Annotated in this window: 24 protein-coding genes and 1 pseudogene (1 of these 25 cut by a window edge); 14 read left to right on the top strand and 11 right to left on the bottom strand. The window is 72.2% G+C overall.

Annotation, left to right across the window (positions count from 1 at the left end; translation table 11 throughout):
* Nucleotides 1–124 precede the first annotated feature (124 nt).
* The 5 genes and pseudogenes from ACWDY5_RS22470 to ACWDY5_RS22490 form a co-directional block, all read right to left on the bottom strand.
* Entirely contained in the window at nt 125–421 is a 297-nt protein-coding gene (locus ACWDY5_RS22470) for an SDR family NAD(P)-dependent oxidoreductase (RefSeq protein ID WP_449724123.1), read from the bottom strand.
* A gap of 132 nt (nt 422–553) precedes the next feature.
* Nucleotides 554–1054 (bottom strand): hypothetical protein, encoded by a 501-nt coding sequence (locus ACWDY5_RS22475; RefSeq protein WP_449724124.1) that lies wholly within the window; start codon nt 1052–1054, stop codon nt 554–556.
* A 48-nt stretch (nt 1055–1102) separates the two neighbouring features.
* Nucleotides 1103–1282: a hypothetical protein gene (locus ACWDY5_RS22480; protein WP_449724149.1), complete on the bottom strand. Its 180-nt coding sequence runs from the start codon at nt 1280–1282 to the stop codon at nt 1103–1105.
* A gap of 33 nt (nt 1283–1315) precedes the next feature.
* Nucleotides 1316–1539 (bottom strand): annotated as a pseudogene (locus tag ACWDY5_RS22485) (vitamin K epoxide reductase family protein); the annotation flags it as partial.
* 51 nt (nt 1540–1590) lie between these two features.
* On the bottom strand, nt 1591–1941 hold the full coding sequence (locus ACWDY5_RS22490) for a DsbA family protein (protein WP_449724125.1): 351 nt from the start codon (nt 1939–1941) through the stop codon (nt 1591–1593).
* 370 nt (nt 1942–2311) lie between these two features.
* On the opposite strand from ACWDY5_RS22490, the gene ACWDY5_RS22495 reads away from it, so the two are divergent.
* Nucleotides 2312–2626, top strand: coding sequence for a recombinase family protein (locus ACWDY5_RS22495; protein ID WP_449724126.1), 315 nt, complete (start codon nt 2312–2314; stop codon nt 2624–2626).
* Nucleotides 2627–3392: 766 nt separating this feature from the next.
* Here the strand turns inward: ACWDY5_RS22495 and ACWDY5_RS22500 are convergent.
* Entirely contained in the window at nt 3393–4145 is a 753-nt protein-coding gene (locus ACWDY5_RS22500) for an FtsX-like permease family protein (RefSeq protein WP_449724127.1), read from the bottom strand.
* A 431-nt stretch (nt 4146–4576) separates the two neighbouring features.
* Here ACWDY5_RS22500 and ACWDY5_RS22505 point away from each other — a divergent pair, with 431 nt between their 5' ends.
* Together ACWDY5_RS22505 and ACWDY5_RS22510 are read left to right on the top strand one after the other, a co-directional pair.
* On the top strand, nt 4577–6829 hold the full coding sequence (locus tag ACWDY5_RS22505) for a catalase (protein WP_449724128.1): 2253 nt from the start codon (nt 4577–4579) through the stop codon (nt 6827–6829).
* An 11-nt stretch (nt 6830–6840) separates the two neighbouring features.
* The gene (locus ACWDY5_RS22510) at nt 6841–7269 is read left to right on the top strand and encodes an ankyrin repeat domain-containing protein (protein ID WP_449724129.1); all 429 of its coding nucleotides are present in this window, start codon (nt 6841–6843) and stop codon (nt 7267–7269) included.
* Between the two features lie 173 nt (nt 7270–7442).
* On the opposite strand, the gene ACWDY5_RS22515 is transcribed toward ACWDY5_RS22510, so the two are convergent.
* Nucleotides 7443–7625, bottom strand: a complete 183-nt coding sequence (locus tag ACWDY5_RS22515; RefSeq protein WP_449724130.1) for a hypothetical protein — start codon at nt 7623–7625, stop codon at nt 7443–7445.
* 520 nt (nt 7626–8145) lie between these two features.
* Between ACWDY5_RS22515 and ACWDY5_RS22520 the strand changes: the two genes are divergently transcribed.
* The 3 genes from ACWDY5_RS22520 to ACWDY5_RS22530 all read left to right on the top strand — a co-directional run bounded on the left by ACWDY5_RS22520 (nt 8146) and on the right by ACWDY5_RS22530 (nt 11183).
* Nucleotides 8146–8460 (top strand): hypothetical protein, encoded by a 315-nt coding sequence (locus tag ACWDY5_RS22520; RefSeq protein WP_449724131.1) that lies wholly within the window; start codon nt 8146–8148, stop codon nt 8458–8460.
* Nucleotides 8457–8747 carry a hypothetical protein gene (locus ACWDY5_RS22525; protein WP_449724132.1) on the top strand — a complete coding sequence of 97 codons (291 nt, stop codon included), beginning with the start codon at nt 8457–8459 and terminating at the stop codon, nt 8745–8747. Before ACWDY5_RS22520 ends, ACWDY5_RS22525 begins: the two co-directional genes overlap by 4 nt.
* 1770 nt (nt 8748–10517) lie before the next feature.
* Entirely contained in the window at nt 10518–11183 is a 666-nt protein-coding gene (locus ACWDY5_RS22530; protein ID WP_449724133.1) for an O-methyltransferase, read from the top strand.
* Nucleotides 11184–11253: 70 nt separating this feature from the next.
* Here ACWDY5_RS22530 and ACWDY5_RS22535 read toward each other — a convergent pair whose 3' ends face one another.
* The 4 genes from ACWDY5_RS22535 to ACWDY5_RS22550 are packed head-to-tail and all read right to left on the bottom strand — an operon-like array spanning nt 11254 to nt 14580.
* The gene (locus ACWDY5_RS22535; protein WP_449724134.1) at nt 11254–12330 is read right to left on the bottom strand and encodes an HAD-IIIC family phosphatase; all 1077 of its coding nucleotides are present in this window, start codon (nt 12328–12330) and stop codon (nt 11254–11256) included.
* A 9-nt stretch (nt 12331–12339) separates the two neighbouring features.
* Nucleotides 12340–13449 (bottom strand): acyl-CoA dehydrogenase family protein, encoded by a 1110-nt coding sequence (locus ACWDY5_RS22540; protein ID WP_449724135.1) that lies wholly within the window; start codon nt 13447–13449, stop codon nt 12340–12342.
* Nucleotides 13442–13717 carry an acyl carrier protein gene (locus ACWDY5_RS22545; protein WP_449724136.1) on the bottom strand — a complete coding sequence of 92 codons (276 nt, stop codon included), beginning with the start codon at nt 13715–13717 and terminating at the stop codon, nt 13442–13444. Before ACWDY5_RS22545 ends, ACWDY5_RS22540 begins: the two co-directional genes overlap by 8 nt.
* Complete coding sequence (locus tag ACWDY5_RS22550; RefSeq protein WP_449724137.1) at nt 13714–14580, bottom strand: 3-hydroxyacyl-CoA dehydrogenase family protein; 867 nt, start codon at nt 14578–14580, stop codon at nt 13714–13716. Before ACWDY5_RS22550 ends, ACWDY5_RS22545 begins: the two co-directional genes overlap by 4 nt.
* 210 nt (nt 14581–14790) lie before the next feature.
* Between ACWDY5_RS22550 and ACWDY5_RS22555 the strand changes: the two genes are divergently transcribed.
* From ACWDY5_RS22555 to ACWDY5_RS22590, 8 genes are all read left to right on the top strand, one after another.
* A complete protein-coding gene (locus tag ACWDY5_RS22555; RefSeq protein WP_449724138.1) occupies nt 14791–16473 on the top strand; it encodes a 3-hydroxyacyl-CoA dehydrogenase family protein in 1683 nt (560 codons plus the stop codon).
* A gap of 41 nt (nt 16474–16514) precedes the next feature.
* On the top strand, nt 16515–17819 hold the full coding sequence (ccrA, locus tag ACWDY5_RS22560; protein WP_449724139.1) for a crotonyl-CoA carboxylase/reductase: 1305 nt from the start codon (nt 16515–16517) through the stop codon (nt 17817–17819).
* Between the two features lie 3 nt (nt 17820–17822).
* Entirely contained in the window at nt 17823–18818 is a 996-nt protein-coding gene (locus ACWDY5_RS22565) for a 3-oxoacyl-ACP synthase III family protein (RefSeq protein ID WP_449724140.1), read from the top strand.
* A gap of 29 nt (nt 18819–18847) precedes the next feature.
* The gene (locus tag ACWDY5_RS22570; protein WP_449724141.1) at nt 18848–20053 is read left to right on the top strand and encodes a cytochrome P450; all 1206 of its coding nucleotides are present in this window, start codon (nt 18848–18850) and stop codon (nt 20051–20053) included.
* A gap of 15 nt (nt 20054–20068) precedes the next feature.
* Nucleotides 20069–21280, top strand: coding sequence for a cytochrome P450 (locus ACWDY5_RS22575; RefSeq protein ID WP_449724142.1), 1212 nt, complete (start codon nt 20069–20071; stop codon nt 21278–21280).
* A complete protein-coding gene (locus ACWDY5_RS22580; RefSeq protein WP_449724143.1) occupies nt 21280–22329 on the top strand; it encodes a class I SAM-dependent methyltransferase in 1050 nt (349 codons plus the stop codon). Before ACWDY5_RS22575 ends, ACWDY5_RS22580 begins: the two co-directional genes overlap by 1 nt.
* Nucleotides 22330–22438: 109 nt before the next feature.
* Nucleotides 22439–51781 carry a type I polyketide synthase gene (locus tag ACWDY5_RS22585; RefSeq protein WP_449724144.1) on the top strand — a complete coding sequence of 9781 codons (29343 nt, stop codon included), beginning with the start codon at nt 22439–22441 and terminating at the stop codon, nt 51779–51781.
* Nucleotides 51778–57671 carry the 5' portion of a type I polyketide synthase gene (locus ACWDY5_RS22590; protein WP_449724145.1) on the top strand. The gene runs 8245 nt beyond the window's last position, so 5894 of the gene's 14139 nt are visible here — the first part of the coding sequence; it begins with the start codon at nt 51778–51780; its stop codon lies off the right edge, out of view. Before ACWDY5_RS22585 ends, ACWDY5_RS22590 begins: the two co-directional genes overlap by 4 nt.

Genomic DNA, 57671 nt, shown 5'->3' on the forward strand with positions numbered 1-57671 from the left:
CTGATGCCGCGTCCGGTCAGCTCGGGGATGCGCTCGCGCAGCGCGTCCTCGCTGGCCCGTTCGCTGCGAGCGACGGGCTTGTACTGCTCGATCTCGGGCAGGCGGCCGTGGAAGTGCGCCGACTTCAGCGTGGGCGCGCCGCCGCCGGATCGACGCCGCATTCCATGCCGCCGGAGGCATTGAGTACTAGCAGGCCCAGCCGCCCGTACGCCGCCTGGACTTGACCGGCCATCGCCCGCACCGCGTCCGGTTCGGTGAGGTCGGCGGGCACCCCGATCGCCTCGCCGCCCAGCCCGGTGATCTCGTCCACCACCTGAGCGGCGCATGTGGCCTTGTCCCGGTAGTTCACCACGACCCGCGCGCCTCGCCGGGCGAGCAGCCGTGCGGTCTCCGCGCCGATCCCTCGCGAAGCCCCGGTCACCAGGGCCACCTTGCCAGCAAAATCCATGCCGCCATCCAACTCCGGACCGCGGCGGATTCCCGCTGCGACCGCCGACAGCACTGGCCACCCCGTTTTGCGCCGTCCGGTACCTGACGCGGCAACCAGGCCCTGTTATCCGCCGAGCTGTTTGGCCGGGGCGGTGAACGCTTCGGTGCCGGCGCGGGTGCGGAACGGTTCCAGGTCGGCGTGTTGCCGTTCCGCGCGGGTGATCAGGTGGTCGAAGTCCACATCGGACAGACGTGCGCCCAGCCCGGCCAGATCCCGCAACGTGGTCCACAGCTGCTTTTTGCCGTCGATCCCCATGGTGAGGAACTCCAGCTCCACGAACCGGCTCAGCGGCGAGTAGCCGCCCAGCCTGCCGTTCAGCTTCAGCCGCCCGAGCCGCTCCGCGCCGGCCGCGAGCGCGTTCTTCACCGGGTCGGGTCTGATCCCCAGTCGTTTCATGATCAGTTTGAACGTCCCGACGTCATCGGCGATGCCCCGGTGCACCCGGTCGAGCGCCTCACCGAGCGGGGTGCCGTGGTTGTTGCGCGCGGCGCGGCGGGCCATCTCCCGCCACAGCACGCCCATGGCCAGCTGGTCTCTGAGGTAGATCGCGAGGTACTTGTCCATGCCACCGAGGTACCCGGCCTGTCACCGGGGAACCGTCGGCGTCGATGATCACAACAGGGTGCTCCAGTAGGTCCAGAAGGCTTGCAGGATGGCGAAGGCGATCACCAGGAACCAGCCGGTGAGGACCATCGTGTGGAAGGTGAGCAGTGGCCGCCAGCCGCGCGGCGCCGGGAGGTGGCCGTGGTGCAGGTTGTACAGGTTGACGTAGTAGAAGATCGGGATGGTCACCGCCCAGACCACCATGCAGTACGGGCACAGCGCCCCGATCCGGTACAGGCTCTGGAAGATCAGCAGTGCACGAACACCACGCCGAGGGTGGCGCCGGTCTGGAGGCCGAGCCAGAACCAGCGGTGGAACCGGGCTCCGGCCAGCAGTGCGGCGCCGACGGTGGTGACGATGGCGAAGCCCGCGATGCCGAGCAGCGGGTTGCGGATGCCGAAGGCCTCGGCCTGTTCGGTCTTCATCACCGAGCCGCAGCTGAGCACCGGGTTGAGGCTGCACGTGGGTAGGTAGCCCGGATTGCGGATCAGCGCGATCTACTCCACGGCCAGCACGCGGGCCTGGGTGGCCGGGTCGTCGAGGTCGCGTTCGAAGGCGGGCAGGTCCAGGCCCAGGCGGCGGGCGAAGCCGAGGAAGGTGGCGCGATGGTCGGTCTGCTGGTCGCCCCATTCCGGCTGGGTCTCGTACATCAGCTTGTACATCGGCTCCAGCTTGCCCTGCGTGCCGGCGGCTTCCACGGCGCGGGCGGCGAGTTCGGCGTTGCGGTGGCTGGGGATCGGGAAGTAGCGCATGACGAAGGTGACCTTGCCGTCGTACTCCGCACGCAGCCGCTCCACGCCGGGGAAGGCCGCGCGGCAGGCCTCGCACTCCAGGTCGAGGAACTCCACGACGGTGACCTTGCCGCCGGGGGCGGTGGAGAGTTTGTGGCTGTCCGGGCGGATGAGGACCTCGGCGGGGGCGGTGGGCGGCGCGCCCTGCGGGCCGGGGTGTCCGGGCGGTTGGACAGGAATAGGCCGGTGATCACCACGGCGACGACCGCGAGGACGGTGAGGGTGATCTTGCTGTTGGCAGTCATGGGTATCCCCTGAACTCTGGGTGGGTGCGGGCAGGCCGAAGACGCGCGGGCGCGGATCGGCCTAGGTGCGCAGCACGCAGAGCAGGGCGAGGCTGGGTGCGGTGCGGTGTCGCCGGTACGACCCGGCACGCAACCGACACCGGTCGGGAGCCGCCTGGTCCACAGGCGCAATCAAGGTGATCTTGACCAACCCGCGCTACACCGGCCGCCAGGTGTGGAACAAACAGCGCAAGGACGAAGTCCTCATCAACGTCGAGGACGCAGCCCTGGGCCATGAGACCAAGCTGCGGTGGAACGAGCGCGACAAATGGGTCTTCTCTACCGACATCGTCCACGACCCGGTGATCGACACTGAGACCGTCAGCCGCGCACCGGAGATCATGGCCGCCCAAGGGGCGGGCCGAACCACGCGAGAGCGGCACCGGACCCGTCACCACTACGCGTTGCCCGGGCTGGTGCACTGCGGGTTGTGCAGGCGGCGGATGCAGGGACAGTAGAGCAAGGAGCCCCTGTTCTACCGGTGCCGCTTCCCCAACGAGTACGGTTGGGCCAACAAAGTCGAGCACCCCCGCAACGTGTACCTGGCTGAGCATGCCCTGCTCGGCCCGCTGGACAAGTGGCTGGGCACCTGCTTCGCCCCGCACCGGCTGACCGAAACCATCGACGCGCTCCACCGAGCCCAACCTGACGCCGACGACGATCCGGCGACGCTGGCGGCGGCCCGGCTGGTCCAGGAGTGCGACCGCAAGCTCGACCGCCACCGCGGCTTTGGAAGCGGGCGCAGACCCGCAGTTGGTGGCCGGGTGGATGGCCGAGGTCCAAGCCCGCCGCGCCGAGGCACTGACACGCTCGCGACCCGCGGCCGAGCGATGGCGGATGACCAAGGACGAGATCCGGGCACTTATCGACCGGCTGGGCGAAGTTCGGAAGGCGTTGGCAGCGGCTGATGCTGCGGACAAGACTGAGGTCTACCGGCAATTGAAGTTGCGGCTCACTTACGAACCCGGGAAAAGAACTCTGAGGGTCGAGACATGCCTGACCCGCACAGTTGGCGTTATGGTTTGTGTCCGAGGGGGGACTTGAACCCCCCAGGCCGGTGAGGTTTCCCCGAATCGGGGAGTTCACACCGATGAGCATACCTCCGGGGCGGAGGCAGTGGGTGCCGACGGCGTCTCCGTACGGATGCGGGTGTCTGTTCTATTCAGGTCGTGTGCAGCGGCGTGATCGTGTCCAAGGTGGACGGACGAGTGGCCTCGGAGATGGCTAAGGCTCCGTGCGTGGGCGGATGATGACAGCGCACGTGCTCACGGGCGTTGCCGGACCCATCCCCGCGTGTGCGGGGACGACCTGGCTGCGGCGGTGCTGGAGCGCTGTGCCGATGGACCATCCCCGCGCGCGCGGGGACGACAATCCGGCGGCGGTCGCGGCGGTCAGCAGGAGTGCGGTGACCACGACCACCAGCCGCCGCAGTCGCCGGGCCAGGCGGTTGGCGGCGGTATGTTCGGCTTGTTCCACGGCACTGGCCGCCCGCCTGGCAGGGAGGTGACCCGCGGAGCAGCGCCTCACTCCTTGGTCGTGACCAGCGAAACCGGCCGCTCCGCCGTGGCGAGGGCAGTGGTGATGCCGCTTGTCACCGCCACGATCACCACCGAGCCGATCGAGACGACCGCGAGCAGGCCCCAGGGAACCGCCACCACGGCCGTGCCGATCGCCCGGGACCGCGCCGCCGATGCCGGCCAGTCCCGCCCCGGCCACCGCGCAGCCCAACAGCACGCCGATGACCGCCACGGCGGCGCCTTCGGCCACGGCCGTCCGGACCACCTGGGACCGGGTCAGGCCGCTCACCCTGGCCACGGCGAACTCGCGCCGCCGTTCGGTTCCGGCGATGACCGCCGAGTTCACCACCGCCAGCAACGCGTACAGCCCGGCGAGTCCCATCAGCACGGCCAGGATCCGGGCGTTGCCGTCCTGGGCTTGTTCCGCGCGGGCCATCGCCCACTCCGGCACCGTCCGCACCTGGCCGAAACAAGCACGTCGGCAACATCTTCACTAACCTCGGCCGCACCCCCGGCGAGGACCGCAACCGCCGGGTGCTCGCCACCCTGACCTACCTGCGGGACGGGGCCCGGCCGAGGTGAACGGCCTCCGCCGAGCTGTGCTGGAGCCGGCTGCGCCGGAACTGGTGGGCGGCCCCGGTTGGCCGCAACACACCCCACCGGCGTGCCTCGCGCAGCAACCCCGGCACCCGCCAGGGCAACCGGCCGCGCCACCACCAGTCACCGGCCCGCGTCGCACTGGCCAGGACAGGAGTGAACGGTACGCTGTACGGCCGGTTGATGACGGCTCTGCCGGACTTGGTCCACATTTGAGTGAATCAGTTCAACGGCGCTTGGACGGTGAAAGCACGGGTACCGCCTTGGTGACGTTCCCGCACCGAGGAGGAAGCAGTGGCTGCGCACAAGCCAGGCAAGCTCGTGAAAGCAGCGCTGGAGAAGGCGGTGGAGAAGGTCGTCGAACTGACGAACCCGCCGATCCCCGGCGCCCCCAGCAGCGAACCCCCGTCGCTCGACGAGCCGACCGCTCCGCGCGGGCCGTTGCCGCCGAAGGCAGACCAGAATAGCCCCGAGACGGTGTCCCCGACGGGGGCGCCCACCGGTGCCCCGAAGATCGCCAACGGGCAGCAGGGCGAGTTCCTCACAACCTCGGCCGGCGTGAGGCTGTACGACACCGACCACTCGCTCAAGGCAGGCGAGCGCGGGCCGACGTTGCTGCAGGACCACCACCTGCGTGAGAAGATCATGCACTTCGACCACGAGCGCATTCCGGAGCGTGTCGTGCACGCCCGTGGCTATGGCGCGCACGGCGTGTTCGTGGGCTACGGCACCGCCGCGAACGTCTGCAAGGCCGGCTTCCTGGGCGACGGCGTCCAGACGCAGGTGTTCGTGCGGTTCTCCACCGTCCTGGGCTCACGAGGATCGGCGGACACCGTCCGCGACACGCGCGGGTTCTCGACGAAGTTCTACACCGAAGAAGGCAATTTCGACCTGGTCGGCAACAACATCCCGGTGTTCTTCATCCAGGACGGCATCAAGTTCCCGGACATCATCCACGCGGGCAAGCCGCATCCGGACCGGGAGATCCCTCAGGCGCAGAGCGCGCACGACACGTTCTGGGACTTCGTCTCGACGCACACCGAGGCCACCCACCACGTCATGTGGAACATGTCCGACCGCGGCATCCCCCGTTCCTACCGCACGATGGAGGGCTTCGGCGTCCACACGTTCCGCCTCGTCAACGCAGCCGGCGAGACGGCGCTCGCGAAGTTCCACTGGAAGCCGAAGCTCGGCGTGCACTCCCTGGTCTGGGAGGAGGCGCAGATGATCAGCGGCATCGACCCCGACTTCCACCGCCGCGACCTCGCCGACGCCATCGAGTCCGGCGCGTACCCGCAGTGGGAACTCGGCCTGCAGGTCATGCCCGACACGCCCAGGCAGACGTTCGAGAACATCGACCTGCTCGACCCGACCAAGATTGTGCCGGAAGAGCTCGTGCCGGTGCAGCCGGTCGGCATCCTCACGCTCAACCGCAACACGACCAACTTCTTCGCCGAGACCGAGCAGGTCGCGTTCCACGTCGGCAACCTGGTGCCGGGCATCGACGTGACCGACGACCCGCTGTTGCAGGCCCGGCTGTTCTCCTATCTGGACACTCAGCTGTCCAGGCTGGGCGGGCCGAACTTCAACCAGATCCCGATCAACCGCCCGCACGCTCCGGTCAACGACATGCTGCGGGACGGGTTCCACCAGCACGCGGTGCACGCCGGGGTCGCTCCCTACCGGCCGAACACCCTCGACGGCGGGAACCCGTTCGAGGCAGGTGCCGAGGACCGGCCGTTCGTCGAGGTGGCGCAGCCGTTGCCCAGGTCGACCAAGATCCGGCAGTCGCCCACCTCCTTCGCCGACCACTACACGCAGCCGAGGCTGTTCTGGCTGAGCCTTTCCTCGGTCGAGAAGGAGCACCTCGTGCGCGCCTTCACCTTCGAGCTCGGCAAGTGCTACGAGCAGACCATCAGGGAACGCCAGCTGCTCGTGCTGGCCAACGTCGACCCGACGCTGTGCGCCGAGGTGGCCAGGGGGCTCGGCATGCCGGCGCCGGCCGCCACCGTGCGACCCAAGAAGGTCGCGCCGAGTCCTGTGCTGTCCCAGATCGGGCGGACGTGGCCGACCGACGGACGCGTCATCGGGATCGTGGTCGATCCGGCCCACCTCGATGGCGTGCGGACCGTCCGCGAGACCGTGCTGGCGGGTGGGATGGTGCCCCTGCTGATCGCCCCGACCGGCGGGCCGCTCGACGCCGACAGCGGTCTGGTCGCCCAGCGCACCTTGCTGACCGCGCGGTCGGTCGAGTTCGACGCGGTGCTGCTCGCGGGCAGCCCACCCTCCGGAGCGGACGCGCCGGGAGGCCCCGTCGAACCGGCTGACACGATCGACCCGCGCGTCATCCGCATGGTCCAGGAGTGCTACCGCCACGCCAAGGCGATCGGCGCGTGGGGCTCCGGCCGTCTCGCCGTCGAGGCCGCCGGGTACGCCGCCCAGCCGGGCATCGTGATCGACGACGACCCAGCGGATGTGCTCAAGGAGTTGACCGTGCTGCTCGGCGCACACCGGGTGTGGGAACGCTTCCCCGCGACGATCGCCTGAGGAGTCCGGTCATGACCGACGCGCTCACCGAAGAGGAACTCGCGTTCCTCAACTCGATGTTCGACCTGGCACGGGCCGGCGAGACGGCCCGGCTGGCGGAGGCGATCGACGCGGGGATACCGGTGAACCTCACCAACAGCGCGGGAGACTCCCTGCTGATCCTCGCCAGCTACCGCGACCACCCGGACACCGTCCGGGCGTTGCTGGAGCGAGGCGCGGACACCGGGCGCGTCAACGACCGGGGACAGACCGCGCTCGGGGCGGCGGTCTTCCGCCGTTCCGAGCGCACCACCAGTCTGTTGCTCGACGCGGGCGCGGATCCCGCGCTCGGGCCGAGGTCGGCGCTCGACGTGGCCAGGCATTTCGACCTGCCCGAGATGCTGGCGCTGCTGGAGGCCCGCTCCACCGCACCGGCGGGAACGGGCGAACGGACCGCGTAGACCAGGTCAGGGGCCGCGGGTACCGGAGGCCGGCCCGTCGTCCAGGTGGCCGGATCCGGTGATGGACACGCGCCGCGGTGACGACGTGACTGTCACCGGTCGCGAGGACGGCCCGGGGGCGGTGCTTGCCCGCGGGTCCGGCTCGTGCTGTTCGACCACGTGGCGCGGGCGGGTTAGAACTCGCGGCGTGGTTGCCGCGACGTTGCTCCGCTCTCGCCGGGTACGTCGAAGACGTTCTGGACATCTGCGCCGGGCTCGACCTGCGTGACGTCGTGCTGGTCGGGCATCCGGTCAGCGCGATGATCGCGGTGCTCGCCTCGCAGGCAGACCGGCGCAGGCGCGATGGCCTTCGCCATGGCTCTGGGCTGCCCTACCGAGCGGGCGATCAACTCGTGTGGAGACGAGGCGTGATCGACAGGACAAAGGGTGAGTGGTGACCGGCCAGACGCACGACGTCTTCTTCTGCTACAGCTGGAAAAACCAGGAGTCCGCGCTCGCTTTGCACGCCACACTCATGGCGTTGGGTCTGCGCGTCTACCTCGGTTGGCTGCACGCCCGAGTGTGGGGTGAACCGGGCGGTACCTAGAACCCCAGCGCGGGTGTGTCGGTCAAACGGCTACTCGACGCCGATCGGCGCTGCGGTCGAGTGGACCGCCTCACAGAAATGTCCACAGTGGACTCAATAGGCAGGTCTGCACCAGGGGCGGACCGGCGACCAGGTCGCCGCGGAGCTGTGGTTCGCCCTGCTCCAGGAACACCGACCCGATTGACCACGGACCTTCGCCCCATCCGGCGAGGAACTCCGGCTCTGCCCGCCGGAGCGCACGCACAGCAGACTCGAATCGAGACATCAGGAAGCGAAGCGGAGGAAGAACAATGAGACGCGCGGCAGTACTGGCGATCTGCGGCGGCCTGGCCGCCCTCGCCCCGAGCCCGGCGTGGGCCGGCTCGCCGGAGTCGCTGACGGTCGCCCCGTTCGTCGCGGAGCAGGGCAGCTCCGTGGACCTCAAGCTGGTGTGCCAGAACGGGGACGCGGGCCCGGTCAGCTCACCCGCGTTCGCTGCCGAGGTGAAGCTGATCCTCCGCTCCAGCCTGCCCGGCTACCGGGCCTACACCGGCGCCGCCCGGATCGCCGACTCCGCAGGCCCCTCGTCCTCACTCCTGCCCGCGGCACCCGCGGCACCGCCGTGACCACACAGGTCGCCTGCGACACCGACCCCGGTCCGATCACTTCGCCCACGCTGTCCATGGGGACACCGCGCCGAGACCCCCATGGCCACCAGCCGTGGGCGCTGCGCGCGAGCGGCACGGTGCGCCCAGACGCCCAGCCAGGCCCACACCCGGTCACGGTGACCTGTGGCGACCAGACCCTGCGCGCCACCTTCACCGTGCTCCCCTCGGACAAGCAGCCCCAGGTCCAGCAACCGCCGGCGGGCGGTGTGGAGACCGGCGACGGCAGCGTCAGCACGCGAACCTGAAGACGCTCGAAGGGTTATCAGGCGTCCAGAAGTTCGCTCAGCAGGACGCGGACACCGCGGTCGATCTTGTCCCGGATCGGACGCACCGCCTCCAGGTCCTGTCCGGCAGGGTCTTCCTGAGCCCAGTCCAGGCACAGCTTGCCGGGAACATGGGACAGGAGTCGCCACAGCCCATGGTGATCACCGCATCCGCAGCCTCAACGTCCTCAGTGGACAGCTGGCGCTGAGCCGGTTGAGCGGACTGCGACCCGGCCCAGCGCGAGGTGCTGCTCGAACCGGAGCCAGCGCGCCCCCCTTCCGCCCGGCCAACCGCAGATTGAGATCAAGCTCGACGTCGACAGCAGGCGCGGCGGTGATGCCAAGTACCTGGCCAAGGTGTCGGCCAGTCCGGTCCAGATCGGCCAACGGCTGACGATCACTGAGACGGTCTGCCAGCAGGCCATCACCGGTACCGGGGCGCTGTGCCGCGCGATCACCCCGCTGCCACACCCTGATTGGCGTAGTTCGTGATGCCGTGAGCCAGCCACGTAAGTCGGGCTGTCGGTCGAGTTCGTGCGCGGTCAAGCGCCCTGCCCTGTTGGCTGACGACTGGACGTTCAAATGGGACAGGCGGAGCGGCAGGTCCGTTCAGGTAGCGCTGGAACTTCCGACCTCATAGGGGATGACCGGTCGTTGTCTCGGCCCTGCGCAGGGAAGGGAGCCGAAATGGCGGCGTGGACTGGTGCGGAGTTTGTGGGCGCGGTTGCCGCTCGTCGTCGTGGTTCGGCTCGCCCTCCAAGCGGGTTGGTTGGTGGTGTGCGGTTTGCGTTCTATGGGCGGATGTCGACGAGTGAGTTCCAGGAACCGCAGACATCACGGACTTTGGCAGCGGGCGGTGTCGGATGAGCTGGTTGAGGGCTTCGATGAGGTTGTGGTCGAGTTTGTCGACGAGGGTCGGTCGCGGTGGAGGTCGTGGTGGGCCAGGCCGGCGGCCGCGGCGTTGCTGGCGGCGGCGGAGCGTTCGGACCGTGAGTTCGACGCGGCCGTGGTGGGGGAGTACGAGCGCGGGTTCGAGGGTGATCAGTTCCGGCACGTGCTGGGGCGGTTGACCGCGCTGGGTGTGCAGGTGTGGTTGCCGGAGGCTGGCGGTCCGGCGGAACTGGAAAGGCCGGTGCGCCAAGCGCTGATGGTGTTGCTGGGTGCCCAGGTCCACCGCGAGGTCGCGCGAGCACGGCAGCGCGTGGTCGCGGCCATGCGGGTCCCCCGGTCGGTGGTCGACGTCCACACCCTCACCGGCACGAACGGGCAGAAATCGAGCAGCGGAAGAAGGCGAGGTCGACCACCCGGCGACCCCGCCGAACAGGTTAAAACTCAAGCTAGAAGCTTGTTCAGGCGATTTCAGCCTCTGGCGGAGTGGGTGCGGGAGGGGACCGCCGGTCGGTCGGCTTCTCCGTTGGCCCGTCCATCCAGCACTGGGCGAGACCCCGGTAGGCGGCGTGACCGAAGATCATCGCGTCGCCCCGCGCAGCTGCTCGGCCATCGGCTCCGCCAGCTCCGGATTGTCCCCCATGATCCGTCCGGCTCACCTTCCGGCCCGGCCGCGAATCCGTCCAGGGCATCATGATCGCCAGATACAGCTTCCGCGCAAGTTCCCCTGGTAGTTGTGTTCTGTCGGCTATGACTGTGATCGCAGACAGAGCTGATCGGTGCTAGGATAATCTCTATTCTGAGACGCATTTCCGCAGCTCAGAGGGTATGTGAAATTAACGAGACGTGGTTGGGGGAATTTCGGTGGCGACGCAGATTGAGGCTTCAGGGGAAATTCTGGAATACGTCCGCGCGGTCTCTTCGCGAGAAGACGACATCCTGCGGGAACTGCGCGAGGAGACCTCGGCCCTGCCCGGGGGTGGGGCCATGCAGGTACTCGCGGAAGAAGGGCAGCTGCTCGGCCTGCTGGCCCGGCTGATCGGCGCGCGGGAGGTGGTGGAGATCGGTACCTTCACCGGCTACAGCACGCTGTGCCTGGCCCGGGCGCTGCCGCCGGGCGGCGGGGTGGTGACCCTGGATATCACCGACCGGTGGCCCAAGTTCGGCGCGGAGTACTGGCGGCGGGCCGGAGTCGAAGACCGGATCGAACTCCGGGTGGGTCCGGCGGTGGACACGCTGGCCGGACTGCTCGCCGAGCGCGGACCCGGCACGGTCGACCTGGTGTTCATCGACGCTGACAAGGCCAGTTACGTGCGCTACTACGAGGCGGCGCTGGAACTGGTGCGGCCCGGCGGGCTGATCGCGGTGGACAACACGCTGTTCTTCGGGCGAGTGCTCGACCCGGCGGCACAGGATCCGGACACCGTGGCCATCCGGGAGCTGAACGAGCTGCTCCGGGACGACGAGCGGGTGGACATCTCGCTGCTGCCGGTGGCCGACGGGCTGACCCTGGCCCGCAGACGGGACTGAACAGGGCAGGTCGCTGGCGCCGCCGAGACAGGCGGACGCCGGCGACTGGGCTCCGGCGGTGGGCGGGAGTTCAGGTGCGGGTGGCATGACCGGCCAGCTCCGGCGCTCGCAACCGCATGGTGGCCGGTGCGGACTGCCGGGCGGGCGCCAGGTGCAGGCGCTGCAATCCGTCCGATGTGGATGGCTCCACTGTGGACAGACAGACGCACGGGTCCGCGGTGAACCCGGCGAACCGGTAGGCGATCTCCATCATCCGGTTGCGCTCGGTGCGCCGGAAATCGGCCACCAGGTGCACCCCGCTCCGCGCGGCCTGGTCGGCCAGCCAGTTCAGGATCACCGCGCCCGCGCCGAAGGAGACCACCCGGCAGGAGGTGGCCAGCAGCTTCAGGTGCCAGGCCGCCGCGCCGGTGCGCAACAGCAGCACGCCGATAGCGCCGTGCGGACCGAACCGGTCGGCCATGGTGGCGGTGAGCACCTCGTGCCGGGGATCGGCGATCAGCCCGCGCAAGGTCTCATCCGAGTAGTGCACGCCGGTGGCGTTCATCTGGCTGGTGCGCAGGGTCAGCTCCTCCACCCTGGCCAGCTCCGCCGCGTCCGCCCGGCCGATGTCCATCCGCAGCTCCAGCGAGCGCAGGAAGTCCTGGTCCGACCCGGCGAACTCGGCCTGCCCGGCCTCCCGGCGAAAGCCCGCGTCGTACATCTCGCGACGGCGGCGGGAGTCCGGGGTGATCGTGGCTGGGCTGAACTCGGGCAGTTCGGCCAGGCCAGCCGCGGCATCGGCCGGGTAGCAGCGCACCGTGGGCAGGTGGTGGTTCACCTCGGCGCGTTCGGTCGGCTGGTCGTCGATGAAGGCGATGGTGTCGTGGGCGAAGCGCAGCCGGTCGGCGATCTCGCGCACCGACAGCGACTTGGCCTGCCAGCCGATCCGCGGCAGCAGGAAGTACTCGGCCAGGCCCAGCTGCTCCAGTTTGGCCCAGGCCAGGTCGTGGTCGTTCTTGCTGGCCACCGACTGCAGGATGCCGCGCGCGTCCAGGGTCTTGACCACCGCGCGGATCTCCTCGGAGACTCCGACGTCGTCGCCCTCCAGCAGGGTGCCGTTCCACAGCGTGTTGTCCAGATCCCACACCAGGCACTTCACCGTCGACATCGGTCCTCCTCAGGACACAGTGGCCAGCGCGTGGCCGGCCAGGATCAGCTGGCAGATCTCGGTGCTGCCCTCGATCAGCTCCATCAGCTTCGCGTCGCGGTAGGCGCGGGCGACCACATGCCCGTCCCTGGCCCCCGCGGAGGCCAACACCTGCACCGCGGTGGCCGCGGCCTCGGCTGCCCTGGCGGCGCTGACGTGCTTGGCCAGCACGGTCGCGATGACCTGTTCCAGGGAGCCGTTGTCCCAGCAGTCACTGGCGTGCTCACAGGCCCTGGTCGCGATCTGTTCGGCCACCAGCAGTTCGGCCAGGTGCCGGGCCACCAGCTGGTGCTCGGCCAGTGGCACGCCGAACTGGACCCGGTTGCGGGCGTGCCGCACCGCGGCGTCCCGGCAGGCCCGCACGATCCCAGTGCAGCCCCAGGCCACCGACATCCGGCCGTAGGCCAGCGCGGTGGTCACCAGCAAGGACAACGGCTGCCCGCCGCCGCCGAGCAGGCGCGCCGCCGGTAGCCGGACCTGGTCCAGGCGCACATCGGCGTGCCCGGCGGCGCGGCAGCCCAGCGGATCGGCCACCGGCTCCACCGTGACGCCCGGCGTCGAGCGGGGCACCACGACCGCGGCCCCGTCGTCGCCGAAGCGGCCGAAGACCACCAGCAGATCGGCGTAGGCGGCCGCGGTCATCCACACCTTCTGGCCGTCCAGCACCACCGAGTCCCCGTCCAGCCGGATTTCGGTGTCCATTGTGGACAGATCGCTGCCCGCGGCAGGCTCGCTGAAGCCGACCGCCGCGCGGGCGCCCGCGGTCAGCCGGGGCAGGAAGCGCCGCCGCTGCGCGGAATCGCCGAGTCGCTGGATGGTCCAGGCGGCCATGCCCTGGGAGGTCATCACACTGCGCAGCGAGCTGCACAGGCTGCCGGTGAACGCGGTCAGCTCACCGTTGTCCCGGCTGGAGAAACCCAGTCCCCCGTAGCCGGTGGGCACCTCGGCGCAGAGCAGGCCCCTGGCGCCCAGTTCGTCCAGGATCTTCTCCGGCAGTTCCCCGGCCAGGTCCCAGGCCCCGGCCTCGTCACCGACCAGCCCGGCCACTCTGGCGCATTCCGCGGCCAGCTGGTCAGGCACGGTCGCTCACCGGCTCGGCCTGCCGCAACCGCAGCACCAGGCCGGTCATCCGGTCCACAGTGCGGAAGTTGTCCAGCTTCAGGTCGCCGCCGACGATGGCCACCCCGTAGGTCCCCTCCAGGTGCACCACCAGCTGCATGGCGAACATGGAGGAGACCAGCCCGGAGGCGAACAGGTCGTGGTCGGGGTCCACCGTGGTCTTCAGGGTGGCCGCCAGGTGCGCGGTCAGTTCCGCCGCGATGGTCTCCGCGGTGTGCTCGGTGCTCACGGCTGCGCCTCTCCGTAGTCGTAAAATCCCTGGCCGCTCTTGCGGCCTAGCCGTCCCGCGCGCACGTGCGCGAGCAGGGTCTCGCAGGGCTGGTAGCCGGGATTGCCGGTGCGCTCGGCCAGCACGGTGAGCGCGTCGGCGAGGTTGTCCAGGCCGATCAGGTCGGCGGTGCGCAGCGGCCCGGTCGGATGCCCAAGGCAGCCCTGCATCAGCGTGTCCACGTCCTCGGCCGTGGCGGTGCCCGCGCCGACGATCCGGGCCGCGTCGTTGATCATCGGGTGCAGCAGGCGGCTGGTGACGAACCCGGGGGAGTCCCCGACCACCACCGTGCGCCTGCCCAGCGCCGACAGCAGGGCCTGCACCTTGGCGAGCACCTCGGGCGCGGTGCGCGGGCCGCGCACCACCTCGGCCATGCCGATCAGGTACGGCGGGTTCATGAAGTGGGTGCCGACCAGCTCGCCCGGCCTGCGCGCGGAACAGGCCAGTTCGTCGATCGGGATGCCGGAGGTGTTGGACACCAACGGGATGCCATGCCGGGTCAGCGCGGAGACCTCGGCGATCACCTTGGCCTTGACCGCCGGATCCTCGGTGATCGCCTCGATGACCACCTCGGAATCGGCTGCCGAATCGAGGGTCAGGCTGGTGCGCAGTTCGGCGGTGCCCCGCCCGTGGGGTAGCGCATCCATCAGCCTGGCCAGCCGGAGCTGGTGCCCGATGCTCGTCCTGGCCCGGCCGAGCACCTCCTCGGAGACATCGACCAGGGTGACCGGGACGCCGTGCCCGATCGCCAGCGCGCTGATGCCCGCGCCCATGGTGCCCGCCCCGAGCACGGTGAGCCGGGTGGCGGGTGTGGTTGTGGCCAAAGCGGGTTCCTCCGTGCGGTCCGGGTGCGCACAACCTCGCGTGCCAGCCCCGCCCGGCAACACGACGTTGGCCGGACGTTGTCCCCACGCTGCGCCGCGCATCCGGCGAACGTCGGTCAAACGTCGAATCGCCGACCTGTCCCGCTCGGGCCTCCGACCGCCACGCTCTGCCCGACCCGCTTGACATCCGGCACGGAGAGGACCTCTGCCATGACCGCGTTTCCCACCGTCTGGGTGCTCGGCCTGGGCACGGTCGGCGCCGAGCTGGCCGCACTGTTCACCCAGCACGGGCATCAGGTGATCGGTATCGAGGCCGATCCGGCGGCACTGGCCCGTGCGACGGAGCGGATACCCGCCGTGGCGGGGAAGTTCGACCTCACCGTGGACCCGGCCGGCGCGCCGGCGCCGGATCTGGTGATCGAGGCACTGCCCGAACAGGCCGAGATCAAGCTCGCGATGTTGCGGCGGGTCAACGAGCTCTGCGGCCCGGACACCGTCTTCGCCACCACCACCGCCGGGCTGTCCGTGACCGAGCTGGCCCTGGAGAGCGGGCGGTTGACCCGCACCGTCGGCCTGCAACCGGGCGCCAAGGTGCTGGAGCTGGTCTGCACCCCGGTCACCGAGGAACCGGTGCGCCAGGCCATGATCGGGCTGATCAGCGCGCTCGGCCGCACCCCGGTGCTGGTCAGCGATCACCCCGGCTTCATCGGCGGCTCGCTGCTGTTGCGCTACCTCAACCGCTCGGCCGCGCTGTGCGAGGAGGGCTACGCCAGCCCCGCCGAGGTCGATGTGGCGATGACCCTGGGCTGCGGCTTGAAGATCGGCCCGATGGCCCAGCTGGACCGGATGGGCCTGGACGTGGCCGCGGCCGGTCTGCGCGCGTTGGCCGAGCGCACCGGTGACCGCTCCTTCACCCCGGCTCCGATCCTGGACCGCCTGGTCGAACAGGGCAGGCTGGGCCGCAAGTCCGGTCGCGGCTTCCACAACTACGAGTCCACAGTGGACGACACACCGCCGGCGCCGGCCGCCAAGGCCCGCTCGGTGCGGCGGATCGGCGTGGTCGGCTCGGGCACGATGGCCACCGGCGTGGCCGAGGTGACCGCCGCGGCGGGCTATGACACCGTGCTGGTCGCCCGCACCGACCTGCGCGCCAAACAGGTCACCGCCGCCGTGGAAAGCTCGCTGGACCGCCGGGTCCGCAAGGGAAAGCTCACCGCCGAACAGCTCTCCGCGACCATGGACCGGCTGGTCTGCACCACCGAACTCGCCGCGCTGGCCGACTGCGATCTGGTGATCGAGGCGGTCGCCGAGGACCTCGCGGTCAAACAGGCCGTCTTCGCCGAACTGGACCGGGTGGCCCGGCCCGGCGCGGTGCTGGCCACCATCACCTCCAGCCTGTCGGTGACCGACTGCGCCGCCGCCACCAGCCGCCCGCAGGACGTGATCGGCCTGCACTTCTTCAACCCGGCGCCGGTGATGCGCCTGGTCGAGGTCGTGCACACCAGGTCGAGCGCGCCCGAGGCGGTGGCCACCGGCGTCAGCCTGGCCACCGCGCTGGGCAAGCGCCCGGTGTGCTGCGGGGACCGGGCCGGGTTCGTGGTGAACCGGCTGCTGCTGCCCTACCTCAACGACGCGGTGGCGCTGGCCCACCGGCAGCACCTGGACATCGCCGACGTCGACCAGGTCATGGCCGGTGGACACGGTTTCCCGCTGGGGCCGTTCCAGTTGCAGGACATGATCGGCCTGGATGTCTGCCTGGCCACCGTGATCCGGCTGCACGAGGTCTTCCGGGACCCCGGCCTGAGCCCGGCCGAACCGCTGCGCCAGCTGGTCGCGGCCGGTCACCTCGGCCGCAAGACCGGCCGGGGCTTCTACCCGCACGAGCCCGCCTGACCGCAACCGCATCCGACCCAGACAGCTTGGGGGACAACAGCATGACCTCCGTCCACACCGAGGACCTGCCCGAGCAGGACATCCCGGAGCACTACACCGCGGCTCACCTGCGCGCCGAGGACGTCGGCATGTTCGCGGGCGAGCGGGACAAGGACGTGCGCCGCTCGCTGCGGGTCGGCCAGGTGCCGATGCCCGAACTGGCGCCGGATGAGGTGCTGGTCGCGATGATGGCCAGCGCCATCAACTACAACACCCTGTGGTCGGCCACCTTCGAGCCGGTGCCGACCTTCGGCTTCCTGCAGAAGTACGCCAAGCAGGGCCGGTGGGAGAGCAGGCACGACCAGCCCTACCAGGTGGTCGGTTCCGACGGCGCGGGCGTGATCGTCAAGGTGGGTGACGGGGTGCGGCGCTGGCAGCGCGGCAACCACGTGCTGATCAGTCCGGTCCAGGCCGACGACCAGGACCCGGTCACGCACGCCGACGCGATGATCAGCGGGCAGCAGCGGGTCTGGGGCTTCGAGACGAACTTCGGCGGACTGGCCGAGTACGCGGTGGTCCGGGCCTCCCAGCTGATTCCCAAGCCGGGGCACCTGTCCTGGGAGGAGGCCGCGAGCATGCCGCTGTGCAACAGCACCGCCTACCGGATGCTGGTCAGCGAGCGCGGCGCCCGGATGAAGCAGGGTGATGTGGTGCTGGTGTGGGGCGCGGCCGGTGGTCTTGGCGTGCACGCGGTGCAGATGGTCAAGAACGGCGGTGGCATCGCGGTCGCGGTGGTCGGCTCGGAGCGCAAGGCCGAGCTGGTGCGCAAACTCGGCGCGGACGTGGTGATCGACCGCAGGGAGATCGGGCTCGGCGAGGGCGACGGGCACGACCCGGCCGCTGTGCTGGCCGCGGGCAAACGACTGGGCGGGTTGATCCGCAAGCACACCGGCGAGGATCCGCACATCGCCTTCGACTACGTCGGCCAGGCCACCTTCGGCACCTCGGTGTTCGTGGTGCGCCGCGGTGGGGTGGTGGTCACCTGCGGCTCCAGCACCGGGTACCAGCACCAGTATGACAACCGCTACCTGTGGATGAAGCTCAACCGGGTCATCGGCAGCCACGGCGCGAACCTGCTGGAACAGTGGGAGGCCAACCGGCTGGCGGAACTGGGTCACGTGGTGCCGGTGCTCAGCGGGGTCTACCCGCTCAGCGAGGTCGGCGAGGCGACCCGGCTGGTGCAGCAGAACCAGCACATCGGCAAGGTCGGTGTGCTCTGCCAGGCAACGGAACCGGGGCAGGGGATCACCGATCCCGCGGCCAGGGCACGCATCGGCGAGGCGCGGCTGCGGCCGCTGGAGGGCTGAGCCGTGACCGCGGTCGGCATTCTCTCGATGGGCGCCTGCGTGCCCAAGGACGAGATCCGCAACGAGGACATCGCGGATCGTTTCGGCGTCACCCCGGACTGGTTCGTGCAGCGCACCGGCGTGCGCACCCGGCGTTACGCGGCCCCGGACGAGGCGGTCTCGGACCTGTCCATCCGCGCCGCCGAACAGGCCCTGGAACGGGCCGGGGTGACCCCGGACCGGGTGACCCACCTGATCTTGGCCACCTCCACCCCTGATGCCCCGCTGCCGCCGACCTCCTGCCTGGTGCAGGAGGCGATCGGCGCGCGCAACACCGCGGCCTTCGACCTCAACGCCTCCTGCAACGGGTTCCTGCACGGTGTGGCCCTGGCCCGCAACCTGGTGCGCGGCAACCCGGACGAACTCGTGCTGGTGATCGGCGCGGACGTCTACTCCCGGTTCATCGACCCCAATCACCGCGGCACGGTGGCCCTCTTCGGCGACGGCGCGGGCGCGGCCCTCATCGGCGCGGTGCCCGACGGCCTTGGGCTGCGGGACATCGAGCTGCGCAGCCACGGCGAGGCGGCGCCCATCCTGGGCATCGACGCCGGTGGCAGCAGGCTGCCCGCCACCCCGGCCACCCTGATCGGCCGCAAGCACTTCGTGCGGATGGACGGCAAGGCGGTGGCCCAGTTCGTGCTCGGCGAGGTGCCCGGCCTGGTCGCCAGAGTGCTCGACCGGGCAGGCGTCGACCCGGCCACCATCGACCACTTCGTGCCGCACCAGGCCAATGGCGTGGTGATCAGTGAGCTGGTGCGGCGGGTCGGCTTCACCGGGCAGACCCACCTGACCCTGGACCGCTACGGCAACCTCGGCAGCGGCTCGATGCCGGTGACCCTGGAGGACGCCTGGCGGCGCGGTGCCCTCAACGTGGGCGATCTGGTGCTGCTGGCCGGCTTCGGCAGCGGCATGAACCTCGGCGCGGGCCTGCTGCGCTGGAGCGCGCCCCCGATCGGCTGAGCCGAGACCAGCGATCCCAAGGAGATCAGATGACCGAGACCATCCACCTGGGCAACGGGTTGCCCACCACCAGGGACACCCCGCTGGACCCGCCCGAGGTGATCAGCAGGCTGCGCGCGCAGGCGCCGATCGCCCGGTTCACCTACCCGGACGGGCACGAGGGCTGGATCGTCACCGGCCACGCCCAGGCCAGGGCGATCCTGGCCGATCCGCGGTTCAGTTCCCGGCTGGAGTACGTGCACGCGCCGGTGGCCGGGGACCGGGCGGCCAACTTCAACCCGGCCGATGTGCCGCCGGGCATGTTCAACAAGATGGACGCGCCCGAGCACACCCGCTTCCGCAAGCAACTGGCCGGCCAGTTCACCGCACGCCGGATGAACCAGCTCACCGAACGCGTCACCGAGATCGCCGAGGAACACGCCAAGGCCATGCTCGCCGCGGGCCCGCCGGCGGATCTGGTGAGCGGGTACGCGCTGCCGATCCCGTCGCTGGTGATCTGCGAGCTGCTCGGCATCCCCTACAGCGACCGGGAATCCTTCCAGGCCGACATCTCCAAGCTGATGGACATGGAGAACGGCCACGAGGAGGCGATGGCCGCCGTCGGCCGCACCTGGGGCTACGTGGCCGGACTGGTGCACCGCCGCAAGAGCGAACCCGCCGGTGACCTGCTCAGCGACCTGGTCGCCGCGGGCGAGCTGACCGATCCGGAACTGACCGGGGCGGCCATCGCGCTGCTCATCGCCGGGTACGAGACCACCTCGAACATGATCGCGCTGGGCACCTACACCCTGCTCACCCAGCCGGGACAGCTGGCCGCGCTGCGCGCTGATCCGTCCCTTGTGGACGGTGCGGTGGAGGAGCTGCTGCGCTACCTCACCGTGCTGCAGGTCGGTACCGAGCGCGCGCCGCTGGAGGACGTGGAGATCGACGGGGTGCTGATGAAGGCGGGGGAGACCGCGCTGATCCACCTGCCCGCGGCCAACCGGGACCCGGCCCGTTTCGCCGATCCGGACCGGCTGGACATCACCAGGACCGACGCGGGCGGCCACCTCGCGCTGGGCCACGGCATCCACCAGTGCCTGGGCCACCAGCTGGCCCGGATCGAGCTGCGCATCGCCTACTCGACCCTGCTGAGCCACTTCCCCGACCTGCGGCTGGCGGTGCCTGCCGAGGAGATCGAACTGCGACCGGGCGCGGGCGTCTACGGCGCGGTTCGCCTGCCCATCACCTGGTAGCACAAGGAGAACTCCATGACCGAGACCATCCACCTGGGCAACGGGCTGCCCCCGGCCCGGGAACGCCCGCTGGACCCCTCCGACGTGCTGGCCCGGATCAGGGCACAGGCGCCGATCGCCCCGTTCACCTTCGCCGACGGGCACGCCGGCTGGCTCGTCACCGGCTACGCCCAGGCCAAGGCGATCCTGACCGACCCGAGGTTCAGCGCGCGGGCGGAGTACTCGCACCCGGCCATCGCCGGTGAGCGCGCGCAGAGCTTCAACCCCGCGGACTACCCGCCCGGCATGTTCAGCAAGATGGACGGCGAGGAGCACTCCCGCTTCCGCAAGCTGTTCGCCGGGCAGTTCACCGCCCGCCGGATCAACGAGCTGACCGATCGGATCACCGAGGTGGCCGAGTCGCACGCCAAGGCCATGCTCGCCGCCGGTCCACCGGCCGACCTGACCACGGACTTCGCGGTGCCGGTGTCCTCCATGGTGATCTGCGAGCTGCTCGGCGTGCCGTATGAGGACCGGGACCGGTTCGAGGCCGACACCGCCACCTTCCTCAACCACGCCAGCAGCTACGAGGACAGCAAGACGGCCATCGGGAGCATCTACATGTTCCTGGCCGAACTGGTGCAGCGGCGCGCGGCCGACCCGGCCGACGACGTGCTCAGCGCGGTGGTCGCCAGCGGCGAGCTGTCCGCGCCGGAGGTGATCGGGGCCTGCCTGGGCATGCTGATCGCCGGGTTCGAGGGCTCGGCGAGTCAGCTGGCACTGGGCATGTACGCGCTGCTGACCCACCCGGAGCAACTGGCGGAGCTGCGCGCTGATATGTCCATTATGGACAACGCGGTGGAGGAGCTGCTGCGGTATCTGAGCGTGGTCAAGGACGGCACCCAGCGTTGCCCGGTGGAGGACCTGGAGATCGACGGGGTGCTGCTCAGGCAGGGCGAGACCGCGCTGGTGCACGTGGCCGCGGCCAACCGGGACCCGGCCCGCTTCGTCGACCCGGACCGGCTGGACCTGCGCCGGCCGGACGCCGCCGGGCACCTCGCGCTCGGCTACGGGCCGCACATCTGCCTGGGGCAGCAGCTGGCCAGGGTGCAGATGCGAGTCGGCTACGGCACGCTGCTGCGCACCTTCCCCGATCTGCGGTTGGCCAAGCCGGTCGCGGAGATCCCGGTCGGCGTCGGCATGGCGCTGCAGGGTGTGCGCAACCTGCCGGTCACCTGGGGGCGGTGATGGGGCGAAGCGAGGTGGTGGCCGGGCTGCGGGCAGAGTACGCCGCGGCGCTGGCCGGGGGCACCGCGCGGTTCTTCGAGCCGCGCAGGCGGGAGTGCCCGTGGTGTGACTCGCCCGCGCTGACCACCCGACTGCGCACGCCGGACCTCATGCAGCACAAGCCCGGCCGGTTCGTGCTGGAGGAGTGCGGTGGCTGCGGGCACGTGTTCCAGAACCCGCGGCTGACCGAGCAGGGCCTGGACTTCTACTACCGGGACTTCTACGACCGGCTGGGGGAGAAGGCCACCGCGGGCCGATTCCGCAGTCAGCAAGGCGCGTACCGGGGCCGGGCCGGGATGGTGCGGCCACACACCGAACCCAAGGCCTGGCTGGACGTGGGCACCGGCCACGGCCACTTCTGCGGCACGGCGGCGAAGTTGTTCCCGCACACCGACTTCGACGGTGTCGACATGACCGACGGGGTGCTGCTGGCCGAGGGCGAGGGCCGGATCCGGCAGGCGCACCAGGGCCGGTTCACCGCGTTGTCGGCCGGGCTGGCCGGGCAGTACGACGTGGTCAGCATGTTCCACTACCTGGAGCACAGCGTGGAACCACGCGAGGAGATCGCCGCGGCCAGGGAAACCCTGCGCTCCGGCGGACATCTGGTGATCGAGGTGCCCGATCCGGAGTGCGGGCTGGCCAAGGTGCTCGGGCGGTACTGGCTGTCCTGGTTGCAGCCGCAGCACCTGAACTTCGTGCCGGTGGGCAACCTGTGCGCGGAGCTGACCGAACAGGGCTTCACCGTGGTCGACGTGCACCGGAAGAAGGCGCACATGCCCTTCGACCTGATGCTCGCCGCCGGGCTGTTCGTGGAGAACCTGGCCCCGCGCGGGGACGCGCCGTGGCTGGCGGTGCCGCCGAACCCGCTGGAGCGCCTGGCGCGCGGCGTGGTGGTGGCGGCGGGCATGCCACTGGCGGTGGCCGGTGTGCTACTGGACCGGCTGATCGCGCTAGCGCCGGAGCGGGCCGGGCTGACCAACACCTATCGGGTGCTCGCCCGGCTCTCCTAGCAGAGCCGGGGTCTGGCGCCATACGTCGGGCGAACGTCTCCCTCGCGTTGTGTTCCCGCCATGGGTGCGCGCGGGAGGCTGCGCTCAGCCAAGGGGAACTGGGGAAATCATGTCGATGCTGTGGGCGCTCGCTGGCGCTGGTGCGGGATCGTTGCGGGCCAAGGCGGCCAGGCTGCATGCCCATCTGAGCGCGACGCCGGACTGGCGGCCACAAGACGTGGCCGCGGCCCTGGCCGCGTTGCCACAGCTGGGCGGCAGGCGGGCCGCGCTGGTGGCCACCGACCGCGACGGGTTCCTCGACGGGCTGGCCGCACTCGTCGAGGGCCGCGGCGCCCCCGGGCTCACCGACGGCGTGGCCCGCGACGGCGGTATCGTGTTCGCCTTCCCCGGACAGGGCCCGCAGTGGCCCGGCATGGCCACCGAACTGCTGGCCACCTCCCCGGTGTTCCAGGCGCACGTGGACGAGTGCGTGCAGGCCCTGGAACCCTTCCTGGACTTCGACCTGCCCGCGTTGCTGCGCGGCACCGCCGATCCCGTGGCCTGGGAGCGGGTGGACGTGATCCAGCCCGCGGTGTGGGCGATGATGGTGTCCCTGGCCGGATTGTGGCGTTCCTACGGCGTCGAACCGGCGGCGGTCATGGGCCACAGCCTCGGCGAGGTGGCCGCGGCCGTGGTCTCCGGCGCGCTCTCGGTGGACGACGGCGCCCGGGTGGCCGCGCTGTGGAGCGCGCAGCAGCAGACCCTGGTCGGGCTGGGCGACATGGTCTCCGTGCTCGCCCCGGCCGAGGCGGTCCGGCAGCTGCTGACCCGCTGGGACGGGCGGCTGGAAGTGGCCGGGATCAACGGCCCGGCCTCGACCGTGGTCTCCGGCGACCTGGACGCCGCGGCCGGCTTCCTGGAAGAGGCGCGCGCGGCGGGCTGGCAGGCCCGGCGGGTCGCGGTCGGCCTGGCCGCGCACTCCGCGCACATCGACCGGATCACCCCGGCCCTGCGCGAGCTGCTCGCCCCGATCCGCCCGCGCGGCGCGGACATCCCGTACTACTCCGGCCTGCACGCCTGCACAGTGGACGGTGCGACGCTGGACGCGGACTACTGGTGCGCCAACCTGCGCAACACCGTCCGCTTCGCCGAGGCCACCGCCGCGGCCCTCGCCGCCGGGCACGGCACGCTCCTGGAGGTCAGCCCGCATCCGGTGCTGACCGCGGGCATGCATAGCACCGCCGAGGCCGTGGGCGCCGAGGTCGCCGTGCACGGCACGCTCTGGCGCGAGCAGGGCCACCTGGACCGGGTGCGGCACAGCCTGGGCGAGCTGTTCACCAGCGGCGCCACCCTGGACTGGACCGCCGTGCACGCCGGACTGGACGCGCAACCCCTTGACCTGCCCTCGGAACTGGCCGCCGAGGAACTGCCCGGGGTGGAGGAGGCCGACCGCGAATCGGTGCTGCGCGCCGAACTGGCCGGGATGACCGAGGCCGGCCAGCACGCGCTGCTGCTGGCCGTGGTCCGCCGCGAGGTGGCCGCGCTGCTTGGCAGGCCCGAGGCCGCGGTGGACGGCGAACTGCCTTTCCGGGAACAGGGCTTCGACTCGGTGACCGCCCTGGAAATCCGCCGCAGGCTCACCGCGGCGCTGGGCATGACCTTGCCCGCCACCATGGTCTTCGACCACCCCACCCCGGACGCGGCCGCCCGGTTCATCCGCACCGAACTGCTCGGACTGTCCACAGTGGATGAATCGGTGCCGGAGATCGTCGTTGGCGACGAGGACGATCCGGTGGTGCTGGTCGGCATGGGCTGCCGCTTCCCCGGCGGGGTGCGCGGACCGGAGGACCTGTGGCGGCTGGTGCTGGCCGGCACCGACGCGGTCACCCCGTTCCCGGCCGACCGCGGCTGGGACTTCGCGGGCGCGTTCAACACCGAACTGGACGAGCCCGGCCAGTTCGCCCAGGGCCAGGGCGGGTTCCTGCACGACGCGGACCTGTTCGACGCCGAGTTCTTCGGCATCGCCCCGCGTGAGGCCGCCGCGATGGACCCGCAGCAGAGGCTGCTGCTGGAAACCTCCTGGGAGGCCCTGGAACGCGCGGGCATCGCACCCGGCTCGCTGCGCGGTCGCCGCGCCGGGGTGTTCGTTGGCGCTTACACCATGGACTACGGCCCGCGTATGGACGACGGGTCCGCCTACGAGGGTTACGTCTTCACCGGCAACACCGGCAGTGTGATGTCCGGCCGGATCGCCTACCTGCTCGGGCTGGAAGGCCCGGCGGTCACCGTGGACACCGCGTGCTCCTCCTCGCTGGTGGCGCTGCACCTGGCCGTGCAGTCGGTGCGGCGCGGGGAGTGCGAGCTGGCGCTGGCCGGTGGCGTCACGGTGATCCCCAGCGTGGGCATGTACGTGGAGGTCTCCCGGCTCGGCGGGCTGGTTCCGGACGGCCGGTGCAAGGCGTTCTCCAGCAGTGCCAACGGCTTCGGCCTCGCCGAGGGTGCCGGGGTGGTCGTGGTGGAACGGCTGTCCGCGGCCCGGAAACACGGACACCCGGTGCTCGCGGTGATCCGGGGCAGCGCCACCAACCAGGACGGCGCCTCCAACGGGCTCACCGCGCCCAGCGGCACCGCCCAGCAGAAGGTGATCCGACAGGCACTGGCCAACTCCGGACTTCGACCGTCCGATGTGGACTTAGTGGAGGCACACGGCACCGGGACCCCGCTGGGCGACCCGATCGAGGCCACCGCGCTGCTGGCCACCTACGGCCAGGACCGGGACATCCCGCTGTGGCTGGGCTCGGTCAAGTCAAACATTGGACACACCCAGGCCGCCGCGGGCATGGCCGGGCTGATCAAGATGGTCATGGCCATGTGGCACCGGGTGCTGCCGCGCACCCTGCACGTGGTCGAGCCGACCCCGCACGTGGACTGGTCAGCAGGCGCCGTCGAACTGCTCACCGAAACCCGCCCGTGGCCCAAGGAGGGCGGGCCGCGCCGGGGCGGGGTTTCCTCCTTCGGGGTCAGCGGCACCAACGCGCACATCATCGTGGAAGAGCCGCCGCTGCTGGAAGTTTCCGAGGAGCCCGGGCACGACACGCTGGTGCCCTGGGTGGTCTCGGCCCGCTCCGAGACCGCGCTCCAGGCCCAGATCGACCAGCTGGTGTCCTTCGTGGCGGACCGGCCGTGGCTGAAGCCGGTCGACGTGGCCGCCTCGCTGCTGCGCGACCGCACGCCGTTCGAGCACCGGGCCGTGCTGCTGCCCGCCACGCCAGGTGGAGAGCGCGCGATCGTCACCGGTCAGGCCGGTGCGCACCAGCCGGTGTTCGTCTTCCCCGGTCAGGGCTCGCAGTGGCTGGGCATGGGTGTGGAGCTGTTGGAGACCTCGCCGGTGTTCGCGGCCCGGTTCACCGAGTGCGCCGAGGCGCTCGCTGAGTTCCTGGACTGGGACCTGACCGCCGGACTCCGTGACCAGGAGGCCTTGCGGACCCTGGACCGGGTGCAGCCGCTGCTGTGGGCGGTCATGGTTTCCCTGGCCGAGGTCTGGCGCGCGCACGGGGTTGAACCCGCGGCCGTGGTCGGCCAGTCCCAGGGCGAGGTGGCCGCCGCCTGTGTGATCGGCGCACTGTCGCTTGCGGACGGTGCTCGGATCATCGCCGAGCGCAGCAAGCTGATCAACGAGCTGATGGGCCACGACGGCATGGCCTCCGTGCTCGCCCCTGCCGACCAGGTCCGCGAACGGCTCACCGAGGGGCTGGTGATCGCCGGGATCGCCGGGCCGCGACTGGTGGCCGTGGCCGGTGAACTGACCGAGCTGGACACCTTTGTCGCGGCGTGCGAACGGGATGGCATCCGGGCCAGGATAACCCGGCCCACCGCGGCCTCGCACAGCCCGCACATCGCGGTGATCCGCGAGCCGCTGGCCGCCGCACTGGCCCCGCTTACCCCGCGCTCGGTGGAGATCCCGTTCTACTCCACGGTCTCGGCCACCGCACGGGACGGCGCGGAACTGGACGCGGACTACTGGTTCGAGAACGCGATCGAGCCGGTGGCCTTCCAGGTCACCCTCACCGCTCTCGCCCAGGCAGGGCACCAAGTGTTCATCGAGGTCAGCCCGCACCCGATCCTTGCCGTGGCCATTCAGGACACCCTGGACGAACTGGGCGCCGAGGCCACGGTGCTGGGCACCCTGCGCCGGGATGAGGGCGGCGAGCGCCAGGTGCTGTCCGCGCTGGCCGAGGCATACGCGCACGGCGTCGCGGTCGACTGGGCCGCCATGGTCGAGTCCGGGCAGCGGGTCGAACTGCCCACCTATCCGTTCCAGGGCAGGCGGTTCTGGGTCGAACGCACCCGGGAGACCGGCATCGCCGGACCGGACGCGGCTAGGCACCCGCTGCTCAGCGCGGCGGTGGAACTGGCAGACGGCGACGGCTGGGTGGCCACCGGCCGGGTCTCCCTGGCCACCCACCCCTGGCTGGCCGATCACGCGGTCTCCGGGGTGGTGCTGCTGCCCGGCGTCGCGGTGGTCGAGATGGCCGCGCGCACCGGCAGCGAAGCCGGTTGCCCGGTGGTCGAGGAACTGGTGCTGGAATCCCCGCTGGTGCTGCCAGGGGACGGTGCGTTGCGGCTGCAACTGGTGCTCGGCGCGGAGGACGGCGCGGGCCGCCGCTCACTCGCGGTGTACTCCCGCCCGGCCGAGGACGCTCAGGGCTGGACCCGGCATGGCGGCGGAGTGCTCGTCCCGGAGTCCACTGTGGACCAGCCGGAACCGTTGGACTGGCCACCGCTGGACGCCGAGCCGGTGGAGCTGGCCGGACTGTACGAGGACCTCGCGGCCACCGGCATCGAGTACGGCCCCGCCTTCCAGGGCCTGCGGGCCGCCTGGCGGCGCGACGACGAGGTGTTCGCCGAGGTCGCGCTACCCGCCGAGGTCGAACCGGGCCGCGGCTGGTTCGGCGTGCACCCGGCCCTGCTGGACGCCGCCCTGCACACGCTCTGGCTGGCCGGGCTCGGCACGGACTCCGGCCAGACCCTGCTGCCCTTCTCCTGGGGCCAGGTCGCCCTGCACGCCGGTGGTGCCGACACCCTGCGCGTGCGCGCTCGCCGAACCAGCCAGGACACCGTCGCTATCGAGCTGTCCGATGTGGACGGGCGATCGGTGGCCTCGGTCAGCTCGCTGGTCATGCGGCCGGTCGACCTGCGCCAGCTGCGACCCGCCGCCGCACACGCGGTCTTCGGCGTGCACTGGTCGGAACTGCCCACGCCCACCGAGGTCGCGGAGTCCACGGTCGAGCTGTGGCAGGTGCCGGAACCCTCCGGAACCGGCCTGGCCGAACGGGCCCTCGACGCCACCATGACCACGCTGGTCCGGTTGCGGCAGTGGCTGGCCGAACCGGGTGAGGCGCGGCTGGCCGTGTGCACCCGGCACGCGGTCGCCACCGCCGAGGGCGAGACGCCCGACCCGGCGCTGACCGCGGTCTGGGGCCTGGTGCGCTCGGCGCAGACGGAGAACCCCGGCCGGTTCACCTTGATCGACACCGACGACCCCGCCACCGACCTGCTCGCCGCCGCACTGGCCACCGGCGAACCCCAGGTGGCCATCCGCAACGGCCGCCTGTGCCAACCCGCTCTTGCCCGGCTCGACCCGCGCGCCGCGGCCAGCCCGCTCGGCGCGGACGACACCGTGCTCATCACCGGCGGAACCGGCACCCTCGGCGGCGAACTCGCCCGCCACCTCGTGGTCACCCATGGGGTCCGCCACCTGCTGCTGATCAGCCGCCGCGGCCCGGACGCCCCCGGCGCGGCCCAACTCGTCGCCGACCTCACCGAACTCGGCGCGGAGGTCACCGTCGCGGCCTGCGATGCCGCCGACCGGACCGCGCTGGCCGAGCTGCTCGCCACACACCCGGTCACCGGTGTGGTGCACGCCGCGGGGGTGCTGGCCGACGCGGTGATCGAGGCGCTCACCCCCGAACAGGTCGCGCAGGTTTTCAGGGTCAAGGCCGAGGCCGCGGTCAACCTGCACGAGCTGACCGGCGAGCTGAAGCTGTTCGCGTTGTACTCCTCGGTCGCGGGCACCCTGGGTACGCCCGGCCAGGGCAACTACGCCGCCGCCAACGCCTTCCTGGACGGCCTGGCCGGGCAACGGCACGCCGCCGGGTTGCCCGCCACCTCGCTCGCCTGGGGCTACTGGTCCCAGGTCAGCGAACTGGGCGCGCACCTGGCCGAAGCCGACCTGGCCCGGCTGGCCAGGCTCGGCATCGGCCAGATGTCCACTGTGGACGGTCTGGCCTTGTTCGACGCGGCCTGCGCCACCGGACAACCCGCGCTGGTCCCGATGAGCCTGGACACCGCCGCGCTGCGCCGCCAGGCCGGCGAGGGCACCGTGCCGCCGCTGCTGCGCCCGCTGGCCCCCGCGATCCGCCGCCGGGCCGCAAGCGGTGGCGGCGATCTGGCCCGCCGGCTGGGCGGACTGGCCACCGCCGGACAGGAACGGCTGCTGGCCGACCTGGTCCGCGGCCACGTCGCCTCGGTGCTGGGCCACGATTCGGCCGAGCGGATGCCCGCAGGGCGGGCCTTCCGCGAACTGGGCTTTGACTCGCTCACCGCGGTCGAACTGCGCAACCGGCTCAACGCCGACACCGGCCTGCGCCTGCCCTCCACGGTGATCTTCGACTACCCGACCCCGGCCGCACTGGCCGGATTCCTGCGCACCGAACTGGGTGGCCGCCTCACCGCCACTCCGGCGGTCCGCCGCCCGGCCCGCACCGCCGCGGCAGACGAGCCGATCGCGATCATCGGCATGTCCTGCCGCTTCCCCGGCGGGGCCGCCTCGCCCGAGGAACTGTGGCAGCTGGTGACCGAGGGCCGGGACGCCATCTCCGACCTGCCCGAGGACCGCGGCTGGGTGACCGGTCGCCTGGACGAGGACCCCGGCTACGCCCGCCGCGGTGGTTTCCTGGCTGGGGCCACCGATTTCGACGCCGGGTTCTTCGGTATCTCACCGCGCGAAGCCCTGGCCATGGACCCGCAGCAGCGGATCCTGCTGGAAACTGCCTGGGAAGCCCTGGAACGCGCCGGATTCGACCCGACCTCGCTGCGCGGCACCGACACCGGCGTGTTCGCCGGGGTGATGCACAGCAACTACGTCGGCCGCGAGGCCGAGGCCCCGCCCGGCTTGGAAGGGCACATCGTCACCGGCAACTCCAGCAGCGTGGCCTCCGGTCGCCTGGCCTACACCTTCGGCTTCGAAGGCCCGGCGCTGACCATCGACACCGCCTGCTCCTCCTCGCTGGTGGCCCTGCACCTGGCCGCGCAGTCGCTGCGCAACGGCGAATGCGGCCTGGCGCTGGCCGGCGCGGTGAGCGTGGTGACCAACCTGGACCGCTACATCGGCCTCACCTGGCAGGGCGCGCTCGGCCCGGACGGCCGTTGCAAACCCTTTTCCGCGGGCGCCAACGGCGTCGGCATCGCCGAGGGCGCCGGGGTCGTGTTGCTGACCCGGCTGTCCGAGGCGCGGCGGCAGAACCTGCCGGTGCTGGCGGTGATCCGGGGCAGCGCGGTCAACCAGGACGGCGCCAGCAACGGCCTCACCGCGCCCAACGGACCGTCGCAGCAACGGGTTATCCGGCAGGCACTGGCCAACGCCGGCCTGCGACCGTCCGAAGTGGACGCCGTGGAGGCGCACGGCACCGGCACGCCGCTGGGTGACCCGATCGAGGCCCAGGCGCTGATCGCCACCTACGGCCAGGACCGGGACGAGCCACTGCTGCTGGGCTCGGTAAAGTCCAACCTCGGTCACACCCAGGCCGCCGCCGGCCTGGCCGGACTGATCAAGATGGTCATGGCCATCCGGCACGGTGTGCTGCCGCGCACCCTGCACCTGGACGAGCCCACCCCGCACGTGGACTGGTCGGCCGGTGCGGTCTCGCTGCTCACCGACGCGGTGGACTGGCCGCAGACCGGGCGTCCCCGGCGGGCCGCGGTGTCCGCCTTCGGTATCAGCGGCACCAACGCGCACGTCATCGTCGAACAGGCCCCGGACCGCGCCGGCACCCCGTCCGCCGAGGAACTCCCGCTGACCCCGTGGCCGCTGTCCGGCCGCAGCCCGGACGCGCTGCGCGCCCAGGCAGATCGCTTGCTGGCCCTGCTCGACGCCGACCCCGAGCTGTCCCCGGCCGCGGTCGGTCACGCGCTGGCCGCCACCCGCACCGGGTTCGAGCACCGGGCCGTGGTGCTTGGCGCGGACCACGCGGAACTGCGGCACGGCCTGGAACTGCTGAGGGCCGGGGAATCCGGTCCGGCGGTGGTCAGCGGTACGGTCGCCACCGAAAACGGCCGGGTGGTGTTCGTCTTCCCCGGCCAGGGCTCGCAGTGGCTGGACATGGGTGTGCGGCTGCTGGCGACCTCGCCGGTGTTCGCCGCCCGCTTCGCCGAATGCGCCGACGCGCTGTCGTCCTTTGTGGACTGGGACCCGGCTGCGGAACTGCGCAATCCGGAATCGTTGCAGGCCATCGACATGATGCAGCCGCTGCTGTGGGCGATGATGGTTTCGCTGGCCGAGGTGTGGCGCTCCCACGGCGTGGAACCCGCTGCGGTGGTCGGGCAGTCGCAGGGTGAGGTCGCCGCCGCCTGCGTCTCCGGCGCGCTCTCCCTGACCGACGGGGCCAGGCTGATCACCCAGCGCAGCAGGCTGTTCGCCGAGCACATGGCCGGACACGGCGCCATCGCCTCGGTGGTGGCCCCGGCCGAGGAGGTCCGCACCCGGCTGGCCGCGCACCCGGAACTGGCCCTGGCCGGGATCATCGGGCCCCGGCTGGTCACCGTGGCCGGTGCACTGGCCGAGCTGACCGAGTTCGTCGCCGCCTGCGAGCAGGACGGTGTGCGGGCCCGGATCTCCCCGTCGACCGTGGCCTCGCACAGCAGGCACAGCGAGGTGGTGCGTGCGCCACTGGCCGCCGTGCTCGCCCCGCTGACCGCCCGCGCCGGTGAGATCCCGTTCTACTCCACGGTGACCGGCGGCCTGCTGGACGGCACGGCCCTGGACTCCGGGTACTGGTGGGACAACGCCCGTGAACCGGTGGCCTTCCAGGACACCGTGCAGGCCCTGCTGACCGCGGGGCACGAGGTGTTCATCGAGGTGAGCCCGCACCCGGTGCTCACCGTCAGCATCGAACAGACCGCCGAGGCGCTCGGTGTGCCAGCCGCGGTCTGCGGCACGCTGCGCCGGGACGAAGGCGGCCACCGCCGGATCCTGGCCGCGCTGGCCGAACTGCACACCCGAGGCGGCCGGGTCGACTGGACCGGACTGTTCGGCCCGACGTCCCGGGTCGACCTGCCCACCTACCCGTTCCAGCGGCAACGGTACTGGCTGGAACCGGCCGCCACCGGCGCGCTGACCGCCACCCTGCCCGGCCTCAACGACGTGCCCACCCCCGGCACTGATCTGGGCCGCAGGCTCGCCGAACTCCCGGAAATCGAAGCCCGCCAAGAACTCCTGGACCTGGTGCGGACCAACCTGGCCGCCGTGCTCGGCCACGACTCGGCCGACACCGTGCCCGCCAGCCGGGCCTTCCGCGACCTTGGCCTGGAATCCATCACCGCGGTCGAACTGCGCAACCGGCTCGGCGCCGCCACCGGCCTGCTGCTGCCGACCACCCTGATCTTCGACCACCCCACCCCCGGCGTGCTCGCCGAACACCTGCGCGCACTGCTCACCGGAACCGGCCAGGACACCAGGGTGCGGGCCACCACCGCCAGCGACGAACCCCTGGCCATCGTCGCGATGGCCTGCCGCTTCCCCGGCGAGATCAGCACCCCGGAACAGTTGTGGTCCTTCCTCGGCGCGGACGGCGACGCGATCACCCCGTTCCCCGCCGACCGCGGCTGGGACCCGGATGTCTACCACCCCGACCACGAGCGCCACGGCCACACCTACGTCCGCGAGGGCGGATTTCTCAGCGGCGCGGCCGATTTCGACGCCGGGTTCTTCGGCATCTCCCCACGTGAAGCCCTGGCCATGGACCCGCAGCAGCGGCTGCTCCTGGAAGTCGCCTGGGAAACCCTGGAACGCGCCGGACTCGACCCGGACACCCTGCGCGGCAGCGACACCGGCGTGTTCGCCGGACTCGCCCCCACCGGCTACGCCGCCCGGCTGGCCGAACCACCGGAAGGCATGGAAGGCCAGCTGCTGACCGGCAACCTCGGCAGCGTCGCCTCCGGCCGCATCTCCTACAGCCTCGGACTGGAGGGCCCGGCCGCCACCGTCGACACCGCCTGCTCCTCCGCGCTGATGGCCCTGCACTGGGCCTGCCAGGCGGTCCGGCAGGGCGAGTGCGGCATGGCGCTGGCCGGTGGGGCGCACGTGATGCCCACGCCCGAACCCTTCATCGCCTTCAGCCGTCAGCGCGGCCTGGCCGCCGACGGCCGGTGCAAGCCCTTCGCCGCCGCCGCGGACGGCACCGGCTGGAGCGAAGGCGCGGCCATGATCCTGGTCGAACGGCTCTCCGACGCCCGGCGCAACGGCCACCCCGTCCTGGCGGTGATCCGGGGCAGCGCGGTCAACCAGGACGGCGCCAGCAACGGCCTCACCGCCCCCAACGGCCTGGCCCAGCAACGCGTCATCCGCCAAGCACTGGCCAACGCCCGCCTGGAAGCGTCCGAAGTGGACGCCGTCGAGGCACACGGCACCGGAACCACCCTCGGCGACCCGATCGAGGCCGAGGCACTCATCGCCACCTACGGCCGGGAACGCGACGAGCCGCTGTGGCTGGGCTCGATCAAGTCCAACATCGGGCACACCGGCCCGGTGGCCGGTCTGGCCGGGGTGATCAAGATGGTCCTCGCCCTGCGGCACGGCCAACTGCCAAGGACCCTCCACGTGGACCAGCCGTCACCGCACGTGAACTGGTCGGCGGGCACGGTCGAACTGCTCACCGAACGCCGGGACTGGCCGGAAACCGGACGCCCCCGCCGGGCCGCGGTCTCCGCCTTCGGGGTCAGTGGCACCAACGTGCACCTGGTCCTGGAACAGGCTCCCGACCGACCGGTCGGTAAGCCCGCGGAAACCGGTGCGCCGCCGGTGCTGCCCTGGGTGCTCTCCGCCCGCACCGCGCCCGCGCTGGCCGCTCAAGCCGCCCGGCTGCTCATCCACCTGGACACCGATCCAGAGCTGTCCACGCTGGACATCGCGCACTCGCTGACCGCCCGCACCGCCTTCACCCACCGCGCCGTGCTGCTCGGCGGCGACCGGGATGAACTGCGGCACGGCCTGGAACTGCTGCGCGACGGCAGGCCCGGACCGGCGGTGCTCACCGGCGTCGCGGGCGAGTCGCCCGACCGCGTGGTGTTCGTCTTCCCCGGCCAGGGCTCGCAGTGGGCGGGCATGGGCGTGGAACTGCTCGCCGCCTCCCCGGTGTTCGCCGCCCGGATGGCCGAATGCGCCGCCGCGCTGGAGTCCTTTGTGGACTGGAGACTGCACGAGGTGCTTGTCGACGAGGACGCGCTGCGGCGGGTCGACGTGGTGCAGCCGGTGCTGTGGGCGGTGCTGGTCTCGCTGGCCGAGGTGTGGCGCTCGCACGGGGTCGAACCGGCCGCGGTGATCGGCCACTCCCAGGGTGAGATCGCCGCCGCCTGCGTGGCCGGAGCACTCTCCCTTGTGGACGGCGCGCGAGTGGTCGCCTTGCGCAGCAGGGCATTGGTCGCGCTGGCAGGGCACGGCGGCATGATGTCGGTCGCCCTGTCCGTGGACACCCTCGAACCGCGACTGGCCGCACACGGTCTGTCCGTGGCCGCGGTCAACGGCCCGTCCTCGGTCGTCGTCTCCGGCGCCCCGGAAGCGCTGACCGCGCTCAAGGACGAGCTGGCGACCGAGGGCGTGCGGGCCCGGCTGGTCCCGGTGGACTACGCCTCGCACTCCGCCCAGGTGGAGGACATCCGGGAGGAGGTCCTCGACCTGCTCGCCCCGGTCGCCCCGCGCGCGGCCGAGGTCCCGCTGTACTCCACGGTCACCGGTGAACTCCTGGACACCACGACCATGGACGCCAGGTACTGGTACCGCAGCCTGCGCGAAACCGTCCGGTTCGAGACCGCCACCAGGGCGCTGCTCGCTGACGGGCACCGCGCGTTCATCGAGACCAGCCCGCACCCGGTGCTGACCACCGGCCTGCAGGAAACCCTGGACGACACCGGGACCTCCGGCGTGGTGCTCGGCACCCTGCGCCGCGAGGAGGGCGGCCCGCGCCGCCTGCTCACCTCACTCGCCGAGGCCGCGGTGCGCGGCGTCCAGCTCGACTGGCGCCCGCTGCTGGCCGGTGGTCGACACCTGGACCTGCCCACCTACGCCTTCCAGCACCAGCGGTTCTGGCTGGACGTGCCGCCCGCCACCACCGCCGACCCGGTGGACGGCACGTTCTGGGACGCGGTCGACCGCGCCGACCTGACCGCCCTCGGCTTGGCCGCCGACCAACCGGTAGGTGAAGTGCTGCCCGCGCTGTCCCGCTGGCGGCGCGACCGGCACGAACTGGCCACCCTGGACTCCTGGCGCTTCCGCATCCACTGGCGCCCGGTGCCGCCCCGCCCGCAGTCCGGCCCGCTGGGCGCCTGGCTGGTCGCCGTCCCCGCCACCGCGAATCCCGACGTGGCCAGGGTGCTGGACGCCCTGCTCGCCGCCGGCGCCCAGGTGCGTCCAATCCAGGTGGACACCGACCGGACCGAACTCGCCCGCGAACTCGGCGCCCTGTTCGCCGAGGCGCCCAGCCGGGTGCTGTCCCTGCTGTCCCTGGACCACCATGCACACCCCGAGCACCCGGAAGTGCCTCGCGGGCACGCCGCGACCGTGACCCTGGTGCAGGCGCTGGCCGACACCGGCGCGGAGGTCCCGCTGTGGTGCCTCACCCAGGGCGCGATGGCGGTGGCCGATCCGGCCGAGGTGACCAATCCGGAACAGGCCCTGGCCTGGGGCTTCGGCCGGGTGGCCGGACTGGAGCACCCGGCCCAGTGGGGCGGTCTGATCGACCTGCCCGCCGAACTCGACGACCCCGCGCTGGCCCGGCTCTGCGAGCTGCTGGCCGGAGCCGGCGGCGAGGACCAGCTGGCCATCCGCCCGGCCGGGGTGTTCTGCCGCCGGTTCGGCCACGCCGAGCGCGGTGGCTCGGTGGAACCCTGGCGCCCAAGCGGAACCGTGCTGGTCACCGGCGGCACCGGCGCGCTCGGCGGGCACGTCGCCCGCCGGCTCGCCGAAGCCGGCGCCAGCCACCTGGTGCTGCTCAGCCGCCGCGGCCCGGACGCGCCCGGCGCGGCCGAACTGGCCGCCGAGCTGAGCGCCACCGGTGTCCGGGTCACCCTCCGCGCCTGTGATGTGGCCGACCGGGACGCACTGGCCGCGATGCTCGCCGAGGTCGGACCGCTGGACGCGGTGGTGCACACCGCCGCCGCCCTGGACGACAGCATGATCACCGCGCTGACCGCCGAGCAGCTGGCGAACGCGCTGCGGGTCAAGCTCGCCGCCACCCGGCACCTGCACGAGCTGACCAGCGAGATGGACCTGTCCGCGTTCGTGCTGTTCTCCTCGATGTCGGCCACCGTCGGCATCACCGGCCAGGGCAACTACGCGCCCGGCAACGCCTTCCTGGACGCCTTCGCGCACTGGCGGAGTGCCCAGGGCCAGCCGGTCACCGCCATTGCCTGGGGCCTGTGGGACGGCGCCGGTCTGGGCGCGGGCGAGCACGACACCGCGCGCAGCCACGGCCTGCCGCCGATCTCACCCTCCCGCGCGGTGCGCGCCCTCGAACAGGCGGTCGGCCGGGCGGACGTCACAGTCACCCTGACCGAGATCGACTGGCCGCGGTTCCACACCGCCTTCACCGCGACCCGGCCCAGCCCGCTGCTCGCCGACGTGCCCGAGGTCCGCGCCCTGCTCGCCGAAACCCCTGTCCCCACCGAGGACGGCCTGGCCGCCCGGCTCGGCGGACTCGGCGAGCACGACCGGCTGCGTGCGCTCACCGACCTGGTGCGCGCGCACGTGGCCACCGTGCTCGGGCACGACAGCGCCGAGGACGTCGAACCCGGCCGCGCGTTCAAGGACCTCGGTTTCGACTCGGTCGGCGCGGTCGACCTGCGCAACCGGCTGCGCGCTGACACCGGCCTGACCCTGCCCGCCACCACCGTCTTCGACCACCCCACCTCGAAGGCGCTGGCCGAGCATCTGTACGCGGAACTCTTCGGCGCGGCCGGCCCGGTGACCGCGGCCCCAGCGGTGCTGGCCGCGGTGGACGAGCCGATCGCGATCGTCGGCATCGGCTGCCGCTTCCCCGGGGCCACCGGTCCCGAGGAGCTGTGGCGGTTGCTGGCCGAGGGCGCGGACCTCATGTCCGACCTGCCCACCGACCGCGGCTGGGACCTGGACGGGCTCTACCACCCCGAACCCGGCACGCCCGGCAAGTCCTACGCCCGCGAGGGCGCCTTCCTGGCCGACGCCACCGGCTTCGACGCCTCGTTCTTCGGGATTTCCCCGCGGGAGGCCCTGGCCATGGACCCGCAGCAGCGGCTGTTGCTGGAGACCGCCTGGGAGGCCGTCGAACGCGCGGGCATCAACCCAGAGTCCCTGCGCGGCAGTGCCACCGGCGTGTTCGTCGGCACCAACGGCCAGGAGTACGGCGCGGTGCTGGCCACCGATCCGACCACCGACCACGAGGGCTACCTGGCCACCGGCAACGCGGCCGCGGTGCTCTCCGGCCGGCTTGCCTACACCCTGGGACTGGAGGGCCCGGCGGTCACCGTGGACACGGCCTGCTCGGCCTCCCTGGTCGCCCTGCACCTGGCCGCCCAGGCCCTGCGCTCCGGCGAATGCACCCTGGCCCTGGCCGGCGGCGTGACCGTGATGGCCACGCCCAGCCTGTTCGTGGAGTTCTCGCGGCAGCGCGGTATGGCCGCGGACGGCCGCTGCAAGTCCTTCGCCAACGCCGCCGACGGCACCGGCTGGGGCGAGGGCGCGGGTGTGCTGGTGGTGGAACGGCTTTCCGACGCACTGCGCAACGGGCACGAAGTGCTCGCCGTGGTGCGTGGGAGTGCGGTCAACCAGGACGGCGCGTCCAACGGCCTGACCGCGCCGAACGGGCTGTCCCAGCAACGGGTCATTCGGGCCGCACTGGCCACCGGGGGTCTGCGACCGTCCGAAGTGGACGCGGTCGAGGCACACGGCACCGGCACGGTGCTGGGTGATCCCATTGAGGCACAAGCACTGCTGGCCACCTACGGGCAGGATCGCGAGACGCCGCTGTGGCTGGGCTCGATCAAGTCCAATCTCGGTCACACCCAGGCCGCCGCGGGTGTCGCCGGTGTGATCAAGATGGTGCTGGCCCTGCGGAACAACGAGCTGCCCAAGACCCTGCACGTGGACGAGCCGTCCACACACGTGGACTGGTCGGCCGGGGCGGTCTCGCTGCTGACCGAGTCGGTGCCGTGGCCGGAGAACGGGCGTCCGCGCCGGGCCGGAGTGTCCTCCTTCGGCATCAGTGGCACCAACGCGCACGTGATCATCGAACAGGCGCCGTCCGTGCCACCGGTCGAGGCCGCCGAACCCGCGGTGGTGCCGTGGGTGCTGTCCGCGCGCTCCGCGGACGCGTTGCGGGACCAGGCCGAGCGACTGCTGTCCACTGTGGACGACGATGTGGTGTCGGTCGGCTTCTCCCTGGCGACCGGACGGGCCGGGCTGGAGCGGCGGGCAGTGCTGGTCGGCGCGGACGTAGCCGAGTTCCGGGCCGGACTGGCCGCGCTGGCCGCCGGGCAACCCGCCGCTGGCTTGGCCGAAAGTGTTGCCGGATCTGGCAAACTGGCGTTCCTTTTCTCCGGCCAGGGCTCGCAGCGACTGGGCATGGGCCGGGAACTGCACGCGGCGTTTCCGGTGTTCGCCGACGCCTTCGACGCGGCGTGCGCGGAACTGGACCCGAGGCTGCGTGAGGTGATGTGGTCCGACGCCGAAGAACTGGACCGGACCGAGTGCACCCAGCCCGCGTTGTTCGCGGTGGAGGTCGCGCTGTTCCGGCTGTTCCAGAGCTGGGGCCTGCGACCGGACTTCCTGCTCGGGCACTCCATCGGCGAGATCGGCGCGGCGCACGTGGCCGGGGTGCTGTCCCTCGCGGACGCCTGCCGCCTGGTCACCGCGCGCGGCCGTCTGATGCAGGCGCTGCCCGAGGGTGGCGTGATGGTGTCGGTGCGGGCCGGGATTGACGTGGTCGAACCGCTGCTGACCGACCTGGTGAGCGTGGCCGCGGTGAACGGCCCGGAGGCCGTGGTGCTCTCCGGCGCCGAGGCCGAGGTGCTCGCGATTGTCGAAACCCTGGCCGAGCGCGGGGTGAAGACCAAGCGGCTGCGGGTGTCACACGCATTCCACTCGCCGCTGATGGACCCGATGCTGGCCGAGTTCCGGGCGGTGGTGGACGGGCTGACCTTCGCCCGGCCGGAAATCACGATCGTGTCCACTGTGGATGGTGATCCGGCGACGGCGGACTACTGGGTGCGGCACGTCCGGGAGACCGTACGGTTCGCCGACGGCCTGACCCGGTTGCTCGAAGAGGGGGTGCGCACCTTCCTGGAGGTCGGCCCCGGCGGGGCGCTGGCCGCGATGGGCCAGGCCGCGCTGCCCGGCACACCGGTGTTCGCCCCCGCGTTGCGCCGGGACCGAGCCGAGGAGCGCTCGGTGTTCGAGGCGCTGGGCCGGTTGTTCACCGCCGGGGTGTCCCCGGACTGGGCCGCGGTGTTCGCGGGCCGGGGCGCCCGGCGGGTGCAGTTGCCCACGTATGCCTTCCAGCACCAGCGGTTCTGGCCCGCGAGCGGCGTGCGGCCCGGCGATGCCACCGGACTTGGCGTGGACGCGGCCGACCACCCGCTGCTGGCCGCGGCCGTGCTGCTGCCCGACGACGGCGGGGTGCTGCTCACCGGACGATTGTCGCTGAGCACTCAGCCCTGGCTGGCCGAGCACCGGTTCGCCGGGACCGCGTTGTTCCCTGGCACCGGGTTCGTCGAGCTGGCGATCCGGGCGGGCGACCAGGTGGACTGCCCGGTGCTGGAGGAGCTGACCATCGAGGCCCCGCTGGTGCTGCCCGATCGCGGCGGCGTCCAGCTGCGGGTGGTGGTGGGTGCGGCCCAGGACGGCCGCCGCGGTGTCGCGGTGCACGCACGGGGCGAGGGCGCGGACTGGACCTGCCACGCCCGCGGCACGCTGTCCGCCGCGGTCTCGCCCGGCCGTACCGGTGAGCCGGAGTGGCCACCCAGTGGAGCTGAACCTGTTGCGGTGGAACGGGTTTACGCCGAGTTCGAGGACGCAGGACTGACCTACGGTCCGGTCTTCCGTGGCCTGCGCGCGGCCTGGCGGCGGGGCGAGGAGTTGTTCGCCGAGGTGAGCCTGCCCGGTGCGGACACCGGGTTCGGCCTGCACCCGGCACTCCTGGACGCGGCCCTGCACGTGTTCGCGCTGCGCGGTATCGGCGGCAGCTGGCTGCCGTTCGCCTGGAACGACGTGCGATTGCACGCCACCGGCGCGACCAGCCTGCGGGTGCGGTTGCGGGTGCTGGCCGAGGACACGGTGACCATCGACGTGGCCGACGGCCTCGGCGAACCGGTCGCCACCATCGGCGGCCTGCGTTCCCGGCCGGTCGCCGCCGACCACCTCGCCGCGCGTACGCCCGGTATCGCGGATGCCCTGTTCCAGGTTGACTGGACCGAGGTGCTTGCGCCGGAATCTGTCGAGCTGTCCGTGGTTTCGCTGGGTGACGGCGGGCTGGCCGAGCTGGCCGAGGTGCCGGACGTGGTGGTGCTGCCGGTGTCCGCCGTATCGGGGGAGATGCCCGAACAGGTCCGTGCGGCCACCGGTCAGGTGCTCGCGGTGCTGCACGAGTGGCTGGCTGAAGACCGGTTCGCCGATGCCAGGCTGGTGGTACGCACCGACGGTGCGGTGTCCGTTGCGGGCGAGGACATTCGCGACCTCGCCGGAGCCGCGGTCTGGGGCCTGGTGCGGTCTGCGCAGAGCGAGCATCCCGGCCGGTTCGTGCTCCTCGACGCACCTGGGGTCTCGCCCGCGGTGCTGGCCAGCGGAGAAGCGCAACTCGCGGTGCGGGACAACACGGTCCGGGTGCCGCGGCTCACTCGCGCCGTGGCCGGGCCCGCGCCGGACTGGGGTGACGGCGCGGTGCTGATCACCGGCGGCACCGGATCCCTCGGCGGTGCCGTGGCCCGGCACCTGGTCACCGAACACGGCATCCGGCAGCTGGTCCTGGCCAGCCGCCGGGGCCTGGACGCGCCCGGCGCGGCCGAACTGGTGGCCGAACTGGACGCCGAGGTCACCGTGCTGGCCTGCGATGTCGCCGACCGGACCGCGCTGGCCGACCTGTTCGCCGCGCACCGGATCACCGCGGTGGTGCACGCCGCCGGGGTCCTGGACGACGGCGTGATCGAGTCCCTGAGCCCCGAACGCCTGGACACCGTGTTGCGGCCCAAGGCGGATGCCGCCTGGCAGTTGCACGAGCTGACCCGCGACCTGGACCTGGCCGCGTTTGTGCTGTTCTCCTCCGCCTCCGGCCTGCTCGGCGGACCCGGCCAGGGCAGCTACGCCGCCGCGAACGCCTTCCTGGACGCCCTCGCCGCACACCGCCGCGCCACCGGACAACCCGCGCACTCCCTCGCCTGGGGCGCCTGGGCCGAAACCGGCGGCATGGCGAGCCGGCTCACCGAGGCCGAACAGCGCCGGATGGCCCGTGAAGGCGTACAGCCACTGGCCACCGAGGAAGCACTGGCTCTGCTCGACGCGGCCGTGGCCACCGACCGGGCCGTGCTCGCCCCAGTGCGCCTGGACCTGCCCGCACTCCGCACCAACGGCGCCCCCGCCGCCCTGCTACACGGTCTGCTGCACCACCGCCGCCGCGCCCAGGCCGGGACCGCGCACACCGTGCCGCTGCGGCAGGAACTGCTCGCCCTGCCCACCGCTGACCGGGACACCCGGCTGCTGGAACTGGTGCGCGGCCAGGTCGCCGTGGTGCTCGGCTACGGCCAGGCCACGGCCATCGAACCGGAACGGGCCTTCGGCGACCTCGGTTTCGACTCGCTCACCGCGGTCGAACTGCGCAACGTCCTCACCGCCGCCACCGGGCTGCGCCTGCCCGCCACCCTGGTCTTCGACTACCCGACCCCGCTGGCGCTGACCCGCTACCTCGCCGCCGAACTGCTCGGCGCCGCCGAGGAACCCGGCACGCCCGCCCCGGCGCGCACCAGCGTGGACGAGCCGATCGCGATCGTCGGCATGGCCTGCCGCTACCCCGGCGGGGTCAGCTCGCCTGAGGAACTGTGGCGACTGGTCGCCGCCGGTGGCGACGCGATCTCGATGTTCCCGGACGACCGCGGCTGGGACGTGGACGGCATCTACAACCCCGAACCCGGCCTGCCCGGCAAGACCTACACCCGGCAAGGCGGATTCCTCTACGGCGCGGCCGAGTTCGACCCCGGCTTCTTCGGCATCTCCCCGCGGGAAGCCCTCGCCATGGACCCGCAGCAACGGCTGCTGCTGGAAACCTCCTGGGAGGTTTTCGAGCGGGCCGGAATCAGCCCAAAGTCCTTGCAGGGCAGCCGGACCGGGGTGTTCGCCGGGGTGATGTACCACGACTACGGCACCCGGATGTCCGCCGTGCCACGGGATCTGGAAGGTTACGTCGGCACCGGCAGCGCGGGCAGCGTGGTCTCCGGCCGGATCGCCTACACCTTCGGCCTGGAGGGCCCGGCGGTCACCGTCGACACCGCGTGTTCCTCCTCGCTGGTCGCCCTGCACTGGGCGGTGCAGGCCCTGCGCTCCGGTGAATGCGATCTCGCGCTGGCCGGTGGCGTCGCGGTGATGGCCACCCCGGACACCTACGTCGAGTTCTCCCGCCAGCGCGGCCTGGCCGCCGACGGGCGCTGCAAGTCCTTCGCCAAGGCCGCCGACGGCACCAGCTGGTCCGAAGGCGCGGGCATGTTGCTGGTGGAACGGCTTTCCGACGCCGTGCGCAACGGGCACGAGGTCTTGGCCGTGGTGCGGGGGAGCGCGGTCAACTCCGACGGCGCCTCCAACGGACTCACCGCCCCCAACGGCCCGTCCCAGCAGCGGGTGATCCGGCAGGCACTGACCTCGGCCGGACTGCGACCGTCCGAAGTGGACGCGGTAGAAGCCCACGGCACCGGCACCGTGCTCGGCGATCCCATTGAAGCACAAGCACTCCTGGCCACCTACGGCCAGGACCGGGACGAACCGCTGTGGCTGGGCTCGATCAAGTCCAACCTCGGGCACACCCAGGCCTCGGCCGGGGTCGCCGGGATCATCAAGATGGTCATGGCCATGCGGCACGGCCTGCTGCCCAAGACCCTCCACGTGGACGAGCCCTCGCCGCATGTGGACTGGTCGGCCGGCGCGGTCGAGCTGCTCGCCGAGGCCAGGGACTGGCCGGAGCAGGGGCATCCGCGTCGCGCTGGGGTGTCCTCCTTCGGGATCAGCGGCACCAACGCGCACGTGATCATCGAACAGCCCGCCGCGGCCGCACCCGCGCTCCGGCGGATCGAACCCGGGGTCACGCCCTGGCTGCTCTCCGGCAAGAGCGAACCGGCCCTGCGTGACCAGGCCGCCCGCCTGTTGTCCTTTGTGGACGGCAACACCGAGCTGGAACCGGTGGACGTGGCGGTGTCGCTGACCGAACGGGAGAACTGGGAACACCGCGCCGTGCTGGTCGGCGAGGAGCGCGCCGAGCTGCTCGACGGCCTGCGCGCCCTGGCCGCGGGCGAACCCGCCACCGGCCTGGTGACCGGCTCGGCCCGACCCGGCAGCCTGGCGTTCCTGTTCTCCGGACAGGGATCCCAGCGACTGGGCATGGGCTGCGAGCTGTACGACACCTACCCGGCCTTCGCCACCGCCTTCGACGCGGTCTGCGCCGAACTGGACCCGGAACTGCGGGCCGTGATCTCCTCGGACGAGGACCGGCTGGCCACCACCGAGTTCACCCAGCCCGCGCTGTTCGCGGTGGAGGTCGCGCTGTTCCGGCTGCTGGAGAGCTGGGGTCAGCGCCCGGACCTGGTGCTGGGTCATTCCATCGGCGAGATCGGCGCGGCGCACGTGGCCGGGGTGTTCTCCCTCGCGGACGCCTGCCGCCTGGTCACCGCCCGCGCCCGCCTGATGCAGGCCCTGCCTGCCGGTGGCGTGATGATCGCGGTGCAGGCGACCGAGGCGGACCTTACCCCGCTGCTGGCCGAGTACCCGCTGGTCGGCCTGGCGGCGGTCAACGGCCCGGAGTCCGTCGTGCTCTCCGGCGATGAGGACCAGGTCCTGGTGCTGGTGCGGACCCTGGCCGACCGGGGTAGGCGCACCCGGCGACTGCACGTCTCGAACGCCTTCCACTCACCGCTGATGGACCCGATGCTCGACGAGTTCCGCACCGTGCTCGACGGGCTGTCCTTCGCTCAGCCGGAAATCCCGATTGTGTCCACTGTGGATGGTTCTCCGGCGACGGTGGACTACTGGGTGCGGCAGGTCCGCGAGACCGTGCGCTTCGCCGAGGCCGTGCAGACCCTGGCCGACCAGGGCGTGAGCCGGTTCCTGGAGATCGGGCCCGGCGGTGTGCTCTCCGCCATGGTCGAGGACTGCCTGCCCGAACCGGTGACCGCCGCGGCCCTGCGTAAGGGCCGGGCCGAGGCCGCCGCACTCACCGAGGCGCTGGCCCGGCTGCACGTCAGCGGCCAGCCGGTGCCCTGGAACACCCTGCTCGCCGGTTGCGGCGGCCGGCGGATCGACCTGCCCACCTACGCCTTTCAGCACCAGCGCTACTGGCTGGCCGCCGGTAGCGCGGGCGGCGATGTGGCCGTGCTGGGCCAGCAGGCCACCGACCACCCGCTGCTCGGCGCGGCCGTGCCGCTGCCCGACTCCGGCGGGCTGCTGCTCACCGGCAGGCTCTCGCTGGCCACCCAGCCCTGGCTGGCCGACCACCGGGTCGGCGACCTGGTCCTGTTCCCCGGCACCGGTTTTGTCGAACTGGCGTTGCGGGCCGGCGCCCAGGCGGACTGCCCGACGTTGGACGAGCTGACCGTGCAGGCCCCGCTGTCCCTGCCCGCCAGCGCCGCGGTGCAGATCCAGGTCGCGGTCGGCCCGGAAACCGAAGGCCGCCGGGAACTGAGCGTCTACGCCCGCCCCGAGCAGACCCCGGACGACGCGCCGTGGATCTGCCACGCCAGCGGCACGTTGAGCACCGCGGTGGCCGCCATCGGTTTCGCCGAGGACGTGTGGCCACCGGTCGACGCCGAACCGCTCACCGTCACCGGCTGGTACGACCAGCCCGGCGCCGCCCTGGGCTACGGACCCGCCTTCCAGGGCCTGCACACCGCCTGGCGGCGCGGCAACACCCTGTTCGCCGAGGTCGAACTACCCGCCACGGTGGCCGATCCGAGCCGGTACGGCCTGCACCCGGCGCTGTTCGACGCGGCCCTGCACGTGCTCGGCCTCGGCCGGGACACCGCGGAAGCCGCACTGCCCTTCGCCTGGTCCGGCGTGCGCCTGCACACCTCGGGCGCGGCCGCGCTGCGGGTCCGGGTGGACCTGGACGGCGCGGACGCGACCATCGAACTCGCCGATGCCGAGGGCGGCCCGGTCGCCTCGGTCGGTTCGCTCGCGGTGCGCCCGGTGACCACCACACAGCTCGCCGCCGCGCACACCGGCCACCACGACGCGCTCTACCGGCTGGACTGGCCGCCGGTCGCGGCCGGCACCGCCGCCGCGCTCACCCACACCCGGCTCGGCCCCGGCGGCCTGGACGCCCTCACCGAGGTCCCCGACCTGGTGGTGTTGCCCTGCCTGCCCGAACCCGGCCCGGACCTGCCCAGCTCCGCCCGCGCCACCACCGGCAAGGTGCTGGCCGTGCTCCAGCAGTGGCTGGCCGAACCGCGGTTCGCCAACGCCCGCCTGGTCGTGCACACCCAGGGCGCGGTCTCTCTGGCCGGCGAAGGGATTTCCGACTTGGCCGCAGCCACCGTCTGGGGCCTGGTCCGCTCGGCGCAGTCCGAGCACCCGGAACGGTTCGTGCTGCTGGACACCGACGGCGACCTGGACTCCCCGGCCACCGCGGTGGTCCCCGGCGAACCCCAGCTCGCCGTGCGCGACGGCGTGGTCCGGGTGCCCCGGCTGGTCCGCGCCCGCACCGGCGCCACTCCGGCGACCTCGCCCTGGGGCACCGGCACCGTGCTGGTCACCGGCGGCACCGGCGGTATCGCCGTGGACGTCACCCGGCATCTGGTGGTCACCCACGGGGTGCGCGATCTGGTGCTGGTCAGCAGGCGCGGCATGGACGCGCCCGGCGCGGCCGAACTGGTCGCCGACCTGACCGAGGCCGGAGCCCAGGTCCAGGTGGTCGCGGCCGACCTGGCCAACCGCGCCGAGGTGGTCGCCCTGCTCGCCGAACTCGGCCCGGACCGGCTTTCCGGCGTGGCGCACGCGGCCGGGGTGCTCGACGACGGCGTGCTGGAATCCCTCACCCCGGAACGCCTGGACACCGTGCTGCGGCCCAAGGTGGACGCGGCCTGGCACCTGCACGAACTGACCCGCTGCCAGGACCTGTCCGCGTTCGTGTTGTTCTCCTCGGCCGCGGGCACCCTCGGCGCACCCGGACAGGGCAACTACGCCGCGGCCAACTCCTTCCTGGACGCACTGGCCGAACACCGCCGCGCCAACGGCCTGCCCGCGCAGTCGGTGGCCTGGGGCCTGTGGGCCGAAGCCGGTGGGATGAGCGGCGACCTGGCCGAGATCGACCGGCGCCGACTGGCTCGCGACGGAATCGCGTTGTCCACCGAACACGCCCTGGGCCTGCTGGACGCGGCCCCCGGCACCGGCGATCCGGTGCTGGTCGCCGCCCAGCTCGGCTCCTACATCCACAATGGACAGACGCCTGCGGTGCTGCGCGGTCTGCGCCGCGGCCAGCAGCGCACCGAACCGGCCGCGCACACCGGTACCGGTGTGCGCCGGCTGGCCGGGCTCACCGCCGCAGCCCAGCGCGCCGGGCTGCTGGACCTGGTCACCGCCCGCACCGCCACCGCGCTCGGCCACCGCTCCGGGCAGGACGTGCGGACCGCGAGCACCTTCCAGGAACTCGGTTTTGACTCGCTGACCGCGGTGGAACTGCGCAACGGCCTGGCCGCCGCGACCGGATTGCGGCTGCCCGCCACCCTGGTCTTCGACCACCCGACCCCGCAGGCCCTGGCCGAGCACCTGTTCACCGAGCTCTTCGGCGAGCAGGAACCCGTCACGCCGGAACCGGTGGCCCGGCACACGAGCGAGGAGCCGATCGCGATCGTCGGCATGGCCTGCCGCTACCCCGGCGGGGTGAGCTCGCCGGAACAGCTGTGGCGACTGGTCGCCGAGGGCACCGACGCCATCTCCGGCTTCCCCGCCGACCGCGGCTGGGACGTGGAACGGATCTTCGACCCCGAACCCGGTCTGCCCGGCCGCACCTACGTGCGTGAAGGCGGATTCTTGTACAGCGCGGCCGAGTTCGACCCGGGCTTCTTCGGAATCTCCCCGCGGGAGGCCTTGGCCATGGACCCGCAGCAGCGGTTGTTACTGGAGACCTCCTGGGAGAGCTTCGAGCGGGCCGGAATCGACCCCGCCTCGTTGCGCGGCAGCCGGACCGGCGTGTTCGCCGGCGTGATGACGCACGACTACAGCAGCCGGATCACCGCGGTGCCCGAAGAGGTCGAGGGCTACTTCGGCACCGGCAACTCCGGCAGCGTCGCCTCCGGCCGGATCGCCTACACCTTCGGCCTGGAGGGCCCGGCGGTCACCGTCGACACGGCGTGTTCCTCCTCGCTGGTCGCGCTGCACCTGGCGGCGCAGGCCCTGCGGTCGGGGGAGTGCGAGCTGGCGCTGGCCGGTGGTGTCACCGTGCTGGCCACCCCGGACTCCTACGTGGAGTTCTCCCGCCAGCGCGGTCTGGCCCCGGACGGCCGGTGCAAGTCCTTCGCCGACGCCGCCGACGGCACCAGCTGGTCCGAGGGCGCCGGTGTGCTGCTGGTGGAACGGCTCGCCGACGCCCAGCGCCTCGGCCACCCGATCCTGGCCGTGCTGCGCGGTTCCGCGGTCAACCAGGACGGCGCGTCCAACGGCCTGACCGCACCCAACGGCTCCGCCCAGCAGCGGGTGATCCGGGCCGCGCTGGCCGCCGCCGGCCTGCGACCGTCCGAAGTGGACGCGGTCGAGGCGCACGGCACCGGCACCACCCTCGGCGATCCCATCGAGGCGCAGGCACTGCTGGCCACCTACGGGCAGGACCGGGACGAGCCGCTGTGGCTGGGCTCGATCAAGTCGAACATGGGCCACACCCAGGCCGCCGCCGGGGTCGCGGGCGTGATCAAGATGGTGCTGGCGTTGCGCCACCAGGAGTTGCCGCGCACGCTGCACGTGGACGAGCCCTCGGCGCACGTGGACTGGTCGGCGGGTGCAGTCTCGCTGCTGACCGAGCCGGTGGCCTGGCCGGAACGGGACCGGCCGCGCCGGGCCGGGGTGTCCTCCTTCGGGATCAGCGGCACCAACGCACACGTGATCATCGAGCAGGCCCCGGCCACCGAACCCGCCCGCCCGGTCGAACCCGCCCTGGTGCCCTGGGTGCTCTCCGGAGCCACCGAGGACGCCCTGCGCGAGCAGGCCGCACAACTGCTGTCCACTGTGGACGAAGATGTGGTGTCGATCGGCTTCTCGCTGGCCACCGGACGTGCGGCACTGGAACGCCGGGCAGTGGTGGTCGGCGCGGACGCGGCCGAGTTCCGGGCCGGACTGGCGGCGCTGGCCGCCGGGCAACCCGCCACCGGACTGACCGAGGGCGCGGTGCGCACGGGCAAGCTGGCCTTCCTGTTCTCCGGTCAGGGCTCGCAGCGACTGGGCATGGGCCGGGAGCTGCACGAGACCTATCCCGTCTTCGCCGCGGCCTTCAACGCGGTGTGCGCGGAGCTGGATCCGCGACTGCGCGAGGTCATCTGGTCGGACGAGAAACAGCTGAACGAGACCGAGTTCGCCCAGCCCGCGTTGTTCGCGGTCGAGGTGGCGCTGTGCCGGCTCCTGGAGAGCTGGGGGGTGCGGCCGGACTTCGTGCTCGGCCACTCCATCGGCGAGATCGCGGCCGCCCACGTGGCCGGGGTGTTCTCCTTGGCAGACGCCTGCCGCCTGGTCACGGCGCGCGGCCGGTTGATGCAGGCGCTGCCCGGCGGCGGCGTGATGGTGTCGGTGCGGGCGGCGCTGGCGGAGGTGGAGCCGTTGCTGACCGGGCTGGTCAGCGTGGCCGCGGTGAACGGACCGGAGTCGGTGGTGATCTCCGGTGCCGAGGACGAGGTGCGGGCGATCACCGAGGCACTGGGGCGGGAATCCCGGCGGCTGCGGGTCTCGCACGCCTTCCATTCGCCGCTGATGGAACCCATGCTCAAGGAGTTCCGGACCGTGGTCGAGCAGATCGGGTTCAGCACGCCGGAGATCCAGGTTGTGTCCACTGTGGATGGTGACTGGGCCACGCCGGAGTACTGGGTGCGGCACGTGCGGGAGACCGTGCGGTTCGCCGACGGCATCACCGAGCTGGCCGCCGCGGGCGTCACCGCGTTCCTGGAGATCGGACCGGGTGGCGCGCTGACCGCGATGGCCCAGGAAACCCTGACCGCGGCCGAGATCCTGGTGCCGGGCCTGCGCAAGGACCGGACCGAACCACGATCGGTGACCGAGGCGCTGGGCCGGTTGTTCGTCGCCGGGATCACCCCGGACTGGACCGCGGTGTTCGCGGGCCAACACGCCCGCCGGGTCGACCTGCCCACCTACCCCTTCCAGCGCCAGCGCTACTGGCTGGACGCGGCCAGTGCCGCCCGGGATGCCGCCGGAATCGGTCAGCAGGCCATGGACCACCCACTGCTGGGCGCCGCCGTGCTGCTGCCCGAGGGGGCAGGCGCGGTGCTCACCGGCAGGCTGTCCCTGGACGCCCAGCCCTGGCTGGCCGACCATGCGGTCGGCGAGCTGGTGCTGTTCCCCGGCACCGGATTTGTCGAACTGGCCCTGTGCGCGGGTGAGCAGATGGACAGCCCGGTGCTGGCCGAACTCACCCTGGAAGCACCACTGGTGCTGCCCGCCCACGGTGGTGTCCAGGTGCAGGTCTCGGTCGGCGCGGCGGAACAGGGCGGGCGCCCGGTCACCGTGCACTCCCGCCCGGAGCACGCGCGGACCGAACCGTGGACCTGCCACGCCCGCGGCCTGCTCAGCGCCGACACCACCACCCCGGCCGTACTCGGCGACTGGCCGCCCACCGGGGCGGAAAGCCTTGCGGTGGAAGAGCTGTACGACCGCCTGGCCGAGGCCGGACTGAACTACGGACCGGTGTTCCGCGGCCTGCGCGCGGCCTGGCGGCACGACGGCGAGCTGTACGCCGAACTGGCCCTGCCCGATTCGGCCAACGCCTGCTTCGGCCTGCACCCGGCCCTGCTGGACTCGGTGCTGCACGTGCTGGCCGCCCAGGGCGAGTCCACCGGCGGACCCGGCCTGCCGTTCGCCTGGACCGGCGTGCGCCTGCATGCCACCGGCGCGACCTCCTTGCGCGCCAGGCTGATCCCCGAGGGCAGCGGCGTGCGACTGCACCTGGCCGACGACAGCGGACTCCCGGTGGCCGAGGTCGACTCGCTGGTGCTGCGCACGGTGCCCCCGGAACAGCTCGCTGCGGCCAACACCACCGCGGACGACGCGCTGTACCAGGTCGACTGGCCGGTCCTGGCCACCCCGGACAACGCTGAGCTGTCGGTGGCCTGGCTGGGTGACGGCGGCCTCGCCGAACTCACCGAGGTCCCCGACGCGGTGGTGCTGACCGTGCGCGCCGAACCGGGCGAGGTGCCCGCCGCGGTGCGCACGGCCACCGGCCGGGTGCTGGCGGTGCTGCAGGACTGGCTGGCGGACGAGCGGTTCGCCGCCGCCCGGCTGGTCGTGCACACCCAGGACGCGGTCTCCGTCGCCGGTGAAGAGGTGCGCGACCTGGCAGGCGCCGCGGTCTGGGGCCTGGTCCGCTCGGCCCAGACCGAACACCCGGACCGGTTCGTGCTGGTGGACGCGGCCGAGTTGCCGACCGCGGCACTGGCCACCGGCGAACCCCAGTTCGCTTTGCGGGACAACGAGATCCGGGTGCCCCGGCTCGCCGCCGCCACCGGCACGGGCGCCGACGCGCCGCGCTGGGACACCGGCGCCGTGCTGATCACCGGCGGCACCGGCGCGCTGGGCGCGCTCCTCGCCCGCCACCTGGTGGCTGAACACGGGGCGCGCCAACTGGTCCTTGCCAGCCGCCGCGGCCCGGACGCGCCCGGCGCGGCCGAGCTGGTGGCCGAGTTGGACGCCGAGGTCACCGTGGTGGCCTGCGATGTCACCGACCGGGACGCCCTGGCCGGACTGCTCGCCGCGCACCCGGTCACCGCGATCGTGCACACCGCGGGCGTGCTGGACGACGGCGTGGTCGAGTCGATGACCCCCGAGCGGCTGGACATTGTGTTGCGGGCCAAGGCCGATGCCGCCTGGCACCTGCACGAACTGACCCGCGAGCTGGATCTGACCGCGTTCGTGCTGTTCTCCTCGGCCGCCGGGGTCACCGGCGCGCCGGGCCAGGCCAACTACGCCGCGGCCAACGCCTTCCTGGACGGCCTGGCCGCGCACCGCCGCGCCACCGGACGGCCCGCGCACTCCCTCGCCTGGGGCCTGTGGGCGGACACCGGCGGCATGGGCGGCCGGACCCCGAAGGACGGGGTACGCCCGCTGGCCACCCCGGAGGCGCTCACGCTGTTCGACCGGTCGCTCAGCCTGGCCACCCCGGCCCAGGTCCCGCTGCGGCTGGACCTGGCCGGACTGCGCACGCGGGAACACCTGCCCGCCCTGCTGCGCGGCCTGGTCCGCACCCGGCGCACCGCCCAGCGCGGCGGCGGCGCGGCGGCCCTGCGGCGGCGGCTGGCCGGACGGTCTCCGGCCGAATCGCTGGCCGTGCTGCTGGAACTGGTGCGCGGTCAGGTCGCGGCGGTGCTCGGTCACTCCGGTGGGCACGCGGTCGACCCGGAACGCGTCTTCACCGACCTCGGCTTCGACTCGCTGAGCGCGGTGGAACTGCGCAACGGCCTGGCCGCCGCCACCGGCCAGCGGTTGCCGGCCACGTTGGTGTTCGACCACCCCACCGCGGCCGCACTCGCCGCGCACCTGCACACCGTGCTGGCCCCGGACGCCAACGGGCACCACCCGGACACCGAGGAGACCGAGGTCCGCCGCCTGCTCGCGGCCATCCCGGTCAGCCGCCTGCGTCAGGCCGGACTGCTCAACGTCCTGGTCCAGCTGGCAGGCGAGAGCGACACCGCACCGGCGGGCGCGAACGGCGCGCCCTCGATCGATGACATGGACGCGGAAAGCCTGCTGCGCCTGGCGATGGGAGAGTCATGAGCACGCCACCCAAGGAGTTCGTCGAAGCGCTGCGGTCCTCGCTCAAGGAGGTCGAGCGGCTCCGGCAGGTCAACGAGCAACTGGTCGCCGCGAGCACCGAGCCGGTCGCCATCATCGGCATGGGCTGCCGGTACCCGGGCGGCATCAGCTCCCCGGCTGACCTGTGGCGGCTGCTCACCGCGGACGGCGACGCCATCTCCGGCTTCCCCACCGACCGCGGCTGGGACCTGGACGCGCTGTTCAACCCGGACCCGGACAACTCCGGCACCAGCTACGTCCGCGAGGGCGGATTCCTGCTGGAGGCAGCCGAGTTCGACGCCGCCTTCTTCGGCATCTCGCCGCGGGAAGCGCTGGCCATGGACCCGCAGCAGCGGCTGTTCCTGGAGATCTCCTGGGAGGCGCTGGAACGCGCCCGGCTGGACCCGACCTCCTTGCGCGGCAGCCGGACCGGGGTGTTCGCCGGGTGCAGCAGCCACGACTACGCCACCGGCCTGCACGAGCTGCCCGAGGCGGTCGAAGGTCACCTGATCACCGGGAACTCGGCCGCGGTGCTCTCCGGCCGGGTCTCCTACACCCTCGGCCTGGAGGGCCCGGCGGTCACCGTGGACACGGCGTGTTCCTCGTCGCTGGTGGCGTTGCACCTGGCCGTGCAGGCCCTGCGCAACGGGGAATGCGATCTGGCGCTGGCCGGTGGCGTCACCGTGCTGTCCACCCCCGGCGTGTTCATCGAACTCTCTCGCGGTGACGCGCTGGCCAAGGACGGCCGCAGCAAGGCCTTCGCCGCCGCGGCGGACGGGGCAGGCTGGGCTGAGGGCGCCGGTGTGCTCGCGGTGGCCCGGCTCTCCGACGCGCAGCGCCTCGGCTACCCGATCCTGGCCGTGCTGCGCGGCAGTGCGGTCAACCAGGACGGTGCGTCCAACGGCCTCACCGCGCCGAACGGACCGTCGCAGCAGCGGGTGATCCTGGCCGCACTGGCCAACGCAGGCCTGCAACCGTGCGAAGTGGACGTTGTCGAGGCGCACGGCACCGGCACCGCACTGGGTGACCCGATCGAGGCCCAGGCGCTGCTGGCCACCTACGGGCAGGACCGGGACACTCCGCTGTGGCTGGGCTCGGTCAAGTCCAACATCGGTCACACCCAGGCCGCCGCCGGTGCCGCCGGTGTGATGAAGATGGTGCTGGCCTTGCAGCACAACCGGTTGCCGCGCACCCTGCACGTGGACGCGCCGACCCCGCACGTGGACTGGGCCGCGGGCAAGGTCGAGCTGCTCACGAAGGCGGTGGACTGGACCGACGGCGACCGGCCGCGCCGGGCGGGGGTGTCCTCCTTCGGCATCAGCGGCACCAATGCGCACCTCATCCTCGAAGCCGCGCCGCCGGTCACCGAACCGGAGTCAGTGCCGCGGAACGGCTTGCTGCCCTGGGTGCTCTCGGCCAGGAACCCGGCCGGACTGCGTGCCCAAGCCGCCCGCCTCTTGTCCACTGTGGACAAATCACCGGAACTGGGGGCCGCCGAGGTCGGGCATGCGCTGCTGCGTACCAGGGCCTCCCTGGAACAGCGGGCGGTGCTGCTCGGCGCGGACCGGGCCGAACTGCGCGATGAGCTGGCCGGACTCGCCGCCGGTCGCCCGGCCACCGAGGTGGTGCAGGGCCGGGTGGTCAAACCCGGTCAGATCGTCTTCGTCTTCCCTGGTCAGGGCGGGCAGTGGGCCGGGATGGCGGTCGAGCTGATGGCCGCCGACCCGGTGTTCGCCGCCCGGATGACCGAGTGCTTCGCCGCGCTGGAGCCGTTCCTGGACTGGGATCCGCGGCCGATGCTCGCCGATCCCGTTGCCATGCGCCGGATCGAGGTGCTCCAGCCACTGCTGTGGTCGGTCATGGTGTCCCTGGCCGCGGTGTGGCGGGCGCACGGCGTGCACCCGGCCGCGGTGCTCGGCAGCAGCCAGGGCGAGGTGGCCGCGGCCTGCGTCTCCGGTGCGCTCTCCCTCAGCGACGGCGCCCGGATCATCGCCCTGCGCAGCCAGTTGTTCGCCGACGAGCTGGTCGGCAAGGGCATGATCGCCTCGGTCGCGCTCACCGCCGAGGAGGTCGAGCAGCGGCTGCCCGGCTACCCGGGACTGGTGCTGGCCGGGGTCAACGGGCCGTGCGCGGTCGCGGTGGCCGGAAAGACCGAGCTGCTGACCCGGTTCGTCGAGGACTGCACCCAGGATGACGTGCGGGCCCGGATCGTGCCGGACACCGTGGCCTCGCACACCGATCAGGTCGACCCGCTGCGGACACGCCTGATCGGCTCACTGTCCCCGGTCCAGCCCACCGACGGGGAGATCGCCTTCTACTCCACCGTCACCGCCGGACCCCTCGACGGTTCGGCGCTGGACGCCGGGTACTGGCTGGAGAACGCGCGCAGGCCGATGGCCGTGCGAGACACCCTGCGCGCCCTGCTCGCCGACGGGCACGGCGTGTTCGTCGAACTGGGCGCACACCCGGTGCTGAGCACCGCGGTCGCCGCCACCGCCGAGGACTTCGGGGTCGAGGCCGTGGTGGTCGGCTCCCTGCGCCGCGAGGACGGCGGCCCGCGCCGGATGCTCACCGCCCTCGGCGAGGCATGGACCCAGGGTGTGCCGGTCGATTTCACCGCACGGTACGGCCAGGTGCGACCGGTGGACCTGCCCACCGCGGCGTTCCAGCGGCAGCGCTACTGGCTGGACAACACCGGCCTGCCCGCCGGAACCGACCCGGTGGACGAGAAGTTCTGGCGCGCGGTGGAACGCGCCGACCTCACCGAACTGGCCGGCACCCTCGGCGTGGCGGACGAGGGGTCCCTGCATCAACTGGTGCCCATGCTCTCCGCCTGGCGGCGTCGCCGCAGGGAGGACCAGCTCGCCGACGGCCTGCGCTACCGGATCGACTGGCAGCGCGCCGAACCGGCCGAACCCGCGCTCACCGGCACCTGGCTGCTGCTCGCCCCCGCAGATCAGTCAGTCGAGCTGGCCGCCTTCGGCGCCAACCTCGTCCGGTTCGAGATCGACCCCACCGCCGACCGGTCGGCCCTGACCGAGCTGCTGCGTCCGGTCGCCGAGCAGTCCTTCGCCGGAGTGCTGTCGCTGGGCACCGGACCGGTCGGCACCCTGAGTCTGTTCCAGGCCCTGGCCGACAACGAGATCGACGCGCCGCTGTGGTGCCTCACCCGCAACGCGGTCGCTGTCTCCGTCGAGGAGACCGCCGACCCGGTGGCCGCCCAGGTCTGGGGTCTCGGCCGGGTCGCCGCGGTGGAGGCACCCCGCCGCTGGGGCGGACTCGTCGACCTGCCCGCCCAGCCCGCCGAGGACACCGACCGCCTGCTCGCCGCCGCGCTGTCCACTATGGATGGTGAGGACCAGGTGGCGCTGCGGCCGGGCGGGATGTTCCTGCGCAGACTGGTCCGCGCCAGCACCGGCCCGGTCCACCCGGACGCCTGGCGGCCCACCGGCACCGTGCTGGTCTGCGCGAGCGATCCGGACAAGGGCGCGGCCATCGCCGCCTGGCTCACCGAACAGGGCGCGCGGCCGGTGCCGCTGCCCGCACCCGCCGACCGGGACACCCTGGCCGCTCTGGTCGCCGAACACGGTCCGGTGCGCGCGGTGGTGCACGACGTGCTCCGGATGGACCTCACCCCGCTCGCCGAGCTGACCCCGGAGCGGCTCGCCGAGGTGGTCGCCGCCACCGCGGACAGCCTGGCCTGCCTGGACGACCTGCCCGATCTGGCCGCACTGGACGCGGTGCTCTGCTTCTCCTCCATCGTCGGCGTCTGGGGCAGCGCCGAACACGCCGCGATGGCCGCCACCAGCGCCTACGTGGACGCGCTCGCCGGGAACCTGCGGCGGCGCGGCGTCCGGGCCACCGCGGTGTCCTGGGGCCTCTGGCAATCCGGCGGGAAGCCCTCCGCCGCCGGGGAGCGGGTGCGTGGGCACGGGGTGAACGTGCTCAGCGCCGAGGTCGCCTTCACCGCACTGCGCCAGGTCCTGGACCGGGACGAGGTCAACCCCACCGTGGCCGACCTGGACTGGGCCCGGTTCGCCCCGGTGTTCACCGTGGCCCGCCCCAGCCCGCTGATCGCCGCCATCCCCGAGGTCCGGCGACTCGCCGAGGCAGCCGCCGAAGGTGGCGGATCCGCGCTGCGCCAACGGCTGTCCGGACTGGCCGCTGCCGAACAGCACCGGGTGCTGCTGGAACTGGCGCGCACCGAGGTCGCCGCCGCACTCGGCCATCAGGGCAGCGCTGGTATCGCGCCGGACCGGCAGTTCAAGGAACTCGGCTTCGAGTCGCTGACCGCGGTCGAACTGCGCAACCGGCTCGGCGCCGCCACCGGCCTGCGGCTGCCCACCACCCTGGTCTTCGACCACCCCACCGCCACTGCCCTGGCCACCCACCTGCGGGCCGAACTGCTGCGCGAACCCGCCGCAGCGACCACACCCGTGCGCGCGGCGGTGGATTCCGGCGACCCGATCGCGATCGTCGGCATGGCCTGCCGCCTGCCCGGCGGCATCACCGCGCCGGAACAGCTGTGGCAGCTGCTCGCCGAGGGCCGGGACGCGATCTCCGGCTTCCCGGCCGACCGCGGCTGGGACCTGGCCGCCCTCGCCGACGGCGGCTCAAGCACCCAGCAGGGCGGGTTCCTCTACCAGGCCCCGGAATTCGACGCGGCCTTCTTCGGCATCAACCCGCGCGAGGCCGCCGCGATGGACCCGCAGCAACGACTGTTGCTGGAAACCTCCTGGGAGGTGTTCGAGCGGGCAGGGATCGACCCGAAGTCGTTGCCGGGCAGCGCCACCGGGGTGTTCGTTGGCACCAACGCCCAGGACTACGCCACCGGCGCCTACCAGGCCCCGGACGCCGACGCGGGCTACGTGGGCACCGGCAGCGCGGCCAGCGTGCTCTCCGGCCGGGTGGCCTACACCCTCGGACTGGAGGGCCCGGCGGTCACCATCGACACGGCCTGCTCGGCCTCCCTGGTCGCCCTGCACCTGGCCGCCCAGGCCCTGCGCAGCGGCGAATGCGATCTGGCGCTGGCCGGTGGTGTCACCGTGATGGCCACTCCCGGCATGTTCGTCCAGTTCAGCAGCCAGCGCGGCCTCTCCGCCGACGGCCGTTGCAAGGCGTTCGCGGCCGAGGCGGACGGCACCGGCCTGGGCGAGGGCGCGGGTGTGCTGCTGGTGGAACGGCTTTCCGACGCACTGCGCAACGGGCACGAAGTGCTCGCCGTGGTGCGGGGGAGTGCGGTCAACCAGGACGGCGCGTCCAACGGCCTGACCGCGCCGAACGGGTTGGCCCAGCAGCGGGTGATCCGGCAGGCACTGGCTAACGCGGGTCTGCGACCGTCCGAAGTGGACGCTGTCGAAGCGCACGGCACCGGCACCGTGCTGGGCGATCCGATCGAGGCGTCCGCGGTGCTCGCCGCCTACGGCCAGGACCGGGACACCCCGCTGTGGCTGGGCTCGCTCAAGTCCAACCTCGGGCACACCCAGGGCGCGGCCGGGGTCGCCGGGGTGATGAAGATGATCCTCGCCCTGCGGCACAACCAGTTGCCGCGCACACTGCACGTGACCGAACCCTCCCCGCATGTGGACTGGTCCGCCGGATCGGTCTCGCTGCTCACCGAACCGGTGGCCTGGCCCGAGAACGGCCACCCGCGCCGTGCCGGGGTGTCCTCCTTCGGCATCAGCGGCACCAACGCGCACGTGATCATCGAGCAACCGCCCGCCATCCCGGTCACCGAGCGCATCACGCAGCCGGGCGTCACCCCGTGGCTGCTCTCCGGCCGGACCGCCGACGCCCTGCGCGCCCAGGCCGGGCAACTGGCCGGGTTCCTGGCCGAGCGGCCCGAGCTGGACCCGGTGGACATCGGCTACTC

Source organism: Crossiella sp. NPDC003009 (genome assembly GCF_053591555.1).

What these genes read in the sequence shown, in the direction of transcription:
- ACWDY5_RS22475 (WP_449724124.1), bottom strand. Translation starts at nt 1,054, where the DNA reads ATGGACAAGTACCTCGCGATCTACCTCAGAGACCAGCTGGCCATGGGC.
- ACWDY5_RS22510 (WP_449724129.1), top strand. Translation starts at nt 6,841, where the DNA reads ATGACCGACGCGCTCACCGAAGAGGAACTCGCGTTCCTCAACTCGATG.
- ACWDY5_RS22515 (WP_449724130.1), bottom strand. Translation starts at nt 7,625, where the DNA reads ATGGCGAAGGCCATCGCGCCTGCGCCGGTCTGCCTGCGAGGCGAGCAC.
- ACWDY5_RS22520 (WP_449724131.1), top strand. Translation starts at nt 8,146, where the DNA reads ATGAGACGCGCGGCAGTACTGGCGATCTGCGGCGGCCTGGCCGCCCTC.
- ACWDY5_RS22535 (WP_449724134.1), bottom strand. Translation starts at nt 12,330, where the DNA reads ATGTCGACGGTGAAGTGCCTGGTGTGGGATCTGGACAACACGCTGTGG.
- ACWDY5_RS22555 (WP_449724138.1), top strand. Translation starts at nt 14,791, where the DNA reads ATGACCGCGTTTCCCACCGTCTGGGTGCTCGGCCTGGGCACGGTCGGC.
- ccrA (WP_449724139.1), top strand. Translation starts at nt 16,515, where the DNA reads ATGACCTCCGTCCACACCGAGGACCTGCCCGAGCAGGACATCCCGGAG.
- ACWDY5_RS22570 (WP_449724141.1), top strand. Translation starts at nt 18,848, where the DNA reads ATGACCGAGACCATCCACCTGGGCAACGGGTTGCCCACCACCAGGGAC.
- ACWDY5_RS22575 (WP_449724142.1), top strand. Translation starts at nt 20,069, where the DNA reads ATGACCGAGACCATCCACCTGGGCAACGGGCTGCCCCCGGCCCGGGAA.
- ACWDY5_RS22580 (WP_449724143.1), top strand. Translation starts at nt 21,280, where the DNA reads ATGGGGCGAAGCGAGGTGGTGGCCGGGCTGCGGGCAGAGTACGCCGCG.
- ACWDY5_RS22585 (WP_449724144.1), top strand. Translation starts at nt 22,439, where the DNA reads ATGTCGATGCTGTGGGCGCTCGCTGGCGCTGGTGCGGGATCGTTGCGG.